Annotated in this window: 34 protein-coding genes (1 of these 34 running past the window's edge); 16 read left to right on the plus strand and 18 right to left on the minus strand. The window is 73.7% G+C overall.

Going from position 1 to position 43516, the window contains the following annotated elements; genetic code table 11:
* The 4 genes from AB1460_RS07050 to bfr all read right to left on the minus strand — a co-directional run.
* Nucleotides 1-397 carry the 5' end (the start) of a cation diffusion facilitator family transporter gene (locus AB1460_RS07050; RefSeq protein WP_368959790.1) on the minus strand. 869 nt of this gene lie to the left of the window's left edge, so the window shows 397 of its 1266 coding nt (coding positions 1-397); its start codon is at nt 395-397; its stop codon lies off the left edge, out of view.
* Nucleotides 394-876 carry an ArsR/SmtB family transcription factor gene (locus AB1460_RS07055; protein ID WP_368959791.1) on the minus strand — a complete coding sequence of 161 codons (483 nt, stop codon included), beginning with the start codon at nt 874-876 and terminating at the stop codon, nt 394-396. Before AB1460_RS07055 ends, AB1460_RS07050 begins: the two co-directional genes overlap by 4 nt.
* A gap of 137 nt (nt 877-1013) precedes the next feature.
* The gene (locus AB1460_RS07060; RefSeq protein ID WP_368959792.1) at nt 1014-1634 is read right to left on the minus strand and encodes an alpha/beta hydrolase; all 621 of its coding nucleotides are present in this window, start codon (nt 1632-1634) and stop codon (nt 1014-1016) included.
* Nucleotides 1635-1857: 223 nt separating this feature from the next.
* Entirely contained in the window at nt 1858-2331 is a 474-nt protein-coding gene (bfr, locus tag AB1460_RS07065) for a bacterioferritin (RefSeq protein WP_198541882.1), read from the minus strand.
* 575 nt (nt 2332-2906) lie between these two features.
* Between bfr and AB1460_RS07070 the strand changes: the two genes are divergently transcribed.
* On the plus strand, nt 2907-4145 hold the full coding sequence (locus AB1460_RS07070; RefSeq protein ID WP_368959793.1) for a hypothetical protein: 1239 nt from the start codon (nt 2907-2909) through the stop codon (nt 4143-4145).
* Here AB1460_RS07070 and AB1460_RS07075 read toward each other — a convergent pair.
* From AB1460_RS07075 to AB1460_RS07090, 4 genes are all read right to left on the minus strand, one after another.
* Nucleotides 4093-5631 carry a CoA transferase gene (locus AB1460_RS07075; protein WP_368959794.1) on the minus strand — a complete coding sequence of 513 codons (1539 nt, stop codon included), beginning with the start codon at nt 5629-5631 and terminating at the stop codon, nt 4093-4095. The genes AB1460_RS07070 and AB1460_RS07075 overlap by 53 nt on opposite strands.
* Nucleotides 5632-5664: 33 nt before the next feature.
* Nucleotides 5665-6354 (minus strand): AIM24 family protein, encoded by a 690-nt coding sequence (locus AB1460_RS07080; RefSeq protein ID WP_071085137.1) that lies wholly within the window; start codon nt 6352-6354, stop codon nt 5665-5667.
* A gap of 43 nt (nt 6355-6397) precedes the next feature.
* The gene (locus AB1460_RS07085; RefSeq protein WP_368959795.1) at nt 6398-6850 is read right to left on the minus strand and encodes an NUDIX domain-containing protein; all 453 of its coding nucleotides are present in this window, start codon (nt 6848-6850) and stop codon (nt 6398-6400) included.
* Nucleotides 6851-6912: 62 nt separating this feature from the next.
* Nucleotides 6913-7878 carry a TerB family tellurite resistance protein gene (locus tag AB1460_RS07090; RefSeq protein ID WP_368959796.1) on the minus strand — a complete coding sequence of 322 codons (966 nt, stop codon included), beginning with the start codon at nt 7876-7878 and terminating at the stop codon, nt 6913-6915.
* Nucleotides 7879-8250: 372 nt separating this feature from the next.
* On the opposite strand from AB1460_RS07090, the gene AB1460_RS07095 reads away from it, so the two are divergent.
* Entirely contained in the window at nt 8251-8601 is a 351-nt protein-coding gene (locus AB1460_RS07095; protein WP_368959797.1) for a hypothetical protein, read from the plus strand.
* 91 nt (nt 8602-8692) lie between these two features.
* On the opposite strand, the gene AB1460_RS07100 is transcribed toward AB1460_RS07095, so the two are convergent.
* Nucleotides 8693-9460, minus strand: a complete 768-nt coding sequence (locus tag AB1460_RS07100; protein WP_368959798.1) for a proline dehydrogenase — start codon at nt 9458-9460, stop codon at nt 8693-8695.
* 154 nt (nt 9461-9614) lie between these two features.
* Here AB1460_RS07100 and AB1460_RS07105 point away from each other — a divergent pair, with 154 nt between their 5' ends.
* Complete coding sequence (locus AB1460_RS07105) at nt 9615-11504, plus strand: alkaline phosphatase D family protein (protein WP_368959799.1); 1890 nt, start codon at nt 9615-9617, stop codon at nt 11502-11504.
* Between the two features lie 49 nt (nt 11505-11553).
* On the opposite strand, the gene AB1460_RS07110 is transcribed toward AB1460_RS07105, so the two are convergent.
* Together AB1460_RS07110 and AB1460_RS07115 are read right to left on the minus strand one after the other, a co-directional pair.
* Nucleotides 11554-12891, minus strand: coding sequence for an ATP-dependent 6-phosphofructokinase (locus tag AB1460_RS07110; protein ID WP_368959800.1), 1338 nt, complete (start codon nt 12889-12891; stop codon nt 11554-11556).
* A 273-nt stretch (nt 12892-13164) separates the two neighbouring features.
* Nucleotides 13165-14280, minus strand: coding sequence for a phosphotransferase enzyme family protein (locus AB1460_RS07115; RefSeq protein ID WP_420497210.1), 1116 nt, complete (start codon nt 14278-14280; stop codon nt 13165-13167).
* Between the two features lie 308 nt (nt 14281-14588).
* On the opposite strand from AB1460_RS07115, the gene AB1460_RS07120 reads away from it, so the two are divergent.
* On the plus strand, nt 14589-14924 hold the full coding sequence (locus AB1460_RS07120) for a DUF6011 domain-containing protein (RefSeq protein WP_368959801.1): 336 nt from the start codon (nt 14589-14591) through the stop codon (nt 14922-14924).
* A gap of 109 nt (nt 14925-15033) precedes the next feature.
* Here the strand turns inward: AB1460_RS07120 and AB1460_RS07125 are convergent, their stop codons facing one another.
* Together AB1460_RS07125 and AB1460_RS07130 are read right to left on the minus strand one after the other, a co-directional pair.
* Entirely contained in the window at nt 15034-16185 is a 1152-nt protein-coding gene (locus AB1460_RS07125) for a cobalt-precorrin-5B (C(1))-methyltransferase (RefSeq protein WP_368959802.1), read from the minus strand.
* 89 nt (nt 16186-16274) lie between these two features.
* A complete protein-coding gene (locus tag AB1460_RS07130) occupies nt 16275-16901 on the minus strand; it encodes a precorrin-8X methylmutase (RefSeq protein WP_368959803.1) in 627 nt (208 codons plus the stop codon).
* Nucleotides 16902-17142: 241 nt separating this feature from the next.
* Here AB1460_RS07130 and AB1460_RS07135 point away from each other — a divergent pair, with 241 nt between their 5' ends.
* From AB1460_RS07135 to AB1460_RS07145, 3 genes are all read left to right on the plus strand, one after another.
* Nucleotides 17143-22362 (plus strand): AAA domain-containing protein, encoded by a 5220-nt coding sequence (locus AB1460_RS07135; RefSeq protein ID WP_368959804.1) that lies wholly within the window; start codon nt 17143-17145, stop codon nt 22360-22362.
* A gap of 3 nt (nt 22363-22365) precedes the next feature.
* Nucleotides 22366-22800, plus strand: a complete 435-nt coding sequence (locus AB1460_RS07140; RefSeq protein ID WP_368959805.1) for a hypothetical protein — start codon at nt 22366-22368, stop codon at nt 22798-22800.
* An 89-nt stretch (nt 22801-22889) separates the two neighbouring features.
* Nucleotides 22890-23102, plus strand: coding sequence for a hypothetical protein (locus AB1460_RS07145; protein ID WP_368959806.1), 213 nt, complete (start codon nt 22890-22892; stop codon nt 23100-23102).
* 64 nt (nt 23103-23166) lie between these two features.
* Here AB1460_RS07145 and AB1460_RS07150 read toward each other — a convergent pair whose 3' ends face one another.
* Nucleotides 23167-23595, minus strand: a complete 429-nt coding sequence (locus AB1460_RS07150) for a hypothetical protein (protein ID WP_368959807.1) — start codon at nt 23593-23595, stop codon at nt 23167-23169.
* Nucleotides 23596-23972: 377 nt separating this feature from the next.
* Between AB1460_RS07150 and AB1460_RS07155 the strand changes: the two genes are divergently transcribed.
* The 6 genes from AB1460_RS07155 (at nt 23973) to AB1460_RS07180 (ending at nt 32810) form a co-directional block, all read left to right on the plus strand.
* Nucleotides 23973-24776: a DUF3050 domain-containing protein gene (locus AB1460_RS07155; RefSeq protein WP_368959808.1), complete on the plus strand. Its 804-nt coding sequence runs from the start codon at nt 23973-23975 to the stop codon at nt 24774-24776.
* A gap of 14 nt (nt 24777-24790) precedes the next feature.
* The gene (locus AB1460_RS07160) at nt 24791-26680 is read left to right on the plus strand and encodes a class I adenylate-forming enzyme family protein (RefSeq protein ID WP_368959809.1); all 1890 of its coding nucleotides are present in this window, start codon (nt 24791-24793) and stop codon (nt 26678-26680) included.
* A gap of 29 nt (nt 26681-26709) precedes the next feature.
* Complete coding sequence (locus AB1460_RS07165) at nt 26710-27405, plus strand: carboxymuconolactone decarboxylase family protein (RefSeq protein WP_368959810.1); 696 nt, start codon at nt 26710-26712, stop codon at nt 27403-27405.
* 140 nt (nt 27406-27545) lie between these two features.
* Nucleotides 27546-28613 carry an NAD(P)-dependent oxidoreductase gene (locus tag AB1460_RS07170; protein ID WP_368959811.1) on the plus strand — a complete coding sequence of 356 codons (1068 nt, stop codon included), beginning with the start codon at nt 27546-27548 and terminating at the stop codon, nt 28611-28613.
* Between the two features lie 616 nt (nt 28614-29229).
* On the plus strand, nt 29230-30429 hold the full coding sequence (locus AB1460_RS07175) for a hypothetical protein (RefSeq protein ID WP_368959812.1): 1200 nt from the start codon (nt 29230-29232) through the stop codon (nt 30427-30429).
* A gap of 56 nt (nt 30430-30485) precedes the next feature.
* Nucleotides 30486-32810 (plus strand): BTAD domain-containing putative transcriptional regulator, encoded by a 2325-nt coding sequence (locus AB1460_RS07180; RefSeq protein WP_368959813.1) that lies wholly within the window; start codon nt 30486-30488, stop codon nt 32808-32810.
* A 16-nt stretch (nt 32811-32826) separates the two neighbouring features.
* Here the strand turns inward: AB1460_RS07180 and AB1460_RS07185 are convergent, their stop codons facing one another.
* Together AB1460_RS07185 and AB1460_RS07190 are read right to left on the minus strand one after the other, a co-directional pair.
* Entirely contained in the window at nt 32827-34656 is a 1830-nt protein-coding gene (locus AB1460_RS07185; protein ID WP_420497211.1) for an ABC transporter ATP-binding protein, read from the minus strand.
* A gap of 41 nt (nt 34657-34697) precedes the next feature.
* Complete coding sequence (locus tag AB1460_RS07190; RefSeq protein WP_368959815.1) at nt 34698-36533, minus strand: ABC transporter transmembrane domain-containing protein; 1836 nt, start codon at nt 36531-36533, stop codon at nt 34698-34700.
* Between the two features lie 508 nt (nt 36534-37041).
* On the opposite strand from AB1460_RS07190, the gene AB1460_RS07195 reads away from it, so the two are divergent.
* Both AB1460_RS07195 and AB1460_RS07200 read left to right on the plus strand, forming a co-directional pair.
* A complete protein-coding gene (locus AB1460_RS07195) occupies nt 37042-37983 on the plus strand; it encodes an AraC family transcriptional regulator (protein WP_368959816.1) in 942 nt (313 codons plus the stop codon).
* Nucleotides 37984-38119: 136 nt separating this feature from the next.
* Nucleotides 38120-39040, plus strand: a complete 921-nt coding sequence (locus tag AB1460_RS07200; protein ID WP_368959817.1) for a hypothetical protein — start codon at nt 38120-38122, stop codon at nt 39038-39040.
* Here the strand turns inward: AB1460_RS07200 and AB1460_RS07205 are convergent.
* Nucleotides 38994-40208: an enoyl-CoA hydratase/isomerase family protein gene (locus AB1460_RS07205; protein WP_368959818.1), complete on the minus strand. Its 1215-nt coding sequence runs from the start codon at nt 40206-40208 to the stop codon at nt 38994-38996. The two genes, AB1460_RS07200 and AB1460_RS07205, sit on opposite strands and share 47 nt — an antisense overlap.
* A gap of 90 nt (nt 40209-40298) precedes the next feature.
* Between AB1460_RS07205 and AB1460_RS07210 the strand changes: the two genes are divergently transcribed.
* Nucleotides 40299-41873, plus strand: coding sequence for an amidohydrolase family protein (locus AB1460_RS07210; protein ID WP_368959819.1), 1575 nt, complete (start codon nt 40299-40301; stop codon nt 41871-41873).
* 144 nt (nt 41874-42017) lie between these two features.
* Here AB1460_RS07210 and AB1460_RS07215 read toward each other — a convergent pair whose 3' ends face one another.
* Nucleotides 42018-43328, minus strand: coding sequence for an HAD family hydrolase (locus AB1460_RS07215; RefSeq protein WP_368959820.1), 1311 nt, complete (start codon nt 43326-43328; stop codon nt 42018-42020).
* Nucleotides 43329-43516: the final 188 nt, after the last annotated feature.

Raw genomic sequence — 43516 nt, forward strand, 5'->3', positions numbered from 1 at the left:
GCCCCACGACGATCCCGATGTTCAGCCCGGTGGCGACCGCCAGCCGCCGGAACTGGGACTGCGGGCTGCGGGGGACGTACCCGTCACCCGCATGCTCATGACCCCCGTGCCCGTGTCCGCCGTGCCCGTGCCCGTGGTCGTGGCCCGCGGGCTCGGCGTGGGTGCGAGCGGCATGGGTGCGGCGGACCTGGCGCGGGACGCGACCGTGACCGGATCTGTCAGCGTGGCCGCGACCGGCGCCATGATCGTGATCGTGACCGGTGCCATGGCCGTCGTGGTCGTGGTCGTGGTCGTGGTCATGGCCGTGGTCGTCGTCAGGGCTGTGGTCGCGAGCAGGGTCGTCACGCGGGGCCTGGCCATCGCCCTGCCCGGGCCCACGGCCGCTGGCCGCGCTCAAGGGTCCGACCGTTCCGGGAGGCCACGATCCGCACCCGCCGCGGCGGGTGCGGGGATGCCGACGGGCAGGATGCCCGAGCCGACAAGCTCGCCGGTACGGCCGCGGAAGTCGCTGACCGGGCCGTCGTCCCGGCCGCTGTAGGGATCGCCGTCATGCCCGTCGGCCCCGTCGGGGTGGGCGTGGTCGGGATCGACGGCCAGCACCACGCTGAGCAGGTCGTCGAGCGCGTGGGCGAGCGCGCCGTCCGCCAGCTCGTACCGCAGGCGCCGGCCTTCGGACACCGCGACCACCAGGCCGCAGCCCCGCAGGCAGGCGAGATGGTTGGACAGGTTCGTACGGCTCACCGAGAGGATGTGGGCGAGTTCCGTCGGGTAGGCGGGACCCTTGCGCAGCACCAGGAGCAGCCGCGCCCGGGTCGGGTCGGACAGCGCGTGCCCGAATCTCGCCAGGACCTCTCCATGCGCGACAAGTTTCACCATGCACTGAACAGTACAGCGCATGCTGACGTCAGGCGACCCTGAACAATCGCCCACCGCCGGTGACCATGGTCTGGCGTGCCGGCGTGCCGGCGTGCCGGCGTGCCGGGCCGAAGGCCAGCCGGCGGTGGCAGCCGACCTCAGTCCGCGATGAGGCCCTCGATGAAGAGCAGCACCCGGGCCGGGACGCAGCGGCGGCCGGGCCCGGCGAGCACCGCGTGGCTGCCCGGGACCACCGCCAGGTCCGCCCGCGGAGCCGTGCGGGTCGTCATCCGTACCAGCGGCAGCGGACTGATCTGGTCATCTCGGCCGTGCAGGAGAAGGATCGGCATGTCGGGCAGCGCCCGCGGCGGCGGATCGGCGACGGGTATCCCCGCGACGGGCACATGGAGCAGCGGCAGGCCGAGCAGTACCAGCCCGTCCGGCCGCAGTGCCGGCGAACCCGCCATCGCCAGGACCGCGAGCGCCCCTGCGTCCGAACCGAGCAGGACGAAGGGCACGCCCGGCCGGCGGGCCTCCCCCACCGCCCGGGCCGTACTTCCGGCCCCGCTCACTGCCGCACCACTCCCACCCGGGACGACGCTCGCGGTGTAACCGTCGAGTGCGAGCCGCCGGGCGAGCCACTCGTAGGGCTCCGGGTTCTCACCCCGCCCGGTCAGCATCACCACCACGGCCCGGACAGCCTCACCGGTCGGGTGAACATCCGGGCCCGGGCCACCTTCGGTGAGCCGAGGGCTGATCGTCGCGGTCGAGGACGTCATGAAAGCCGTGTCCTCCTTGTCTGGCGCTCCGTTGCGCCGTCACGGCCCACCGCGGGGCATGACACTCACACCACCGTGCGAGCGTAGATCCATGAGGCCAGGCACACTATCCCCCGGCCGATGGCCCCGGCCCGCACCCCCATGACGATTGTTCGTGTCCGGCGGACGACACCGCCCCGGACGCGCCAGACCCGCCCCCTCGGCGTCGGAACGCTCCCGAACCTCAGCTCTCGTGGATCTGCTGCGCGAGATAACTCGTCGCGCCGAGCTGCTCGATCAGCGTGAGCTGGGCGTCCAGCCAGTCGATGTGCTCCTCCTCGGAGACGAGGATCTTCTCCAGCAGGACGGCGGAACCGACGTCGTTCTTCGAGCGGCACAGCGCGATCCCGCCGCGGAGCAGCTCGACCGCCTCGTCCTCCTGGGAGCGGTCGGTGGCCAGCTGCTCCGGCACCGTCTCACCGATGCGCAGGGAATGCAGCCGCTGCAGGTTGGGCAGTCCGTCCAGGTAAAGCACCCGCTCGATCAGCTGGTCCGCGTGACGCATCTCGTCAATGGACTCGTGGTAGTAGTAGTCGGCAATTCTGAGATATCCCCAGTTCTTCTGCATCCGCGAATGCAGGAAGTACTGGTTGATGGCCGTCAGCTCGTTCGTCAGTACCTTGTTCAGCAGATCGATGATGTCTTTGTCGCCACGCACGGTCGCCATCTCGCCTTCACTCCTCGTCCCTACGCACCGCCCGGCCGCGGGCACGGCGCCCCCGCGGCCGGGCACGACCCGAGGGGCCAGGCCGCCGCAGGATCAGCCGTCCGCGCAGGTCCCGCCTCAGCCGCACCGCGGGATGGGTACCCGGACCGTCGCCGGGCACCCGTCCCGCGGCGAGCCGGACCGGTCGCCGCACACCGTTATTCGTCCAGGAAACAGGAAATCACACTGTCGGGCGAAACGCATAACGACAAGGTGGCCGCGAAGCTCACACCGGCGCCCGTTTAGGCTAGCCTGTCCTCAGTTAGGGAAGGCTCCACTGACCGCCCTCGACGGCGGTGCGCCGGTACCGGATTCACGGCACAGAACCGGTGAAACGCCCCGGTCAACGCATCGGAACGGGCGTGTTCACCCGCTGTCCTTCAATCACCCGCCCGGCCTCGCCGTCATCCATCGTGGCGTGTGGCACGTGGCAACCAGAGACCGACGGCAGCGCAACGTAGGGTCCGGGCGACCCTGCGCGTGGAGGCGGTCCCGCGGAACCCTGTCGAGAACCTGGAGTGCTCCCGATGCGACGTGGCGCGGATGTGAGCGCCGCCCTGTTCGTCTGGTGCGCGCTGGCCAACGCGCTGGGGATCGCCGGCCTGGCGCGGGTGTTCGGCTACCCGGGCGTCCTGAACACCCCCGCCGCGGCGACCCTCGCCGACCTGGGGGCGCGGGAGCGCACGCTCGTCCCCTGCGTCCTGCTCACCGCCACCGCCGCGTTCCTGCTCGTGCCGCTGACCGCGCGGATCGTCCGGGCACGCCCGGAGCTGCACGGCGCCCGCCGCAGCCGGTGGCTCCTGCTGTGCACCGGTCTGGCCACGAGCACCGTCCTGATCTTCGGATGGTCCCTGTGGCTGGTCGGGGTGCCGCTGCTGGCGCACCCGCCGGGCGTGACCGGCCGGCTCGACCCCAATGTGATCACCTTCGATCTGCTGCGTGTCATCGCCGGAGTGCTGTGCGGCGAGACTCTCGGCCCGCTGCTGCTGGCCGGCTGGACGATGCTCGTCGCGACCCGTTTCGTCGCCGTCGTCCTCGACGGCTGGTGGCCGTTCGGCCCGCTGCGCCCGGTCGGTCGGGCGATGCCCCACCGTGACGGCGCGTTCGGCCGGTTCGTCGCGGTCGCCGGCGCCTGGACGGACTGGTTGCGCCTGCGAGGCCTGCTGTGGTCCCGACCGGCTCTCGTCGGCGGTGGTGTCGGCTGCGCGGTGCTGCTCGTCGCCGGAGCAGCGTCCACGGTCGGGCTGATCCCCGCCGCACCGCTGCCGGTCCTCGCTCGGATGGTGTGGAGCCTCTGGCTGGCCGGGGTGGGTGTCGCGGTCTGGACGTCCCGGACGCAGTTCCCGGTCGCGCTCGGCGCGCGGCCCCGGATGACCGGTCGGGCAGGCGGGGCGCGGGCAGGCAGGCGGCCCCAGCCCTCCGAGCGGCTTCCCTACCGCTACGACGCCTACCGCCAGGCCATCCGGCAGAACGCGGAGCGGCTCCGGGCCGCCGAGCGGCGCTCCGGCCATCCCACGGCGGCGGCCGCCGGGGACGACGCCGTCACCGTGGCCGGCGACGAGGTGATCCTCGACGGCGCACGGCGGAACCCGGCATCAGCCCCGCCCTCGTCCTCCGGCCTCTCCAGCAGCTCCGGCAACTCCGGCAGCTCCGGCAGCTCCGGCGCCTCGGAGTCCCCCGCGGGTGAGGAGCTCGACCCGCCGACCGAGATCGTCAGTTCCCCGCCGGGCTCTGAGCACCCTGGAGCCGGGGCGTCGGACCCCTAGGTGGCCGGGGCGCGCGCCCAGCATGGTCCGACGGGCGGCGTGGTGGGTGCACCGGGCTGTGCTGCCCGGCCTGGTGCACGGTCCATCCGGCCTCGTCCGAGCCGGCGACCGACCACTCCCCCGCGGGCCATGGCGTCGGGGATGTGGCATGGCCCGAGTCGGGGTGGGGGCGGGGATGTGTCCCGGGGTGCGGGTCGGGGCCCTGGTGTGGCCTGGCGACGAAGCCGGCCACGTCGCGCAGGGCGACGTCCACCAACGCCCCGATGCCGCCCGCCCGGCACAGCGCCACCGCCATGGCGGCATGCAGCCCGGTGAGGGGGTCCGCGATGGCATCGCCGCAGAACACCGGCACCGGCCCGCCGGGGGGTGTCCGGTCCCAGGCGACCAGTCCGCCCGCGACCGCCGCGTCGTCGCCGAACGCGACCGGGCCCGCACCGGGACCGGCGGCGCAGGCGTGGCGCCCATAGCCGGTGATGCTGAGCCAGATCCGCCCGGCGCGGGCCGCGACCCAGCGGTCGGCGTCCAGGCCGAGCTGGGCCAACGCCCGCGGGCGGGAGCCCTCGATCACCACGTCGGCCCGCTCGACGAGCTGGCGCAGCCCGGCGCGGCCGGCGGCGCTGGTGAAGTCGAACCGGGTGCTCTCGTGGCCGGTGTGCAGCCACCGGTAGAAGTCCGGGTTGCCCAGGCGTGCCCCGTCCGGGCGGTGGGTGCTCTCCACCTTGACCACCCGCATGCCCATCCGCCCCAGCAGGTGTGCGGCCAGGGGCCCGGCCCACAGCGACGACAGGTCGACCACCAGCGGCCGGGGCCGGTCGCCGACCGGGACGGGCGCCGCGCGGCAGGCACCGAACACCCGGACAGGCGCCGCGACCGCCGCCCCTGCCGCTCCCGCGGGGGGCAGCGGGGCCAGCGGCAGGCCGAGCAGCCAGGCACGTTCGGTCAGGTCCCGGGTGCCGTGGCTGGGCAGCGCGGCGGTGACCGCCGCCCAGACGTCGTCCTCCGGCGCACCGGCGCCGGCATCGAGGTGCTCCGCGGCGAGGATCTCCGCGGGCGCGGCACCGAGCAGGGCGGGGACGGCGTCCACGTCATCGGGGCGGGGCAGGTTCACCGCGACCCAGCCGTCGGCGGCCCGCAGCAGCCGGCAGCTGCCGTTCGCGGAGACCGCGCCGCCCCGGCGCAGGCCGAGCAGGGCCGCCCGGCCGCCCAGCAGCTCGGGAACGTCCACCGCCACCGGCGCACCCAGCGCGGCCGACGCGGCGCCCAGCAGGTCGGCGGCAGCGCGGGCACGGGCGAGCACCGGCGCGTCCGGCACCGTCGGCGGATGGCCGGGCCGGCCGGTGAGCCACATCAGCCCGGACCGCGCCCAGTCGAGGGCGGCATGCTCCTCGCCGGGCGGCTCTGAAGCCGGCAGTGACGGCGAAGGGGGTATCGGGAGACCGACCGCGCGCAGGGCGTCGGCGAGCTCGGCGGCGCAGGTGCCACTCACCCGGTACCCCGGGGCCGGGGGAAGGGCCGGCGGTCAGCCACTCGGCTCGGCGCCCCGGGCCGGCACCTCGCCGCACTGGACGACCACGAAGCCACCGCGCCCGCTGTACTCGATCTGGGCGAGCTCGCCGGACGTCCGGCCGAGCAGGTTGCCGACCTTGAAGCTGGAGATCACCCGGGTGCGCACGCCCGCCGTCCAGGCGACGGCGGCGTCCCGATCGACGCAGACGGGCTCGTCCGTCGGCAGTACCAGCGGGCTGCCCAGGCAGAGGACGCCGACGCCGCCGGTGCCGGAGACCTCGGTGTTGAACACGCCGCCCGCGATCATCGCACCGAGACCGCCGGACGTCGTCGTGATCTTGTAGCGGACGCCGGACTCGAGCGCGAGCAGGCTGCGCCCGTTGACGGTGAGGCGGTCGTTGTCCAGGTGGAAGATCGAGATGTGACTGCCCGACTCGGCGAACCAGACCGTGCCCCGGCCCTTCACCCGCATCAGGTCCTGGCCCTCGCCGGTGACGGCACGCCGGAGGTAGCCGCCCACCCCCTGGCCCTTGTAGGCGAAGTCGACCTTGCCCCGGTAGGCGACCATCGACCCCTGCTTGGCGTACATCTCGCCGCCGTCGAGACGGACCCGCAGCATCCGGTCACCCGGCTCGAGCGCGAACGGCGGCCCACCGGCCGCCTCCGCCGCATGGTGCCCAAGTGGTTGGTTCACGGACACCATTCAACGCCGCCCGGCGGCGGCCGTCACGACAAACCGGTGCGGCTCAGCCGGTTCCGGTCAGCGCCGGAGCTCCGTACCAGGTCGGGCGCCGGTGGGCGAGCCAGCCGTCGATCACCGCCCGGAGGCTGACGGGACGCAGGTCGAGACCACGCAGGCTCGCCAGCGCGACCGCGGTCAGGTCGACGTCGAACTCCCAGCTGCCGATCTGCGCGCCCCACGGCAGGTCCGCCGCGAACAGCACGTTGATCTCCTGGTAGCGGACGTCGTTCTCGACGTACACGTGTTCGGCGCAGCCGATGAACTCCAGGTCCGTCACATCCAGGCCGGCCTGTTCCCGGGTCTCCCGGCGCAGCGCGGCCTCGACGGTCTCGCCGGGGCCGACGTTCCCACCGGGCAGGTAGAACCACGGCTGGCCGCGGCGGTTCGCCAGCAGCACGCGGTCCTGGCGGAGGAACAGCACCCGAGCGCTGATCTCGACGGGGGCAGGGGAAACCATGAGTGCTCCAAGGCGGGGATCCGAAGCGGGCGGAGGGGCCGGGGGTGGATGATCCGATCGGGTCAGGACGCGTTACCCACGGCGGGCAGCGCGAACTCGGCGGCGTCGAGGCCGAGGGCGTGCACCGCGTCGAGCACGACGGCCTGCTCGCTGTGGACGAACTCGCCGTCGATCCGACCGATGACCTCGCCCAGGTGGATCACCGCGGCGGCCTCGGCGGGACGGTTCCTGACCTTGACGATGTCGGCGATCGCCGCCGCGCGGCCGGCGGGCGGGTCCTCGACGAGGCGGCTGAGGTGGGCGTCGAAGCGCGCTTCCAGCTCCTCGGCCGAGAACTGCGACATCACCGGGTCGCTGGCGACGAAGGCACGCAGCCCGTCCCGCTCCGCCGGGTCGATCTTCCCGTCGGCGGCGGTCACCAGGGCGCACATCGCCACCGCCGCGTCCCGGAACGCGCTGCTGCGCAGATCCTCCCGCCGGGCGGACAGCTGCGCCCGCAGTGAGGCGACGGACAGCCGCCGGCCGAGCCGGCCGACCTCACCGGCATTCGCGGCCATCCCCCGCCAGACCGGCCATTCCTCGATGACCCACCGGCGCACCGCCACGGCGACCGGCAGCGGCCGGATGCGGGTGGCGACGAGCAGGCCGGCATCGACCAGGACCAGATCGTGCCCCTGCCAGTCGGACGGCACGGGAGGCCCGGCGGGCCAGTCGACGGTGAACAGAACGGTCAGGGTGTGGGCGGCGGCCGCCGGGTTCGTCGCGGTGCCCAGATCGTCGCCGGCGTGCTCGGTGGCCCCCAGGAAGCGCCATGCCGGCGCGGGGGCTGCGCCGCCCGCCCCGGGGACGAGCCGGGCGGCCAGGGCCCCCAGCTGACGGGACAGTGCCCGTTCGGTGTCCTCGCCCGGCGGGACCGGGCCGCCGGGCAGCTCGTGCCAGGCACCGCCGGACGGGCGGGCGAGCAGGACGCTGTCACCGGACCGGATCAGCAGACGGGCCTCAAGCCGCATGAGGGCAGGCGTGGACATCGCGGGGGGTACCTCCCGACGGGGCCGAGGACGAGGAGTCGCGGTGTCCGCGAGGACGATCCGCGAAGACCATCATCCCCCAGACGGGGGAGGCCCGGGCAGCGCCCGGCACGAACGGAACGCCCCTCGGCCGTGGTCCGGCCGGGCGGGTGGTGAGAGACCCGACAATGTGTCGCCCGCCGGACATCGCCCGCGCAACGGGTGTAGGTGGTCCGATGTCGGGAATAACCCGAGTACGGACTATCAACCAGCCGCGAAGCCGGCTCGCCGCCCCGAAACGGTCACCACGATGGGTGGCCGCGGCGGGCGCCCGCGAGCCGCGGCGGGCGGGTCCGGACCTCCCACCCAGGCACCATGAAGGGACGGTGCGCCATGCGTGCGGTCATCGGAACAGCGGTCTTCGTCATCGTGGTGGCGGTAGGGCTTGCCCTGGTCACCGGCTTCGGGGGTGCGGTCTGGGCAGTGGCGCTGGTGGTACTGGTGGCGCTCGCGGCCGGCGTGCTCGCCGCCGCGCAGACCGGCGCTCCCCGGTCGCGGCCGGGAGTCGGGATCTGTCCGGAGTGCCGCGGTGAGGGGCGCGCCTTCTACGGGCGCGGCCGGACCACCTACCGGCGCCGTTGCCGGACCTGCCGCGGACGCGGCCAGGCCCACGCCCCCGCCGTGATCCCCGAGGCACTGCTGCACCCGGGTACCCGGACCGAGGGCGAGTCCGTCCCCCTCTAGGGCAGCCGGTTCCTCCCACCCCGACGGTCATCCGATGCTGACGGTTCTCCCGTGCCGCCAGGCCGTGCACCGGCAGGTCCCCCGGGTTCTGTCAGCCCCGACCGGGCGGCACGGGTCCGTAGGCGGCACGGATCCTGGTCCGGTAGCCGTCCGCGGCCAGCCGCCGGTGCAGCCGGCCCGGTGTGCCGCGCACGGTCTGCAGCTCGAAGCTGTCCCGCCGGCGCCCGACGTGCACCGCCAGCCGGGTGGTGAGCGCGAGAAGCCGAGGATCCCGGGTAGCGATCATGGGATAGCCCGACCCGGCCATGAGAATGCCGACGCAGACCGCGTACTGCCGTCCGCCGGCTCCGCCCGGCGCGCCGGAGCGCAGGCGCACGCGGGCCCCCGATCGGGCCAGATCCCGGCAGTCCGCGGGAGTGCGCGCGAGGGTGGCGCACAGGGTCACTCCGGTCGTCGGGACATCCCGGCGCAGCTCGGCCAGCGTCGCCAGCGCGGCGTCGACGGCCGCCGAGCCGGGCGCCGCCAGCGTGACGGTCGCGCCGAGCGCCGCGGCCCGCGCGCAGATCTCCGCCGCGTTCTCGTAGGCGATCTTCCCTCCGTTGCGCGGCATCTGCTGACCGACCGTCGGCAGCCGCAGGCTGAGGTCGAGATCCTCGGCGATACCGGCGCGGTCGGCCAGGTCGAGCAGGGTGAGGTACGAACCCGTCGCGGCTTCGGCGGCCGGGACGTCGGCGGCGGGCTCGCCCATCCGGTCGATCGTCGCCAGGACCCGCGCGTCGGCGACCCGCGCCGCCCGGGTGAGGGCATCGATCGGGCCGGCACCGAGCCCGAGGCGCCCGAGCATGCCGCCAGCAACCATCCACGATCGTGACTGTCTGGACACATTATGTAGCCTCACGTAGTCGCTCGGCGCTGTCCAACCGAGCCGGCACATCGCCTGGCCGGGCGGTGCCGGCGCACGGCACCCTCCCCCCCGTTGGGCGGTCCCGCGGGCGCAGCACGAAAGTAGGACTATGACCACCCTCCTCCTCGGCCCCCTGCACCGGTACGCCGACGACCGCCGCGCCACAGTGTGGGTGGAGACCGACGAGCCCTGCACCGTCGAGATCCGGGCCCTGAACGGGCCACACGCGGCAGCGCCCACCTTCACCGTCGCGGGCCACCATGTCGCGCTTGTGGTGGTCTCCGGCCTGGTGGGCGGGACGACCTACCCGTACGAGGTCTGGCTCGCCCCGCTGGAACCCGCCCCGGCCGGGCCCTCCCCGGCACCGACGGAGACGGAACCGGGGGCGGAAACGGAATCGGTGCCGGAACCGGAGACACCCGCCGGTGCGGTACAGGTCTGGCCGGAGCCGGGGAGCAGCCAGCCGCCCAGCCTGCTCAGGCCTGTCGGGGCCGGGCAACCCGTCCGCCTGGTCTTCGGGTCGTGCCGCGTGACAGCGCCGCAGGCCCACCCGTACACCCTCTCCCCCGGCGAGGACCCGCAGGGCCTCGGCACCGACGCGCTGCATGCGCTCGCGCTGCGGATGGCCAAGACGCCGCCGCGGACCTGGCCGGACGCGCTGCTCCTGCTCGGCGACCAGGTCTACGCCGACCACGTGTCCCCGGCGACGGCCGCGCGGATCCGGGCCCACCGCGACGTGACGGTGCCGCCGGGTGAGGAGATCGCGGACTTCACCGAGTACGCGTGGCTCTACCAGGAGGCCTGGTCCCAGCCGGAGATCCGGTGGCTGCTCTCGACGATCCCCACCGCCATGGTCGCCGACGACCACGACGTCCGCGACGACTGGAACATCTCGGCGGCCTGGCGGGCGGAGATCCGCGCGCAGCCCTGGTGGGACACCCGGATCACCAGCGGCATCATGGCCTACTGGCTCTACCAGTTCCTGGGCAACCTCGACCCGGAGACCCGGGACGCCGACCCGGTCTTCGCCGCGGTCACCGCACCGGACGGCCCCGCCGACGGTGAGAGCCTTGTCCGTGACCTCGCCCGCCGGGTCGACCGGCTGCCGGATCTCGGGGCGCTCGCCGCCGGCCCGGCGCGGGCCGGTGCACCCCCCGCAACCGCCGAGGGCTCCCCGGACCCGGACTGGTCACAGCCACCCGCCCCGCCCCGCTGGAGCTATCGGTGGGATCTCGGGCGCACCCGCCTGGTCGTCATCGACTCGCGCCTGAGCCGGATCGTCGCACCCGACGGGACCAGGGCGATGGTCCACGACGCGGAATGGGCCTGGATCCGAGCACAGACCGCCCAGACGGGGGAGGTCGACCACCTGCTGCTGGGAACATCGGTGCCGTACCTGCTCACCCCGACGATCCACCATGTCGAGACGGTGAGCGAACGGCTGGCCTCCGGCCGGTTCGGCCGGGTCGTCGCCCGCCAGGCCGAGCGCATGCGGCAGGCGGTCGACCTGGAGCACTGGGCGGCGTTCGGCCGGTCCTTCGGCCAGATGACGGAGCTGCTGCACGCGGTCGCCGCCGGGGAGCACGGCCCCGCGCCCGCCAGTGTCGTGGTCCTGTCGGGGGATGTGCACCACGCCTACCTGGCCCGGGCGACCACGGCCAGGAACTCCGCGCCGGTCTGGCAGGCGGTGTGCTCCCCGTTCCGCAATCCGCTGGGGCCGGGAGTCAGGCGGGTCGACGCGATGTCCCGCCGCGGCCTGCCCGCCGGCGTGTCCGGTCTGCTCGCGCGCCTCGTCGGTGTCCGCGACATGGCCGTCACCTGGTCCATCCCGCACGGGCCGTGGTTCGACAGCCAGCTCGCGACGCTGATCCTCGACGGGCGGGCGGCGTCCATGGTCCTGGAGAAGACCGAGCCGGACGGTGAGCCGGGCGGCCTGGACGAGGTCCTGCGGGTGAGTCTCACCGCGCGGCCTGGTGAGAGCCGGCCCGAGAACGCGTAGTGCTCGGCGTCGGACGCGTGGTGCCCGTGACCGGGCGGGGGCCGGCCGGTCAGCCGAAGCGGTACGGCTGACCGGTGGCCTCCAGCACCGACATCCACAGGTCGCCGGCGGGATCGACCTGGTTGCGGTGGCTGACGGCGAGCGCGATCGGCATGTGGATGAACCGGCGCCGCCAGCGCCCGACGACCATCTCCGTGCGCCCGGACATCGCCGCGTGCACGGCCGCGTGCGCCAGCCGGATCGTGTAGACGTTGTCGTACGGATTCGCCTGCACGCTGCGGATGTGGTAGCTGGGGTCGATGTACTTGAGGTTGAGCTCGGTGCCGTGCTCGGCGAAGTGGTCCGTGATGCGCCGCGACAGCTCCGGGCCGATGTCGAAGAGCTTGCGGTTGCCGGAGGCGTCCGAGGACTCGGGCAGGCCGGTGACCAGGTCCTGCCCCGCGCCCTCCGCGACGACGACCACCGCGTGGCCCCGCTTCTCGACCCGGTGGCGCAGGTAGGTGAGCAGGCCCCGCTCCCCCTCCAGGGTGAACGGCAGCTCGGGGATGAGGACGACGTCGGCGTCGCTCTTGGCGAGCGTCGCGTAGCAGGCGATGAACCCGGAGTGCCGGCCCATCAGCCGGACGATGCCGACCCCGCCGGGAGCCGAGGTCGCCTCGGCGGACGCCGCCCGGATCGACTCCGCGGCCTTCGCGAACGCGGTCTGGAACCCGAAGCTCTGGTCGATGTAGGGGATGTCGTTGTCGATGGTCTTCGGGATACCGACGACGGCGATCTTCTCCCCGCGCTCGGCGACCACCCGGGAGATCGCGCGCGCGCCGCGCAGCGTGCCGTCCCCACCGATCACGAACAGGATGTTGATGTTCATCCGGGACAGGCAGTCGACGATCTCGTCGGGATCCTGCTGGCCGCGCGAGGTGCCGAGGATCGTGCCGCCGTCCTCGTCGATGTGCGCCACCCGCTCCGGGGTGAGGTCGACGACGCTGTGCCCGTACTTGGCGATGAAGCCCTGGTAGCCGTGCCGGAAACCGAAGATCCGGTTGACGCCGTAGTGGTTGGTCAGCTCCAGGACCAGGCCGCGGATCACGTTGTTCAGCCCCGGGCACAGCCCGCCGCAGGTCACGATGCCCACCCGCGTCTTGGACGGGTCGAAGTAGATCTTGCGCCGTGGGCCGGCGGGCTCGAAGCCCGGCAGCTCGTCCAGCGGGACCTTCCGGGACGAGATCATCGTCAGGGTGTCGTCGAGGAGGACCTTGTCACCCTCGTCGATGTAGTGCTGCGTGGTCGGGCGCTCCCCCAGCAGTGGCAGCAGGGGTGAGTCGATCCGGCACGGACCGAGGGTGCGAACCTCCAGCTCAGCGCCCTCGATGGTCAGCGGCTCTTCCACGGCCCCCCGATTCCGACACCGCCGCGGCCACCCGACGCCCGACTGGATCGGACCACGATCGCCCCAGCTCCTCCCGCTTTCCCGGACCGAGCGTACCGGTCCGGACGTCTCCCCCAGGAGCGCCGTCGATCGGGCAACCCGGCCATCATGTGCTGGACATCCGCTCACAACCGCCGCGAACGGTGGGCGGCTGGTCACCGAGGGCGCGCCGGACAGCCCGCGGACGACTCCGGGGCGACCCGGGGACCTGCTCCTCCTTCAGGTCCATTCCCCTCAGGGCCGCCCCGACGCGAGCTCTGGCAGGAACTCGCCAGCGAGATAGCGCCGGGCCAGCTCCGCGCTGTCCCGCGCGTAGGCGGCGGGGTCGGGCACGGCATCGGAGTGGGGGTGGGTGCCGAGCCAGCCGACGAGCAGCAGCCGACGCAGCAGGACCAGCGTCGGCACCATCCCCCGGTCGGACGGGTCGAGCCGCCGATGGGCCTGGTAGGCGTCCAGCCAGGCACCGACCAGACCGGGCAGCACCGGGCTGTGCTCGATGAAGGACAGCGCGGCCGCGAGATCGTAGAGGAACCAGCCGAAGCCGCAGTCGTCGAAGTCGAGCAGATGGATCACACCGCCGCTGCCGCCACCGCTGCTGCCGCTGCCACCGCTGCCGCTCCCGGGCGCCGGTGACCCGATCAGGAGGTTGGCCAGCCGCATGTCGGCATGGATCAGGCCGGCTCGGTCGGCGCCCTCACCGTAGGCCGCGAGTCGGCGCTCGATCGCCTCCGCCGCCGGCTCCAGCACCGCCAGGACCGGCCCCGCCTCGGCACCCAGTGCGGCTGCCACGCCCGCCCGCCAGCTCCCCCAGCGCCCGGCCGGCCCCAACGTCGTCCGCCACGACCAGGAGAACCGGCGGAAGCCGACCGGCCGCGGCCAGCGCCCCGCATGCCCGTGCAGACGGCCCGCCATGTCGCCGAGAACACCGAAGGACGACACCAGCGCCGCGTCGTCGCCGGGTTCCGGCGCGGTGCCCTCGACCCAGGCGAAGAGCACGCCGTGCCGGGCCGCCGGGCCCGACCGGACGGTGGTCAGCGCCGATCCGGCCCGGTTGCGCACCACCGGCGGCGTGGCTACGACCCCCTCGGCCCGCAGCGCCTCCACCCAGGCCAGCTCGGCGGCGATCTCGGCAGCGCCGTGGTAACCGGGCCGGTGCAGCCGCAGGGCCCACCGGCGCCCGCTGGACGGGTCCTCCACCCGGTACGTCAGGTTCTCCGAGATGGTGTGCAGGACGGCGACCGGGGCCGGCCCGAGATCGTAGGCGGCGAGGACGTCGCCGAGCAGCCCGGCGAGATCCAGCAGCTCTCCGGTGACCACCTGGTCGGCGCCACTGCCAGACCCCACACCCACCTGTCCTCCCTCAGCCCGCGCGGCGCGGCCGGTGCCCGCCGTCGACGCCCAGAGGTTAGTGCCGCGATCACGCCGTCCGCCGCGGCCCGGTACCGCCTCCTTCGGCCGGAGCACCGGCCGAACCACCGGCCGAAGGCACCGCCCGTCCGGCGGAATCCGTTGTCGCCGAGGTATCGCGGGGCCTTCCCGGAAGGGGCGGGCAGTGTGCCCGGGTTCCCGCCGAATACCACTCCCAGGGCGACCGAAAACCCCCCCGACCAGCCTCTGGCGAGATATCATTGGATAGTTGCACATTGAGGGGAGCCGATATGGAAGTTCCCACCTCCGCCACCTTCTGCCTGCGCTGCGGGCGAGCCCTCACCAGCCCGCCCAGCGTCGCCACCGGCTTCGGCCCCGACTGCACCCGGCACTTTCGCCGGGCAGCTCCCGCCCTCCCGGGCTTCACCCCACGCCAGGTCGAGGATGCCCTCGAACTGCTCGAGCTCGGCGGCCTCGCACCGCTGCGAGGCAGGCGGGTCTGGCTCACCGTCGGCCATCACGGCACCACCTACCGCACCGCCTCCACCGGCCAGTGCACCTGCATGGCCGGCATTCACGGAAAGCCCTGCTATCACGTCGCGGCGGTGCGTCTCATCGCCGCGTGAATGTGCCGTCGGCGGCCCGGCGCGGGAATTCTCCGGCGCACTCGGCGTGGGGGTTCCCGCACCGGGCCGCTTTCCGGCCAGCAGCCACGGTCAGGAGGACCAGCGAAAGTCAGTGGTGTGTGTTGGCGGGGTGGCCGGGCCCCGCCCGGCCCACCAGGCAGCCGGCCCGGTCGATGACGAGGACGTCGACGTCCACCGGCGCCTCCCGCAGGATCTCCCGGGCGGTGCGCAGCGCGCCGGCGGCGATGAGGTCGCCGAGCGCGATGCCGTCGTCCAGGCAGATCCGCAGCGCGCCGAGCGCGGTGTTGGCCCGAAGCACCCGGTCCTGGAGATCGGCGTCCGCGCCGCCGCCCCGCGCGAGCGCGGCAAGGCCGGCCAGGTCGACGCTGGAACGGCCCGAGTGCAGGTCGAGGTGGCCCGCGGCGAGCTTCGCCAGCTTGCCGACCCCGCCCACGACCGTCAGCTGCGGGACGGGGTGGCGCCGCAGGTACTTCAGGACGGCGCCGGCGAAGTCACCCATGTCGAGCAGGGCCTCGTCGGCGAGCCCGAGCACATCCCGCGCGACCTGCTCGGACGTGCTGCCGGTGCACGCGGCCACCCGCCGGTGACCCGCCGCTCGGGCGACGTCGATGCCGCGGCGGATGCTGTCGATCCAGGCCGAGCAGGAGTACGGCACGACGATCCCGGTCGTGCCGAGGATCGACAGCCCACCGAGAATGCCCAGCCGGGGGTTCCAGGTGCGGGTCGCGAGGTCCTCCCCGCCGTCCACACTGATCTCGATCTCGACATCCACGGTGGCTTCGGGGTGCTGCGCGGCGACCGCCGCGACGGCGGTGCGCATCATCCGCCGCGGAACGGGGTTGATCGCCGGCTCGCCCACCGCCAGCGGAAGGCCTGGTCTGGTCACCGTGCCCACCCCGGCACCGGCACGGAACACCACACCGCTGCCCGGCCTACCGGGCCGCACCACGGCGGTCACCACGGCGCCGTGGGTGACGTCGGGGTCGTCCCCGGCGTCCTTGACGACGGAGGCGGTGGCCCAGCCGGGCCGGAGCGCCTCGCGGGCCAGCGCGAAGGCCGGCCGCGCACCGCCAGGCAGGGTGATCGTCACCGGGTCGGGGAAGTCGCCGGTCAGCAGGGCCGTGTACGCGGCCGTCGTCGCGGCGGTCGCGCAGGCGCCGGTGGTCCAGCCGTACCGCAGCGCGCCCCGGTCGGGCCCGGGCCGCCGGCGGGCCCCGCCGGGCGCCGGTTCGCCAGGCATCTGATCGCCGGGTGCTGGTTCACCCGGTGCTGGTTCACCGGGCTGGTGCCCGGCGGCTTCCCGGGCTGGTCCGCCGCCCATCGGGCGGGTCAGTCCGCGTCGAGCGCGAGGGCGTTCACCGCGGCGGCGGCGATCGCGCTGCCGCCGCGGCGCCCGCGCACCACCAGGTACTCAAGCCCGCTCGGAGAACTCGCGAGGGCTTCCTTGGACTCCGCGGCACCGACGAAGCCGACCGGGACACCGATGACCGCCGCGGGCCGGGGCGCACCGCCTTCGACCAGTTCGAGCAGGCGGTACAGCGCCGTCGGCGCGTTGCCGACGACCACGACGGCGCCACCGAGATGGTCCTGCCACAGCTCGACCGCGGCCGCGGAGCGGGTGGTGCCCGCCCGGCGGGCGATCTCGGGCACCCGCGGGTCGGAGAGAGTGCAGATCACGGCGTTACCCGCCGGCAACCGACGGCGGATGACGCCGGCGGCGACCATCTCGGTGTCGCACAGCACCGGTGCGCCGCCGACAAGCGCTGACCGCGCGGCGGTCGCGACACCCGCGGAGCAGCCGATGTCGTCGGTGAGATCGACCATCCCGCAGGCGTGGATCATGCGCACGGCCACCCGGGCGATGTCCGCCGGCAGGCTGCGCAGGTCCGCCTCGGCGCGGATCGTCGCGAACGACTCGCGGTAGATCTCGGCGGCGTCCCGCAGATAGCCGGTCATCGCGCGGCGGCCGGGCAGAGCGGACGGGCGTACACCTCCGGAGCATATGCGGGCAGGTCGCCGGGGCGCACCTGGCGCGGCGGCGCGGGGTGCGGCCCGGAGCGCGGCGTGCGGCGCGGCCGGGTCGGCGAGCGCGAGGGTTCTGTCCGACCGGAGCCGTATCGTCGCGGTGTCCCGCCAGCCCGCCCTTGTGTGGCCGGCGGGAGCTCCGCGCCACCTGACCCACTTGCCGGAGGAGCCGATGCCCGCCCTCGACCAGGTCAAAAGCCGGTCCCTGCGTCTGCTGGACTATCTGGCCGCCCTCGCCACCGATCTGCGCGGCGCCCCGCGGCGCCGGCTGGCCGAGTACGACCCGGCGCCGGTGCTGCCCCGTGACGTGCCGTCCCACCCCCAGGTGAAGCTGGGTCCCGGGCAGACGCGGGAGAGCTGGCTGGAGGTGGGCAAGGTCTCGGCTCCCGTACCGCCGCGGATCCCCCGCGCGCTGTACGCCTACCTGGGCGGGGTGGACGTCCGGCCCGACCTGCCGCCTGCCCTGCCCGCCGACCTGCGCGAGCGGGCCGCGCAGCGGGGGGACGATCCGGAGGCCGTCACCCGGGCCCACGACCGCTGGCTCCGGGAGGCGTGGCAGCCCTGGGCGCCCGCCGCCCGCGCCGCGTATGCCGCGCGTGGTCTCTACGAGCGGCTGTTCGACCTGCGGCTGCGCCACAGCCACGACACCACCGGCCTGCAGCTCGTGTGGGGCCATTCGCTGCTCAGCTGGCGGGTCGCCGCCGCCGGGGGCGAGCAGGTCATCGTCGAACACCCCCTGCTGATCACCCCGGTCCGGCTGGACGTCGACCAGGACGACGGCGTCATCCGGGTGCTGGTCGACGGCACCACCTCGGTGGAGACCGACCCGGTGCGCGGCCTGGAGGCGCCGGAGCTGCGCGAGCTGCCCGCCCTGCGCGACCGGCTGCGCACCAGCCCGCCGGACGTCTGGGAGCCTGCCGAGCTCGCCCAGCTGCACGCCCAGCTGGCCGCCCCGCTCGGGCTGGACGCGGCGGTCCTCGACGGGCCCGACCTGCCGCCGCCCGGGCCCAGTGCCCGGGTCGTCGACACCTGGGCACTGTTCCTGCGCCCGCGGCCGACGACCGGCGCCCGTTTCTACAGCGAGCTTCGGGAGGCGATGGCCGAGCGCGACTTCCTGCCCGAGGCGGTGGCGGCCGTCGTCGCCACGGAGTCGCTGGTGGCGGAGGCCCTCGGCGACGCCCACAGCGGCTGGGACGGGCCCGGCCGCGGCGACCTGGGCGCAGGCGGAGTGGGGCCGGGGCACCCCGGCGGTCCGGACGGGGCCGACGACGGGTGGGCCGCCACCGGCGCTCGGCTGCTCATGCCGCTGCCGACCAACGACGACCAGGAACGGGTCGCCGCACAGCTCGCGACCGCGCGCGGCGTCACCGTGCAGGGCCCGCCGGGCACCGGGAAGAGCCACACCATCGCGAACCTGGTGTGTCATCTCGTGGCGCACGGGCGCCGCGTGCTCGTCACCGCGCAGGACGAGCAGGCCCTGGTCGTCCTGCAGGAGAAGATTCCCGCCGAGCTGCGGCACCTGTCCGTGGCGGTTCTCGGTTCCAGCCAGGCCCACATCGAGCAGCTGCGGGCGTCCGTCGTGGAGATCCAGTCCGCGGTCGGCGACGTGGATCTCGCCCGGGAGGCCCGCCAGGTCGAGCGGCTCGCGGCGGAGCTCGACGCGGTGCGATCCCGGACCAGGGCGCTGGAGCTGGACCTCGTCGAGCTGCTGCGCGGCGAGGAGCACGAGTTCGATCTTCCGCACGGCCGGGTGCGGGCCGCGGGCGTCTCCGAGTGGCTCGCGGCCAACGAGGCCGCCCTCGGCGCCGTGCCGGACCGGCTCGACCCCGACACGCCGCCGCCGCTGCGGCCCGACGAGCTCGCCGAGCTGTTCGCGCTGGCCCGCGGCATACCCGAGGCGGAGGCCACCGCCGCCGGCCAGGCGCTGCCGGACCCGGCCGCGCTGCCCGGCGCCGGCCCGTTGGCGGCCCTGTTCGACCGGCTGGACCGGCTCGACGCGGAGGTGGCCGACGGCGAGCGGGCCGGGCTGGCCTCCGCGGCGGTCGACCGGCTCGGCGACGCCGGGATCGCCGCACTGCGCGCCGAGGTCCTGGCGGGCGCCGCGGAGCTCGGCCCGCTGGAGGAGCCGTGGCTGGTGACCCTGCGCGACCAGTGCGCCTCCTCGCCCCGGCTGGCCGACTTCTGGCGGGTGCAGGCGCAGGAGCTCGCGGCAGCGGTCGCCGACCTGCACGCCCTGCGGGGAGCGCTCTTCGGGCACCGCGTCGACCTTCCCGCCGGCGACCCCCGGGCCCAGCTGGACCTGCTCGGCGAGCTGCGCACCCGCTTCGCCGCCGGCCGCGGCCTGCCCCGCTTCGGCGGGCGGGAGCTCCGCGACTTCGCCGACCAGCTCCACATCGACGGCTACCCGGCGCGGACTGTCGAAGACCTGGATGTCGCCGCCGCCGCGATCACCGGCCGGCTTCGGGTCAGCGCCGTCCTCGGCCGCTACACGGACGTGGCCGGCCAGCTAGGCGCCCCTCCCATCACCGACGGGCTCGGCATCGACCCAGGCACCACCGGCGGCTATGGCACCGATGGTCCGGGAGGCGGCGGTCCGGGAGGCGGCGGTCCAGGTGCCGGCAGTCCGGCGCAGGCGGCGTTCGCCGTGCTTCCCGCGCTGGACGCGGCCAGCGACCGGATGACGTCCGCGCTGGTCTGGGAGGCGGGTCCCGGCCGGGAGCTGGCGGCCCGGCTGGCCGCCCTGTTCCGGGAGGTGCCGCCCCGCCCGAGTTCCGCCGACCTGCTCCGCCACGCCGACCTGCTCGGTCTCGCCGGCACCCGGATCGCCCAGCAGGCGGCGCAGGCGGAACTCACCGGGCTCACCGAACAGGTGCGGGCCGGCCGCGCCGCGGCGGCGGCCAGCCCGCTGTGGACGGAGCTCGGCGACACGCTCTCCCGCCGGGATCTGGCCGGCTGGGCGCGTGCGCTCGACACCGCCGCCCGGCTGCGGGGGCTACGGCCCGCGGTCGACCGTCGCGTCGAGCTGGCCGAGCGCCTCGCCGTCGCGGCCCCCCGCTGGGCCGCCCGGGTGCTGTCCACCGGCGCGGACCCGGCGATCTGCGGAGATCCCGAACAGCTGGCAGCGCTGTGGCGGTGGCGCCAGGCCGAGACCTGGCTCGCCGACCTGCACGCCGGCGCGGACATCCCGGCCCTGCAACGACGCCTGGACGCCTCGACCGAGGCCGGTCGCCGCCTCGTGCTCGACGTGGCCCGCCGCTCGGCCCGACTCGCGCTCGCCCGCAACCTCGGCTCGGAACAGCGCCAGGCACTCACCGGATGGGTCCAGGCACTCAGCCGCGTCGGCAAGGGAACGGGCCGGTTCGCCGGCCGGTGGCGGGCCGAGGCCCGCACCCACATGACCGCGGCGATGGGTGCCGTCCCGATCTGGATCATGCCGATCCACCGGGTGATGGAGAGCTTCGATCCTCGGGTGAACGACCCGTTCGACGTCGTCATCGTCGACGAGTCCAGCCAGTGCGACGTGCTCTCGCTCGGCGTGCTGAGCCTCGGCCGCAAGGCCGTCGTCGTCGGCGACGACCAGCAGACCAGCCCGTCCGCCGTCGGCATCCCGCGGGAGCGGGTGTTCACCCTGATCGAGGATCACCTGCCCGACGTCGCCCACCGCTCGCTGCTGGATGTCGAGGCCAGCCTCTACGACACCGCGGCCCGGGTCTTCCCGCGGACGGTGGTGCTCAAGGAGCACTTCCGCTGCCTGCCCGAGATCATCGGCTTCTCGAACCGGTTCTACGACCACCAGATCCTGCCGCTGCGGGAGACACCGCGGGTCACGGTCGGGCCGGCGCTGCGCCCTGTCCGGGTCGCGGGCGGGGGCCGGGCGCCGGGCCGTTTCGGCGACGCCAACGAGGTGGAGGCGGGCGCCGTCGTCGACCAGATCATCGCCTGCTGCGCCGATCCCGCCTATGACGGCATGACCTTCGGAGTCGTGACCCTGCTCGGCGCCGGCCAGCCGCGGCTGATCGAGCACAGCCTGGTCGAGAAGCTGGGCGAGGAGGAGTACGTCCGGCGCCGGATCCGCGTCGGCGACCCGTACCAGTTCCAGGGCGACGAACGCGACGTGATCTTCCTGTCCGTCGTCGCCGACGACAACCGCTCGGCGGCGACCCGGCGGCGCGACATGCAACGGGTGAACGTGGCGGCGAGCCGGGCCCGTGACCAGCTCTGGGTGTTCCACACCGTGGCACCCGAGACGCTGCGCGACGACGACGTCCGCCGCCAGCTGATCGAGTACATGTACGCGGCGCCGGCCGCGCGGGAGGTCACCCGGCTCGTCGACCTGTGCGAGAGCGAGTTCGAACGGGCCGTCCTGCGCGAGATCCTGGCCCGCGGCTACCGGGTGCGCCCGCAGCATCCGGTGGGGCGGTTCCGGATCGACCTGGTCGTCGAAGGCGAGTCCAACCGGCTCGCCGTCGAGTGCGACGGCGACCGCTACCACGGCCCCGACCAGTGGGAGGCCGACCTGCGCCGCCAGCGGATCCTCGAACGGCTCGGCTGGACCTTCTGGCGGATCAGGGGTTCCGAGTTCTACCGGCAGCCCACCCGCACGCTCGAGGGCCTCTGGCACCGGCTCGACCAGATGGGCATCCGCCCCGCACCGGCGCCCACGCCTGTTCCGGTTCCCGCTCCGTCGCCCCTCCCGGCTCCCTCGCCGACGCCGCTGCCAGGTCCAGTCCGCACGCCCGCTCCGTCCGGGGCGCTGTCGACCGCGCCGGCCACCACCAGGCCGGCGGTACCCGGGCAACGGCCCGTCCCGCCGGTCGCCCCCGCCCCCGCCCCCGGGGCCGGGGCCGGGCCGACGATCGACCTACCGAGCGGATTCCGCCACGCGGGATGGGTGCGCCGAGAGGAGGCCGAGGCCGTCCTCGCCGCGCTCGCCCTCGCCCGGGACGTGCCGATCAGCGCGACAGGTGGCCGCGCCCGGGTCATCGCCATCGACCCCTGTGATCGTTGGTCTCCGGCCGCCCCGGCCCACGGTTCCGCGCCGGGCGACACCGAGTTCGCCCCCGAGGCCGCTGTCGTGCTGCGCCCCCGCGCCAACCCCGGAGCCGGTGGCCGCCGGATCCTCTGGCTGACCCAGCGGGAGGCACAGGCCGTCCTGCGCGCTGTGGATCGCGCCCAGGACCAGCCGGTCAGCGCACGGTCCGGGACCGGCGGGCCCGGTACGCCGGGGGCCGGCGCGGCGCACGGGCTGGTCCAGTACTTCCCGGCGGAGTCGGAGGCCGCCCGGCGGTACGGCTCGGTGGCCCGGTTGCTGCGCCCCGGCCACGCCGGCCACGCCGGCCACGCCGGCCACGCCGACCGGGCCGCGGGCGGCAGCGGCGAAGCTACCCTCTAGGTGATGTCGACCCCCTTCTCCAGGCGCGCCTGGCCGCTTCTCGCGGCCATCGTCGCGGTGCTGGGGCTGGTGGGCGCGCCGGGTGCGCTGCCCCGCGGGCACGGGCAGCTGGCTGCACAGCAGTGGTCCGCAGATCTCACGCCCGCCGCCTTGTCCGCCACCGTCTCGCGGCGGGCCGCGGCGGTCGCGGAGCCCGTCAACGCGGCAGCGCCGAAGCGCGGGAACGCCCTGCGCCCGTGGCTCGACGCCCAGCCGCTGCTCGCGGGCAGCCACCACCAGCGCTCGGAACATCAGCTGCTCGGGCTGGGCGCGGCCCTGTGCGTTCTCCTTCTGAGCGCCGCCTGGCTGACGGCCCGACCCGGCACAGCCGAGCGCACCCCGCACCGCGCAGGCGGCGGCCCCGGGTCCCGCGGCCCTCCGGCGGCTTCCCGCCGCTGACAGCCGCCCATGCCTCGAGGACCTGAACCGGGGCCCGCCGGAGGCGTGTCCTGCCGTGCCCGTCCCGAGGCCTGCTCCCAGGAGTCGAGATGGACCCGGACTTCGAATGGGGCCGACTGCTCGTCGCAGTCGTCCTGCTCGCCGTCATGTTCGCCGTACCTATGATCATTGTTGCTCGCGACCACCGCGCTGACCGCCGCCGCTACGGCGCCGCCGCCGTCACCGCGCCGATCCGTTACACAGCGGACAGGCGCCGCTATCGCGCGGGCTACCCCCCTCCCCGCGACGCCGTGGAGAGCTGAGACCGGCCCTGCGGTGGCTCCGCGGAGCCACCGCAGGGCCGGCTGGTGCCGGCCTCCCGTCCGATCACGGGAAACGGAACGTGCGAGGGTGGAGCTGCGGCCGCAGCGGGAGCAGGAACGGGAAGGTGGGACGGCGCGGCGGCCACTCGTCCCGCGCCGGGGCGCGCCACGAGGGCCAGGGAACGGTCCGGCCCGCCGTCGATACCGCCACCAGGCCGGCCGCGGCAGGCTGCTCCTCACCCGCCGACAGCGGCGGCAGCGGGGTCTCCGCCCAGTCGACCGGAAGCCCCGCGCAGAAGACGCAGATCAGACCACTCCGCGGCGATGGCACCGGCACGCCGTGGTGGCGGTAGACCTCCATGAACCCGCCGTCGTCCTCGAACCAGCGGGAGACGGTGAACGAACGGTGCCAGCTGTGGTGGCACCGCCGGCAGCGGAAGAAGATCTCCGCGCGTGCGCTCTCGACATCCAGCACGTGAGGCTTGCCGATCATCACCCGCGCCCTTCGTCCGCTTCGATGGCGTCAGACCTGTCCTGACCCGTGCCCGGCGCGCGGCCCCGGCTAACCCGGGTGCCCTGAAACCGCAGACCGCCGGGGAAGCGTCACAGGCTCGCGGCGTGGCCCTGTGTTGGCTCTGTGTGGTGTGCCCGCGGGGTAGCAGCGGCCTGCTGCCGCAACGCTACCGGGGCGCTACCGGCTGCCGGGAACCTGCCGGCTACCGGCCACCGCCGGTGGTCCGTCGCGCGGGGCAGCCGGCCGGGCCGGCCCCTCCTGGACGCGACGGGGCCGGCACCACGGCGTCCCGGCAGGTCCGCCGCCACGGTCCGGTCCTGTTCTTCCTCATCGTTCACGCAAGGGGTTGATGACACGTGCCGAGTCGTTATTCCTGGGGCGGTACCCATCCGTCGATCGCCTGGCTCACGGCGGAGACGGCGGCGGCCCGCAGCACCGTGCTCGCCCATCCCCTGTACGGCCGGCTGGTGACGGCGGACGACGTCACCGCCTTCATGACCAGCCACATCTTCGCGGTCTGGGACTTCATGTCGTTACTGAAGACCCTGCAGCGCGAGCTCACCTGCGTGGATGTGCCATGGGTGCCGACCACCCACCGCGAGTGCCGACGCCTGATCAACGAGATCGTCCTCGTCGAGGAGAGCGACGAGTACGGCGAGTCCTACATCAGCCACTTCGAGCTCTACCTGGCGGGCATGGAGGAGGCAGGGGCGGACACGGGGCCGGTCAGGCGGTTCCTCGCGGAGCTCGCCGTGGGCACGGCGGTGCCCGTCGCGGTCGTGCGCGCGGGGGTGCCCGCGCCGGCGGCGACCTTCGTCCGCGCCACCTGGGAGCTGCTGACCACCGCGCCGACGCATGCGCTGGCCGCGGCGTTCGCGTTCGGCCGCGAGGATCTGATCCCCGAGATGTTCTCGCAGGTCCTGGAAGGCAACGTGCAGCTCAGTACCTTCCGCGACTACCTGGCGCGGCATGTCGCCGTCGACGGGGAGCAGCACACGCCGATGGCGATGGCCATGCTCGTCGCCCTGGCCGGCGAGGACCCGCACTGCTGGCGGGAGTGCGCGAGCGTGGTGAACGGCTGCCTGCAGGCCCGCGCGGCGCTGTGGGACGGCATCGCCGCCACGCTCCCGGACCAGCGCGTCGTCGCGCCGGTCGCCTGAGAGCCGGGGCAACGATGATCATCGCTCTGTTCGTTCTCCTCGGGCTCCTCGCCGCCTACGTGGCGTTCGTCTGCACGTCGGTCGCCCTGCCGCGGCGGCTGCGGCTCGCGCTGGGCCCCATGTCGCTGGAACGGACACCTGACCGGGCCGCCCGCCGGCACCGCGGACGTGTCCTGTTCACCAGTGACGAGCCGTGCTCGTGGTCCCTGCCCGGCACCGGAGGAGGTGCCGGAGGTGCCACAGGGGCCACAGGGGCCGGACCGGACCGGTGGACGGCGCGCGACATCCAGGCGACGGCCGGACGGCTCGCGGCCGCGCTGCACACGCTCGGCCTGCGCCACGGGCAGCGGGTCGCCGTGCTCAAGCGGAACCACCTCGACATCCACCTCCTGCACCTGGGGGTGGTGCGGGCCGGCGGGGTCGCCTGCCCGATGAACGGCGCCTTCGCCGCGGACAAGGTGGCCCCCTACCTGGTGAACATCGACGCCCGGATCCTGTTCGCGGACGTCCCCACGCTGCTGCGGGTGCTGCGGGAGGGTGGCACGCCGGGCCGGGTGGACACCATCGTCCTCGTCGGGCGGGTGGGTGACATCCCCGAATCCGACGTGCGGGAGCTGCACGGGGCGCTGCACCGCGCCCCGGACGGGAGCACGGCGCCCGCCGTCCACTGGATCGAGGACCTGCTCGCCGCGGCCACCGAACCCGCTCCCGCGGTGCGGCGTGGCCCCCGCGAGCCGCTCTACCTGGTGCACACGTCCGGGACGACCGGGTTCCCGAAGGCCGTCATCCTGCGCAACGGGCCGCAGTCCCGGGCGATGCGGGGATGGCTGTGCTACGTCCACATCTCGCCCCGCCGGGACCGGGGGTACATGGCCGTCCCCAACAACCACCAGGCGGTGATCCTGACCTTCCACTGCATGCTGCTGCTGGGCGTGCGGGCGCACTGGACGGCGGCCACCGGCCGGGACTTCGACGCCCTGGGCGTGGTCGAGGAGCTGGCCCGCGACCGCTACACCGGCTTCTTCGGCTTCCCCATCACCTACACCCAGCTCAGGGAGGTGCCGCTGGCCGAACACGACCTGCGGGCCATGCGGTTCTGGGCCAGCACCGCCGACGCGGCGCACGAGGCGATGATCCGGCCGTGTGTCCAGGTGGGCGGCACCTTCCGCCGGCTGGGTCTGCCCGTGGGCGGCTCCGTCTACCTCGACGCACAGGGGTCGAGCGAGGTCGGCACGCCGTCCGTCCTGCGGTACTACTCGCGGCTGACCCGCCGGTACGACCGCCGGATCGGGCGGCGCCACTCGGCTCCGTTCGGCCCCGGCGTGCGGATCGCCCGGGACGGCGTGCCGGTCCCCCGCGGGCAGGTGGGACGTCTGGAGGTGCGCGGCAGGACGCTCTTCGAGGCCTACTGGAACAACCACTCGCTCACCTACGAGGCTGTCCGGGACGGCTGGTTCTTCACCGGGGACGTCGCCCGCTGGTCGGGCGGGCACGTCGTGCAGCTCGACCGTGAGGTCGACGTGATCCGCACCGCCGGCGGCGACGTCTACAGTCTGCCGATCGAGGAGCGCATCCACCTGCACCCGGCCGTGTTCGACACCTGCGTCTACGGGGCGCGCCAGCCGGACGGCACCCAGCGCCCGGCCGCCGCGGTGGCTCTGCGGCCCGGGATCGGGATCGGCGCGGCCCGGCTGCGCGACGAGCTGAACGCGCTGCTGGCCCCGGAGGAGCAGCTGGTCGCCGTGGAGATCCTGCCGTGGAGCGAGTTCCCCGTCGGCGTCACCGGCAAGACGCTCAAGCGCGTGTTCCGCGAGCGGACGGAACCGCTGCCCGTGCCGGAGGCCAACCGTCCGGTCGCGCTGCAGGCGGCTCCCGCCCCGCTGGTCGCCAGCAGGTCGGTCTAGGTGCCCCCCGTCGAGAGGAGGTGGCCGCGGTGACCGTCGCACAGACCGCGCAGACCGCGCGCACCAGGACGACCGGGCAGACCGGGCAGACCGGGCTCGGAAGCCGGGACCGCGACTGGGCGCAGCTTGCCAGCCTGGCGTGGTCCGGTCCGCCCGAGGCGCTCGCCGCACGGGTGCGGCAGATCCTCGGTCGAGACGAGAGCGGTCTCGGTGATCTGTTGGAGTTCGTCCTGCAGTACGCCGTCTACGCCGGCTGGCCGCGGGGGTCCGAGCTCGAGGGGGTCGTGCGGTGCCAGTGGGCGCTGCACTGCCGCGACACGGGCACGGATCCCGCGTCCTGGCCAGCGCCGGGCGCCATCTCCCTCGACCGGGAAAGCCGGGACGAGCGGCTGCGGGCCGGCGAGGAGACGTTCCGTGCCGTGAACCGCAGCGAGGCGCCGCCCCGGGGCAGCCCCTTCGTCGAGGCCGGCATGCTCGGCTTCGTCTTCGGGCAGGTGTGGCGCCGGCCGGGCCTCACGACGCGCGAACGCCGCATCGTCGCGATCATCGTCTGCGCGGCCGCCGGAGCCGTCCACCCGTTGCGCCACCATGTCCGCTCGGCCCTCGCCTCGGCGGACCTGTCCGCCGCCGACCTGCGGGATCTGCTCACCGAGGTCGAGGGCCGGGTGCCCGCCCCGGCCGCGGCCGTCCTGCGGGACGGGTCAGGCCCGCACCCGCCGCGCTGACCAGCACGCCCCGCGCCGGCCGGCAGCCCTGCGCCGCCGGCCGGCATGCCAGGCCAGGGCCGTCCCGCCAGGCCCGTCCCGCTCCGCCCTGTTGGCCGCCCAGGGCAGCCAGCGCCCGCCCACACCGAGGAGACCCCACGATGCACGCCGCGCACACCACCACCTCCCGGAGTGACGCTCCGGCCGATACTCGGAGCGACGCTCGACGCGATGTCCCCAGCGCTCCGCGCGATGTCCAGAGCGACGCTCTGCCCAGCGCGCACGGCGTCGACGCGCAGGGAGATGGCACGCCGGCTGCCGAGGCCTACGGATTCGTCGGCCTCGGCAGCCAGGGAGCCGAGATCGTCCGGCTCTGTGCGGTGGGCGGGGTGCGGCCACGCGTGTTCGACCTGCAGGCCGACCGGGTCGAACAGGTCCGCTCCAGCGGAGTCACCGTGGCGCCGACCCTGGCTGACCTGGGCCGGCACGCCACCGTCGTCTCGGTGTGCGTCTTCGCCGACGACGACGTCCGCGCCGTGGTCGCCGGGCCGGGCGGGTTGCTGGAGACGATGCGCCGCGGCGGCCTGATCGCCGTCCACAGCACCTGCTCACCCGAGGTGTGCGTCGAGCTGGCCACGCGGGCCCGCGAGCGGGGCCTCGCGCTGGTCGACGCGCCGGTCAGCAACGGGATCCGCGACGCCCGGGGGCGCGCGCTGACGGTGATGTTCGGCGGCGGCCAGCCGGAGCTGCGGCGATGCAGGCCGGTGTTCGACCTGTTCGCGCACACCGTGCTGCACATCGGCGAGGTGGGCAGCGCGCAGCTCGTGAAACTGCTGAACAACGCTGTGTTCCTCGCGCACCGTGGCGCGGCGGTCGAGGCGCTGCGGGAGGCGGTCCGGCTGGGCCTGGACCCGGACCGGGTGCGGGTGGCTCTCCGGACGTGCAGCGCGGCGGCCAGCCCGCTGCCCCCGGGAGACCAGCCGCTCGGCCTCTCCGGCAGCGGGCCGTCCCTGACCGCGCTCGCCGCCCTGCTCACCAAGGACCTGACCCTGCTCGACACCGCCCTGGCCGCCGCCGACGGGAACGCCGGGCGGCTGGGGAGCCTTGCCAGGGAGGCCCTCGCCACGCTGCTGGACCTGGACCGGCGTGCCTCCGACGCCCCCGACGTGCGGACCGGGCCGGCCGGCACCTGCCCGGGGCACTCCGTGGGGGCGGAGGTTCCGGCCTGAGCCCTGGCCTGCGGCGGGATACCGGCCAGGGGATCCCCCGGGGTCAGCGGCGGAGGGCTCATTTCCCGGTGTGGGCATCGACCGGAAGTACCAGCACCCGAAACAGATGAACAACATGCGCCGGAGCGCAGATAGTCGCCTCAACGCAAGCCGGTAGACGATTGACAGGGCTGCGGGGACAATTCAGACTCCTAGTCGGACTGGCGAACAAAGGACCGATTCACGTCCAATTAGCACGATCCGACGGTCGGCATGGCCGAAATGCGGACAGGAAAGGCCGTCCCGACGGCCGGACGCCGCACGGCCCAACGCGGAAGGGACGGATTCGGCCGTGTCGTGGAGGGGAAATCGCGCGACAACAATCCAGACCGCCGCGGGATTCGGCGGTACCGCGGATCACCAACCGGCCCGCCGGAGCGCAGGTCAGGATCTTTCCCCACGGCGCCGACGACGAAAAGGGCCGGCTCCGCGGATACGGTTCGCGGAGCTGCTCCTGGATGCCCGGCGCGCCGCCCGTGCGGGTGACATGCGACGGGCCGCGGAACTTCAATCCCGCGCCGTGCTGCTTATCGCGCGAGTTCACGCGGAATCGCCGGCCGATCCGCAGCCGGCATGGATGCTCGGTGGCGTTCAATACGACCTGGCGGCGTTGCGGTACAGGGCCGGCGATCCGGGCGCCGCGGTCCGCGCGTTGGACGCGAGCGAGCAGCTCTACGCGGTACTCGCCCGCCGGACACCCGCGGCGGCCGGGCCGCTGGCAGACGTGCGGGCCCGGCGGGCTGTCGTGCGCGCCACGCAGGGGCACGGTGCCTCCGCGCTGGTGGACGCGCAGGCGGCTCTGCTCGGCCTGCACGCGGCCCCCGGCCGGCTGGGCCGCCCGGACGGGCGGGACGATCCCGGCTCCGCTCGCGTCCTCGCGCTCTGCGGCGACGTCCTGGCCGCCTTCGGCGATCCGGACCTGGCCCTCGTGGCCTCGGAACGCGCCGTCCGGGCCCTGCTCGGGCCGGCCGTCGCGCCACCGGCCGTCGCACCACCGGCCGGCGCGCACCCCACCGGCACGTTCCTGACCGACCGGCCAGGCTCGCCGCATCCGGGCTACCTCGCGCGTGCGTGCCGCGTCGCCGCGGTCATCCGGCAGGCGCGCGGCCCCGGGCAGGTCGACCGCGCGCGCCGGCTGGCGGCCGCGGCCGCCCATCTCGGCGCACCACCCACGTCAACGCTCCTGGAACAGCGGATCTCCTCGCCGCTTCCCCCGGATCTCACCCTCGGCCTGCGCGGCGCGCTGCGAGTGGCAGAACGCCGCGGAGGCGACCCGGGGGCCACCTCGTCCCTGTTGCAGGCGCTGGCCGCCCCTGATACCGACGGCGCACCACCCGGCTGGTCGACGGACCCGACCTGGCACGGCAGGATCACCGCGGCCCGGGCCCGGCCGAACGGGCCCACCCCCGCCGCGGCCGGTGCCTGCGCGACGATGCTGGGCCGGCTGGCCGGCGACATCCTCTCCGGTTCCGCTGACCCACTGGTCGGGCTGCGCCTGATGCTGGAGGCCCACTGCCTGCGCGCCGCGCCGGCCGCCGCCGCCCGTCCCGCCGCCGCAGCCCCCGGCGGACCAGTGGACCGGACGCAGCCGGCAGACCCCGCCTGGGCAGGCCTTCTGGACGCCGCAAGCCGCCGGATCGCCGCCGTGGGAGATCCGTCCTTCGCCCTCGACCTGGCGAGCTGGGCCGAGCGCGCCCGCGGCGGCCCGGCCCGCCGGCCCGTCGCCGCACTCGATCCGCAGGGCGCGGCAGGGACCTCGCAGGCCCTGCCGTGCTGACGGCAGGGTCCCCGCTCGGAGCCGGTCAGATCGCCGACAGTCCTGGAGGACGGAAGATGACAGCCGGAAGCACGCCGACAGGTGGAAGTCCCCGGTTCGCACTGCTCGGCCCGCTCGAGGTCCGCGACGACCTCGGCCGGGCGGTTCCGGTCTCCGCTCCGAAGCAGCGAGGTGTCCTTGCCACGCTGCTGGTCGACGCCGGCACCGTGGTCTCGGCCGACCGACTCTCGGATCTGCTCTGGGACAGCTCGCCACCGCCGTCCGCGACGAAGACGCTGGAGAACTACGTCAGCCGGTTGCGCCGCTTACTCGGGCCCGTGCTGGGCGGACGCATCATCACCCGCTCTCCGGGCTACGTGATCGAGCCACGGAACAGGTTCGAGGTCGATCTGGTCATCCAGGCGGACCTCGCCGGACGGGCGCAGGAGGCGGCGGCCCGGGGCGACTGGGCCCGCGCCGCCTGTGACGCCCGGGACGCCCTCGCCCTGTGGCGCGGAGACCCGTTCTGCGACATACCGGTGGAGCGGCTGCGACGGGAGCAGGCACCGCACCTGGCCGAGGCCCGGCTGCGGCTGCGGGAGCTGGCGCTGACCGCCCAGGTGATGCTGGGCGACCACCAGGGCGCCCTGCCGGAGCTGCGGCGGCTCGTCGAGGAGACCCGCATCCGGGAGCACCCCTGGGAGATGCTGATCCTCGCCCTGTTCCGGTGCGGTCGCAAGGCCGAGGCATTCGAGGCCTACCGCCAGGTCAGGTGGGTCCTGCGCGACGAGCTCGGCGTTGATCCCGGCCGCGGTCTGCAGCAGCTGCAGCGGCACATGCTGTCCGACGACCAGCTGATCTTCCCGGGCCCCGCCACCGGTACGGGCAGGTCGACCGCCGTCGCCGTCGCCGGTGGCTCCGGACAACCGACGACCGCGACCATGATGACGACATCCGCCGCGCTGGTGACCGACCCGACTCTGTCGATCGACACAGCCATGGTGACCGACACAGCCTTGGCGAACGGAACAGCCATGACCGCGGCCGCGGGAGAGTTCCGCCCGCGGCCGTCAGGCCCGCTCTCCCCGCCACCCGCCGCCGTCCACCAGGCTCTCGCAGGCAGGTACGAGAGCCTGCCTTCGCCGCGGGCGGGCACCGACCCCGATCCGGCCCGGGCACTGCGCCTGCTCAGCGGCTGGAGCGGCGCCGATCTACCGCTGGCGGCAGTCTGCGCGGTGCTCCGCCGGCCGCCGGCGCTCGTCCGCCGCGATCTGGCGGTTCTCATCGATCAGGAGCTCGCGGAATCCCCCGCGCCGGACCGGTTCAGGCTGCCCGCCATGGTCCGGCTGTTCGGCCGGACCAGAGCCGGCACCGGCACCGGTGGGCCGGGCCGGGACGACGACGCCGCGCCGGGTGTCGTGCTGCGGCGCCTGGGCGGGTGGTACCTGCGCAGCACGGTCGAGGCCGGGAACGTGCTGCATCCCTACGGCCGGCGGCCCGGTCTGCACCCGGCCTCGGACGAACACCCGCCGGAGACGTTCGGCAGCTACCGGCAGGCGTCGGTCTGGGTCGCCACCGAGCACGAGAACCTCATGACCACGGTGCGGATGGCGGCCACCGCGGGTGAGCACGCCCTCGCGTGGCGCCTGGCCGCCGCGCTCACCGGCTACTTCCACGTCAGCAAGCGGTGGACGGACTGGATCACGACCGCGGAGATCGGGCTGGCGTCGGCGCGGCAGGCACAGGACCGGTTCGGCGAGTCCGCGCTGCTGGTGAGCGCCGGGCTGGCCTATGACGACCTCCGCATGTACGGGCGGTCGCTGGAGATGCTCGAACGGGCGCTGTCGGTGGGCAAGGACAGCGCGGACCAGTGGGGGGAGGCGGTCAGCCTGCTCAGCCTCGCCCACGTGCGCGGCGCGAAGCGGACGATGGCCGACCACCAGAGCGCTCAGAAGATCTTCAGCGAGGTGGGAAACTCCTGGGGTTTCGCCCTGACGCAGATCGAGCTCGGCCGTGCCCACCGCAATCTCGGTGACCTGGACCAGGCGATCGCCTGTCACCGCCATGGGGCCGCGATCCTGGGCGACCTCGGCGACGAGTGGGGCCTGGGGCTGGCACACCTCGGCCTCGCCGAGGACCATCTGGCCCGTGGCGACCATGCCAGCGCCGCTCTGGTGTGCCGCCGGACGCTGGCACTCACCCACGGGATCCGGGACCGGCACACCAGCGCCCGTGCCCTGACCCTCCTCGGGCACAGCTATCTGAAGGTCCCGGACCCGGCCGCCGCGCGGCGCTCCTGGACCGAGGCGCTGCGCATCTTCGAGGATCTGGCGGACCCGCGTGCGACGCAGCTCCGGGTGGGCATCGCGACGCTGGACGCGGCCGCGACGATCGCCTCCTGAGCCGCGCCGCCCATGCCTACGCCGCGCCATGTGCGGCCGGCGCCGCGGCCGGGTCGGTCGGCTGCGGGTCGGTCGCGCCGGCCGACGACCAGGCCGACCACATCCGCGCGTACTGGCCGCCGGCGGCGACCAGGTCGTCGTGCGAACCGTTCTCGACGACCCGGCCGCGGTCGAGCACGAGGATCCGGTCGGCGGAGGCGGCCTGGGTCAGCCGGTGCGCCACGGTGATCACCGTGCGTCCGTCCAGGGCCCGCTCGGCAGCCAGCTCCAGCCGGCGGGCGCCGGCGCTGCCCGCCTCCGCGGTGGCCTCGTCGAGAACGACGATCGGCGCGTCCACGAGCAGCAGCCGGGCGAGCGCGAGTTCCTGCGCCTGCGTCGGGGTGAGCCGGTGCCCGCCCCGGCCCACGACGGTCCGCTCCGCGGACGGCAGCGCGGCGACCCAGCTCGCCGCGCCCGCCTGGGCCAGTGCGTGGTCGATGTCCGCGGCCGAGGCGTCCGGGCGGGCAAGCCGGAGATCGTCCACGAGCGGGCCGGCGAACACGTGGACCTCCTGGGTCACCAGGGCGACCGTGGTCCGCAGGTCGTCCGGCCCGAGCTGCCCGACCGGAAGACCGGCCAGCCGGACCTCCCCCGATGCCGCGGGATGCAGGCCGGCGACGATGTTGGCCAGCGTGGTCTTGCCCGCCCCGCTCGCACCGACGACCGCCACCCGCTGCCCCGGGCGCGCGGCGAGGTCGACGCCGTGCAGCACCTCGTGATCGTCCGCGTAGGCGAAGTGGACGTCGCGCACCTGGACGGCCGGCTCGCCGAGAACCGCCCGTTCCGGCGCCGGCGGCGGTGCCACCCGCGCCACTCCGACGAGGCGGGACAGCGCGGCGCCGGCCTCCTGAGTCGTGTCGATCATCATCAGGATCATGTTGACCGGCTCGAACAGGCGGCTGAAGTAGAACGCCGCCGCGGTCGCCGCGCCGACCGTGACAGCACCGTCACGCACCAGGTAGAAGCCGGTGGCCAGCACGGCGGCGACCCCGATGGCCTCGGACAGGTGCATGCGGCCCCAGAACCGCGTCCGGAAGTGCATCGCCGCGTAGGCGCAGTCCACCGCCGCCTCCGACCGCTGGGCGGTCAGCCGCAGATGGCGCGGGCCGAGGCGGAACGCCCGGACGGTGTCCGCCCCGCCGATCGAGTCCAGCAGCTGCTGGGCCCGCGCGCCCTCGGCGACCCGCTGGGCCGCGAAGACCGACCGTGACCTGCGCAGGTACCACCGAAGCGCGTAGATGTCGGTCGGCACGGCGAGCAGCGCGACGACCGCGAAACGCCAGTCGATCGCGGCCAGGCCGACCGCGGTCATCCACACCAGGAACACCGACATCGCCAGCGTCGGCACGGTGGTGCGAATCGCGGTGGTGACCACCTCGACGTCACCGCTGATCCGCGCCACCAGATCACCGGAGCCGGTGCGTTCGACCTCGCCCGCGGGCAGGTGCAGGGCCCGCTCCAGGACGTCCTCACGCAGTGACGCCAGCGCGGGCTCCGCCACGAGCGCGATCAGCACCCTGGTCACCACCAGGAGGACCGCGGCGCCGACCGCCACGATGACCAGGACCTGGACCGGCCAGAGGACAGCCCCGCGGTCGCCGTCGATCGCCGCGTCGACGACCCAGCCGAGGGCCCGGGGCACGATGAGCTGCAGGCAGGTCCCCGCGGTCAGCGCCAGGACCGTGAGCACGCCGAGCGCCCACCGTGGCCGCAGGAGCCGCAGGAGGTACCGCCACGTCTCGCCGGCGCTCGCGGTGGGGAGCAGGCCGTCGCCGGAGTGTTCTTCTCGCACGCTGTCACCTCGCATGGGGATCACCCGTCCTGGCCGGTTCACGCTGTCCTGGCCGGTCACGCGAGGACGAGTTCGCGGTAGCGCGGGTTCGTGTGGACGAGGTCCGCGTGGGTTCCCTCGGTCGTGACCGTGCCGCCGTCGAGGACGACGACCCGGTCGCAGCAGGCCAGGACCGCGGGGCTCGAGGTGACGCACACCGTGCTCAGCCCGCCGCGCAGGCGCCGCAGGCCCTCGGCGATCCGGCGCTCGGTCAGCGAGTCCACCGCGGTGGTGGGTTCGTGCAGCACCAGGACGGGCGCGGCCGCGGCGAGGGCGCGGGCCAGCGCGACGCGTTGGCGCTGCCCGCCGGACAGTGACGTCCCGCCCGAGCGCAGCCGGGTGTGCAGGCCCTCGGCCAGCACCTCCGTCAGGTCGTCCAGCCCGGCCGCCGTCACCACGGGGCCCAGCTCACCGCCGGTCTCCGCCGGCGTCGCGGACCGGATGTTGTCCAGCACGGTTCCTTCGAACAGCACGGCGTCATGGGGGGCGACCAGAACGACCTCCCGGGCCGTGTCGGGGTGCAGGTCGGTGACCGCGGTGCCGTCCAGCAGCAGTGCGCCGGACTCCGGGTCGGCATCCCGGGCCAGCACGCCGAGGACCGCGGCGGCTTCGTGCGGATCGGCCACCACGACACCGAGGAGCTCCCCGGCGCGTACCTCGAGGTCCAGATCGCGGACCGAGCCCACCGTGACCTTCTCCAGCCGCAGCCGGCTCGCCGGCCGGTCAGGACCCGCCTGCCGATCGGCACCGGCCGGCACCGTGGGCGCTCTTTCCGCGACCGCCGGCGGGGCGTTCAGCACCGCGGCGATGCGGCCCGCCGACGCCAGGGACTGTGCCCGCTGGGCACCGAACCCGGTGATCCGGTTGAGCGGGTCGACGAGGAACTGCGCCAGGCCGACCGCGGTGATCAGGGCACCGATACTGATCGACCCGCCGGCCGCGAGGCGGCCCGCGCCCAGTGTCACGACCGCGAGCAGGCCACCGGCCAGCGCGACCGCCACCGCCCTGATCGTCGACTCCGCGGCTGCCGCGCGCAGGGTGGCGGCCAGCGCGCGCTGGCTCGCCGTCCGGTAGCGCTCGACGGCCGGGCGCTCCCCACCGAAACCCTTCAGGACCCGCAGGCCGGCAATCAGATCGGCGGCGAGGCCTGTCGCCGCCGCCATCGTCGCGCGCTCGGTGGCGCTGCGCCGCTCCAGTGGCCGGCCCAGGAAGTGGGTGATGACCATGAGGAGGAGCGTCCCGGCCACGACCAGACCGGTCAGCGACAGCGAGAAGCGGGCGAGAACGACCACGGCGACCCCGACCCCGGCGATGCCGGAGATGGCCATCGCCAGCGCGTAGTTGAACATGCCGACCTTCAGGGCGTCCGCGGTCGCCAGGGCGACGAACTGCCCCGGGAGCTGGTCGGCACTCGCGCCGCCGCGCGGGTCGAGGACCCGGTCGGCCACCAGCATCCGCAGGTCGTGGCCGGCGCCCTGGACAGCCCGCAGGTTCGCCCGGAAGCCCCACCGCATCGCGCAGGTGAGGGCGACGAAGAGCCCGAGCAGCACGGCCAGCCAGCGCAGCATCGAGGCGCCGTCCCCGGTGGCGATCGCCCGGTCCACCGCGAGGCCGATGGTGATCGGGACGAGCGCCTCGGCAACCTGGTGGCAGGACAGGAAGGTCGACGACGCGCTCACGTGGCGTAACTGGCCGCGGCGCGCCCGGCGCAGCACCGACCCGGCGCTGTGCACCGCCACCGACGGAGCCGTGGCGGACCCGGCCGCCGAGGCCTGCACCGTCGAGGCCGCCGTCGGTGGGTTGTCCGTCGGCGGGTTGCCCGTCGGTGGCGTGTCGACTGTCGGGGCGCTCACGGAGCGGGGTCCGTTCCGGCGCGGAACCAGGCCGCGCGCGGCGGCGCACCTTCGTACAGGTTCACGTCTCTCCTCGGGTCGCCGACGGGTTTCTCAGGCAGGTTTCGCAGGCAGGACTCCCGGGACCATCCGGCCCGTTTCCCGTCACGACGACGCGCTGCTTTCCTCACCGGCGCGGATCGCGGCTCCGGCGCTGGTCAGGGCCGGGGGGAAGCCAGACCCGAACGCGGTGGGCAGCCATTCCCGACGGCTCGGCCAGCTACTCGACCAGACAACTGTCATCGCGCACCAGAAATGCGCCGTCGAGGCGCATGCCCCTCCTCGAGTCGGGATCGCGAACAGGCCGGATGGCACGCCGTTACACTGGCGCTCACGGCCAGCGGGCGTACCCTTGTTTCTACTCCGGTTATTCGTGGCCGTCGCGGCAGCATCGGCCATAAATTCCACTGAATCGGCCACCCGCGACCGCTCTGGACCGCTCTGGCGGGTGTTTGTACGCTTCACCGCCATGACATCCCCAGCACATCTGTCCGGGGGGCCGGGAGAATCGTCCACGCTGGTTGACCTGCGTCGTGGCGGCGGCGCAATCGGGGGCAGCCATCCGTACGAGGGCGAACGGCTCGTCACCGGCTGGCATGCGCATGACCTGCACCAGATCGAGTACGCGATCGCCGGTGTGGTGGAGGTCGAGACCTCCGTCGCGCACTATCTGCTGCCGCCGCAGCAGGCCGCCTGGATCCCGGCCGGGCTGGCGCACCAGGCCACGATGAACGCCGTGACCCGCACCGTCGCGGTGATGTTCGACCCGGCCGTCGTCCCCAGCCCCGGCGATCGGGCGCGGATCCTGGCGGTCTCCCCGCTCATCCGCGAAATGATCATTTATTCGCTGCGCTGGCCGATCACGCGGACCGCGGCTGACAGCGTGGCGGACGAGTTCTTCCGCGCCCTGGGCCACCTGGTCGCCGAGGCCCTCGACCACGAGGCACCGCTGTGCCTTCCGACCTCGACAGACCCGGTCCTGTCCAGGGCCATGGCCTACACCCGGGCGCATCTCGGCGCGGTGACGGTCGGGGAGGTCAGCGGAGCCGTCGGAGTCTCGGAGCGTTCGCTGCGCCGCCAGTTCCGCGCGACGCTGGGGCTGTCCTGGCGCAGCTATCTGCTCCAGGCCCGCATTCTGCGGGCAATGGAGCTGTTCTCGGTGCCCGGGCGATCGGTGCTGGAGGTGGCCACAGCCGTCGGCTTCGACAACGGCAGCGCGTTCGCCCGGGCCTTCACCCAGTACTGCGGGGAGACGCCGTCGGCCTACCAGCGCCGCGTCGGCACCACCCGGGCCACCCGGGCCACCCGGGCCGCGCGGCCCGCGCGACCCGCCCGGCCCGGGGTCCGCCCGTACACGGCCTCGGGGCAACGCCCGGCGGCCGTCACCCGCCCGCCCGCACCTGCTGGGTAGCGGCACCGCGCTACCAGCCCGTCAGGGGCGCGCTACCGGCTCGGACGATCGTTCCCGGCGTCAGATCCGCGGCGGGAACCGATCCGCCGCGGCCCCCGGGGAACAGCCCGACCGCGCCAGGGAAAGGCCGACCGTCATGCCCATCGATGCGCCGCAGTACAACGGGATAGCCGCCACCGACTACCTGCGGGAACTCCTGGACCTGTTCGAGAACGCGAACATCGGGATCATGGTCACCCGCTTCGACGGGGCCGTCAGACGGGCGAACCCGGCGCAGCGCCGGATCGCCGGCTGGGCCCCGTCGGGCGCGGCTGAGCCGTCGGGCGCGGCCAGGCCGTCGGCCCGCACGCTCCTCGGCGACGATGTGTGGGAGCAGGTGACCGCCGCGGCGGTTGACGGACACACCCTGCACAACCTGCCGGTCGACCTGCGGCGGGCGGACGGGTCGACGGTGGCCGCTCTGCTCGACGCCAACGGCGATGCTGACGGGGGCGTTCTCCGTCTGGTCACCCGTCCCGCGTTCCGTGGATCCCTGCCGGGACCAGACGAGGCCGACACGCGGGCGTGGCACAAGCAGTGGAGCCAGACCGAGGTCGGACCGCTCCTCGACGGGCTCGGCGAGACAGCGGTCACCGCGCTGACGAAGGAGTTGGAGGACCTCTTCGAGCTCCTGCCCGTGCCCCTGCACGGCATGGCCCGCACCGCCGAGGTCAGGCGGACCAACCTGATCCACCTGGCGTTCCTCGGCTGCGCCGACGAGCCCGCCAGGTTCGTCGGGCAGAACCTGCTCGGCATCTTCGCCGTCGAGGAGGATCTGGTCGCCCTCGGCGAGTCGATGACCGTCGACAACGCGATCCTGAACTACCCGACCACGATTCGCCGCCTCGATGGCACCCTGCTGCCCATGCAGGTCTACTCCAGCACGGTGACCCGTGACGGCGAGTTCGTCGGCACCCGCTGCTTCCTCTTCTTCACCGACGCCTCGGACGCCCCCGACGGCCCCCTGCCGTTCACCGCCCACCCGGTTCCGGCAACGGTGGACGGGTATCGCCGCTGACCGGCCGGACGTCGTCGACCAGCCCCCACGCGGCAGCGACCGCGGTGCCGACCGCCCAGCCGGTCAGCGACAGGAAGGCGGTGCGCTCCCGGCCCACCCGGCGGACGATGCTGGACGTCCCGCCGGCCCCGGGGATGAGCCCCATCGCCAGCTCGGGCAGCCGGAACGTGGTCCGCGGGTCGGCGACCACCCGGCGGGCGAACGCGGGGACCTCGACTCCGGCGCCCACGCACGTCCCGTGCACGTAGGCCGTTACCCGGTCGGCGCACCGCAGCAGGGCCATCGGGATGCTGCGGGACGTCCGCACGGCATGGCCGACGGCCGGGTCGGGAAGTGTGCCGAACTCCGAGAGATCTCCACCGCTGCAGAAGGTCGGGCCGACGCCCCGCAGCCGCACGGCGCTGACGCTGGGATCTCCCGCGGCCAGGGTGAACGCCTCGACCAGGCCGTCGCGCAGGTCCCGGCTGACAGCGTTGCGCACCTGCGGGCGGTTCAGCTCGACCCACAGCTCGTCGCCGTCACGATCGACGAGGACGGCCGGCGCGGACGGCACCGTAGTGGCCCCGGAGGCGCTCACCGACGCCGGTGCCGTCGATGCCGACGCTGACATCGGCACTGACACCGGCACCGTCGCCGATGCCGCCGCACGACTCGCCCGGGCCGCGCGGTGGCCGGCGAGCCAGACCGCGAACTCGGCGCCTGCCTGCAGGGTGGAGTAGACGAACGATTCCGCGATCACCGCGTCCCGGACATCGAGGTGCGCCGAGTACCGCACGAGCTGGGTGAACGCCACCGAGGCCGCCGGCACGGCGCGGGTCATGGCGGCGATCGCCGCGAGCGCCTCCGCCGTCCCGCCGGGCTGGCCGTCACTCCCCTGACCCATCGGGCCGACCCAGGGCGCCGGCGGCTCGGACTGATCGGTCAGCAGGATGTCGAAGCCCGCGGTCTCGATCCCCGGGGGGAGGTCCGACAGATCCGGGGCGACACCCACCAGCACGCCCGGCAGCCACCGGGCGAGCGCGCCGACCTCGACCGCCCGCGGCCCCCGGATCCGGACCGCGAGCAGCGGACTCCCGTTGTACGCCGCGAACATCTCGGGGTCGGCACGCAGCGCGACCAGTGCCTCCTCCGGCTCCAGGACGGCGGGCGCTGTGCAGGCGGTGTTCACCGTGCCGAGCGTACGGATTCCGTACGCTCGGCATGCCCGCTCCCCGCTCCCCGCTCACCGTTCACCAGCCCGCCAGACGAGGTGATCGCCGTGCTGGTCCGACGCGCCGAGATCCTCGCGGCCACACCCGCCGTCGGCCCCGGCCCGGGAACGCCGCGGGCCGGTCTGGTGGACGTCCGCCTCGCCGGTGGGGCCGTCGTCGAGATCGGGCCGCCGGGGCGGCGTCTGGACCGGCGCCCCGGCGAGGAGGAGATCGACGCCGCCGGCGGTGCTTTGCTCCCCGGCCTGCACGATCATCACCTTCATCTGATGTCACTGGCCGCCTCGATGGCCTCGGTGTTCCTCGGGCCGCCCGCGGTCGCCGACGCGCGGGAGTTCGCCCGGCGGCTGGGTGAGGCCGCCGGCGCCGCCCGCGGGTCACCCCGCGGCGGCTGGGTACGCGGCATCGGCTACCACCCGGCCACCGCGGGGGATCTCGACCGCTGGGCCCTCGACGCCCTCACCGGTGACGTACCGACCAGGGTGCAGCATCGCGGCGGCGCGCTGTGGGTGCTCAACTCGGCCGCGCTGCGCGAGGTCGGCCTGGACCCGCACGCCGACACCGGAGGCGGCGCTGGAGTCGGCGCTGGAGCCGGCGAGGGGATCGAGCGGACCGCCACCGGGACGCCCACCGGCCGCCTGTGGCGGCTTGACAGCTGGCTTGCCGCCCGGGTCCCGCGCGTCGCGGTCGATCTCGGAGCGCTCGGCCGGGCCGCGCTGGCGGCAGGGGTCACCGGCTTCACCGACGCCACACCCGAGCGGCGGCCCTCCGACCGGGCGGCGCTCGCGGAGGCGGTGGCCGCGGGGGTGCTGCCGCAGCGCCTCACCCTGATGCGCTCCTGCGCGGAGACAGCGGAGACAGAATTGGCCGTCCGGCCCGGTTCGCGGCGGCAGTCCCGGCTCACGGCGGGGCCACTGAAGATCATGCTGGACGACACCGATCTGCCGGACCCGGACAGCCTCGCCGAGCGGGTCCGGGCGGCCCACCGGTCCGGCGTGCCGGTGGCCGTGCACTGCGTGACCCGGGTCCAGCTCGTGGTGGCCCTCGCCGCGATCGAGGCCGCCCGGCCCCGTGTCGGCGCCGGCCCCGCCACCCCGTCGGACCTGAGCAACCTGGGGCGAGGCCGGCCGGCCGACCGGATCGAGCACGGGGCGGTGATCCCCCCGGAGCTGGCCGCGCTCATCCGCGCGGCCGGGCTGACCGTCGTCACGCAGCCGAACTTCGTGGCCGAGCGCGGCGACGCCTACCTGGCCGAGGTCGACCCGGACGACATCCCCTGGCTCTACCCGTGCCGGTCACTGCTCGCCGCCGGTATCGCGGTCGCCGCCGGGACCGACGCGCCGTTCGGCCACCCGGACCCGTGGCGGGCCATCCAAGCCGCCGTCGACCGGCGCACCCCCGCCGGCCACCTGCTCGGGGCGGCCGAGCGGGTGGCCGGGCGCACCGCCCTCGACCTGTTCCTCGGCCACCCCGACGACCCTGCCCGGCCGCGCCGGATCGCCCGGGGCATGCCCGCGGACCTGTGCCTGCTGCGCCTCCCTCTCGACGAGGCGCTGGCCCACCCGCAGGCCACGGACGTCGTCGCCACGTTCGTAGACGGCACGCTCGCCTACTCCGCCTCCTAGGCGGTCGCCCGGACCGCCGCTCCGGCACCGCTCGGTATGCACGAGACGACGGCGACTCAGCGCGAAGCCCGACAGGGTCGTCTCGATGTCACCGGACGGCCAGATTGTATTCGGGTCATAAAACGCTGGCTCGCGACGCCTTCGTCAAGCATTCTCCCCTTGGAGAAGCACCAGCTCATCCAGCATCTCAACACGAGGAAGGCAAAAATCGGCAGCAGTCTCACAGGAGCGGGGATCTTTGTCGATGCGCAGCGTCAACATATTCAGACGCTTTCCGAGCAGGATGTTGTTCTCGCTGTCGTCAACCATCAGCACCTCGTCCGGACTGGCGAGCCCAGCCAATACTCTGGAGAGAGCGAGAAACCTGTCCCCGGAGGATACGCCGGACTTTATTATCTGATCTGGCAGAAGCGACTCGATACCGGCCGTCCCCCTGATCACATCCACTTCCTCGGCAGGACTTGCTGTGACGATTCGGTATGGAACCTCCAGTTCGACGAGTTTTTCCAGAAGGCGGACCGTACCAGTCGACACTATCTCGTCATCATTCGTTATGGTCGCCCTGTAGAGACGCTGTTTCGCGAGGACAAGCGTGTCGACGTCACCCTGCAAAAATCCTCGGGCGACAAGATTACGGATCCCTTCACGGTCAGTGCGCCCCCCACACTCCGCCTCGTAGACCTCAAGACTCAGCGATCCACCGGCATCCTCGCAGAGACGAGCAAACGCGGAGAAATGCAATGGTTCGTCCAGAACCAGGACCCCGTTCCAGTCGAACACCACACCGCGTACCACAACCGGCCTCCGCAACGACCTGTTCCTCCAGTATTCGGGCACGGCGACACGACCGGCGTCACGACTCTCCTCTTGTCGGTCGCTGCGCCCCGTTCGCCGACGCCAATGCCGTTCCGCATCCTCGAGTGCAGCTTGCCAGCTATCCGTCGGCATTTGCAAACCAGCATCTGTCACGATCGCGGACAATCCGATCTCAACTTGATACAAATTTACCGGCTTCGCACGAAACTGTGCAGCCAGTCCAACGAAGTGTAATAGTCGCAACAACAGCGAGGGGCGAAGAGGAGCGGATGTCCGCAGGTCGGAGACAGCATCTGTATCGGCGATCTTGTAAGACTCTCCGACCGCGACCACGCGCCTACCAATGCGCGTATCGCCATGGTCCCCCTCGGCAATAAAGACCTCCGCCAGGCAGGCGCTGTCGGAGGGAGTACCGGCCACGACCGAAGGAATCAGAACAATTCCCTGGAGGCTTATTGCGTCGCATCCGAGGAACGCTAGAAGCGTTCTCTGGGGAGACAGACTGAGACGCCGCCCATCGATGGTCGTCACCGATATAACATCAGGCTTCAGCAGATTTTCTAGCTGCGAGAAGGAAAGGACGTGACAGGACAGGCCCGCACCACCGAGGACTTCACGCACCATCTCGTGCTCGCGCACACTATCCGAACCGTACTGGAGATCTTCAATAACAATAACGACAAGATTCGGATCGGCTCGCCTACTAAGAGAAAACTAAGTTAGTGGAATATTGATGTAGGACAGGTCTGGAGATCGGAAGAAGCCTCGGATAATCTCCGGTGTGGCCAAGAGGCGAGCGAACGCCTTCTTGACGCTGTCGCGCAGTT

The sequence above is a fragment of the Parafrankia sp. FMc2 genome, from assembly GCF_041008525.1.
Taxonomy (GTDB): domain Bacteria; phylum Actinomycetota; class Actinomycetes; order Frankiales; family Frankiaceae; genus Parafrankia.

Coding starts and splice junctions, on each gene's coding strand:
- AB1460_RS07055 (WP_368959791.1), bottom strand. CDS start 876: ATGGTGAAACTTGTCGCGCATGGAGAGGTCCTGGCGAGATTCGGGCAC.
- AB1460_RS07060 (WP_368959792.1), bottom strand. CDS start 1,634: ATGACGTCCTCGACCGCGACGATCAGCCCTCGGCTCACCGAAGGTGGC.
- AB1460_RS07070 (WP_368959793.1), top strand. CDS start 2,907: ATGCGACGTGGCGCGGATGTGAGCGCCGCCCTGTTCGTCTGGTGCGCG.
- AB1460_RS07080 (WP_071085137.1), bottom strand. CDS start 6,354: ATGGTGTCCGTGAACCAACCACTTGGGCACCATGCGGCGGAGGCGGCC.
- AB1460_RS07085 (WP_368959795.1), bottom strand. CDS start 6,850: ATGGTTTCCCCTGCCCCCGTCGAGATCAGCGCTCGGGTGCTGTTCCTC.
- AB1460_RS07090 (WP_368959796.1), bottom strand. CDS start 7,878: ATGTCCACGCCTGCCCTCATGCGGCTTGAGGCCCGTCTGCTGATCCGG.
- AB1460_RS07095 (WP_368959797.1), top strand. CDS start 8,251: ATGCGTGCGGTCATCGGAACAGCGGTCTTCGTCATCGTGGTGGCGGTA.
- AB1460_RS07100 (WP_368959798.1), bottom strand. CDS start 9,460: ATGGTTGCTGGCGGCATGCTCGGGCGCCTCGGGCTCGGTGCCGGCCCG.
- AB1460_RS07105 (WP_368959799.1), top strand. CDS start 9,615: ATGACCACCCTCCTCCTCGGCCCCCTGCACCGGTACGCCGACGACCGC.
- AB1460_RS07120 (WP_368959801.1), top strand. CDS start 14,589: ATGGAAGTTCCCACCTCCGCCACCTTCTGCCTGCGCTGCGGGCGAGCC.
- AB1460_RS07125 (WP_368959802.1), bottom strand. CDS start 16,185: ATGCCTGGCGAACCGGCGCCCGGCGGGGCCCGCCGGCGGCCCGGGCCC.
- AB1460_RS07130 (WP_368959803.1), bottom strand. CDS start 16,901: ATGACCGGCTATCTGCGGGACGCCGCCGAGATCTACCGCGAGTCGTTC.
- AB1460_RS07135 (WP_368959804.1), top strand. CDS start 17,143: ATGCCCGCCCTCGACCAGGTCAAAAGCCGGTCCCTGCGTCTGCTGGAC.
- AB1460_RS07140 (WP_368959805.1), top strand. CDS start 22,366: ATGTCGACCCCCTTCTCCAGGCGCGCCTGGCCGCTTCTCGCGGCCATC.
- AB1460_RS07145 (WP_368959806.1), top strand. CDS start 22,890: ATGGACCCGGACTTCGAATGGGGCCGACTGCTCGTCGCAGTCGTCCTG.
- AB1460_RS07150 (WP_368959807.1), bottom strand. CDS start 23,595: ATGATCGGCAAGCCTCACGTGCTGGATGTCGAGAGCGCACGCGCGGAG.
- AB1460_RS07160 (WP_368959809.1), top strand. CDS start 24,791: ATGATCATCGCTCTGTTCGTTCTCCTCGGGCTCCTCGCCGCCTACGTG.
- AB1460_RS07170 (WP_368959811.1), top strand. CDS start 27,546: ATGCACGCCGCGCACACCACCACCTCCCGGAGTGACGCTCCGGCCGAT.
- AB1460_RS07175 (WP_368959812.1), top strand. CDS start 29,230: ATGCTCGGTGGCGTTCAATACGACCTGGCGGCGTTGCGGTACAGGGCC.
- AB1460_RS07180 (WP_368959813.1), top strand. CDS start 30,486: ATGACAGCCGGAAGCACGCCGACAGGTGGAAGTCCCCGGTTCGCACTG.
- AB1460_RS07185 (WP_420497211.1), bottom strand. CDS start 34,656: ATGCGAGGTGACAGCGTGCGAGAAGAACACTCCGGCGACGGCCTGCTC.
- AB1460_RS07195 (WP_368959816.1), top strand. CDS start 37,042: ATGACATCCCCAGCACATCTGTCCGGGGGGCCGGGAGAATCGTCCACG.
- AB1460_RS07200 (WP_368959817.1), top strand. CDS start 38,120: ATGCCCATCGATGCGCCGCAGTACAACGGGATAGCCGCCACCGACTAC.